The organism is Longimicrobium sp. (assembly GCA_036389135.1).
Taxonomy (GTDB): domain Bacteria; phylum Gemmatimonadota; class Gemmatimonadetes; order Longimicrobiales; family Longimicrobiaceae; genus Longimicrobium.
The window spans coordinates 1-57204 of record DASVQP010000070.1; the positions used below are offsets into that span (position 1 = coordinate 1).

Genomic DNA, 57204 nt, shown 5'->3' on the forward strand with positions numbered 1-57204 from the left:
CAGGGTAACGGGTTAACCCACCTGAGGCCGCTCCAGGCGCGTTGTACATGCGCCCGGGGCGGCTTTGTTGCATCTCCATCTAACACAAGCAGTTACGCGCGCGTGTCAGCAGGCGCTGTCGAACCCCTACACAGAGACACAGAGAGGGGACGGAAAGAGAAACGGAAAAGCATTTCTCAGTGCCTTTCTGTTCCCCTCCGTGCCCTCTGTGTGATGGTTTTTCCGAATCTAGCCGCGGGCACGAGCCAGGGTGCCATTCACGGCCGCGATCCACTCGGGAGGGAAGCGGCCCGGATCGCACAGCCACTCGATGAGCGAGGGGACGGCGTACTCGATTCCGGAGCGCTCGTCCGCGACGGCGGCGACCAGGATGCCGCCCATCCCGCGCAGCCGGCGGTTCCACGGCTCGCCTACAGCCGCGTCGAATGCGTCGGTGAGGGCCTGGAAGCGGGCCGGGGGGAAGTGCGCCTCGCGCATAGAGCGGAGCTCGGCCGCGCAATGGAGGAGGATGGAGTAGCGCCCGGCCGACTCCGGGAGCGCGGCGGAAAGCTCCTCGTGCAGGATGGCCAGGTGGCGCTCCAGCATCCACTGCGGCATCCCGCGCGACGACAGGACGCCGCCCAGCCACTTCACCTGCTCCACCGCGACGTCCGGCGTCAGGTCGACCAGGGTGGCGAGCCAGCCGCTGTCGCTCAGCGAGAACTGGCGGCCGCGCGTGCCGTAGCGGTGGCCGTAGTACGGAAACTCCGCCCACGAGCGCTGCGCCGCCCGCTTGGCCGCCTTCACCTCGCGCGGGTCGCTGGTGACGACGTGGTTCCCCGCCTCGGGGTTGAGGATGTTTGCTTCGTGGTAACGGATGTGCTTCGCGATCATCGGTCCCTCCATTCTGGGTGCCGCCTTCAAGCTGTACCCGGCCGCCCCCGCGCGCAACCGATTCAGCCGAAGATCCGGTTCCACAGGTCGGGGACCATCGCCACCACCGCGAAGTGGATGAAGCGCCCCACCAGGCACGCCACCACGAAGAAGACGATGTTCATCCGCACCGCCCCCGCCGCGATCGCCATCACGTACAGCGGCGGGAGGCCCACCAGCGAGCTGCAAAAGAAGACGAGCTTCCCCCACAGCGGCCGCGCCTCCAGCTTCGCCTGCGTCGCCTCCAGCCCGCGCTGCACGCGCCCGGCGGGGAGCTTCAGCACGCCGAGCCCCACGTAGTACATCGCGATCTTCCCCACCGTCTGCCCCACCGTGGCCGCGACCACCAGCGGCAGCACGTACGACTTCGGCGAGAGCGCCACCGCGGAGAGCAGGTAGATCTCGGTGTTGACGAAGGGGACGAGCGAGCCCAGCACGCAGACGGCGAACGTGGTCAGCCAGGCGGCGACGAGCGTCATCGCGGGCGGTGCGGCTGGTTGCGGCGCAGGCTCACGGCTTCACGAGCAGGGGATACGGGTTCAGATCCCTTCCCCGCCACCAGCGGTTCGGGTCGGATACGGTGTAGACGGCAAAGTGCAGGTGCGGGTTTCCGGCGGGCGCGTTGCCCGTGTGCCCCACGTACGCGATGACGTCTCCGGCGCGCACCAGATCGCCCTCCTTGAGGCCGGCACGGTAGCGCTGCAGGTGCGCGTAGTAGTAGATGGTGCGCCCGTCCTCGTCGCGGTGGTAGAGCGAGATCCCGCCCAGCGCGCTCGTGGCCCGCTTCACGATCACCCCGCCCGCCGCCGCCAGCACCGGCGTGCCGTCCGGCGCGAATATGTCCACTCCCTTGTGCTTGCGCCCGCCGGAGCGCCCCGCGCCGTAGCTGTCGGCCAGGTCGCGCTCGCGCACCCCCGCCACCGGAATCACCAGCCGCGCGGCGGTGGCCGCCGGACGCAGCTCCTCGCGAGTCGCCACCCGCACCAGCAGCGTCTTCTCGGTCGCGGCCAGGTAGATGACGAGCCCCAGCAGCAGCGCCACCTCCGCCAGCGCGACGCCGATGGTGGCGCGGCGCAGGGTGATGCGCATGCGCCTGCGCCGCGGCGCGGGCTCCGGGGCCGGAGCGGCTTCGGGCGGAGCGGCGTCTTCGGTCAGCGCGGCAACGGGGGAAGCTGCGTGGCCGGGTTGTAGTGCCGGAACACCTCGCGGCCGATGCGCGCGATCAGGAGGTTGGCGGGGTTGTCCGGCATGTACGACCGGTCCTGGTTCTCGCGCGTCATCACGCAGACCGCCACCGGGGCCTCGGCGCCGTACAGGATGCCGCAGTCGTTGCGCGCCTGGTCCACGTCGCCCGACTTGTGCGCGGCGTCGAGGTTACCCGGCAGCCAGCGCTGCAGCTTGCCGGCGTCCTGGTTGGCGCGCAGCATCCGCAGCGCCAGCGAGTCCATGGCCGGCGACACCGCGCGCCCCTGGTGCAGCAGGGTAAAGAGGCGCGTCGTCTCGTCCGGCGTGGTGACGCCCAGGCCGTACTTCACCGAGCTGTCCATGGCGACCGAGGTGGCGCGGAGGAAGGTCTTGGAGTGGATCTTGGTGTGCGGCAGCCCCAGCGCCTCCATCTTGCTCCACACCGTGCGGATGTTGAGGCGGTCCAGGAGGAGGTTGGTGGCGGTGTTGTCGGACAGGGTGATCATCAGCCACGCCGCGTCCTCCACCGTCAGGTTGAGACCGGACGCCATGTACTGCAGGACGCCGGAGCCGCCCACCCGGTCGCGCGCGATCATCCCGATGCGCTCGTCCAGCCGGATCGACCCCTTGTTGACCTCGTCCAGCAGCGCCACCAGGATCGCCACCTTGATCAGCGATGCCGACGGGTACGTCTCGCCGCCGCGGATGGAGAGCGTCTCGCCTGTCTTGAGGTTCGCGACGCTGACCCCCGCGACGCCCGCGTAGCCGCGCATCACAGACTCCAGCGTGCGGCGCAGCGCCGTCGTGTCGCTGCGGACGGCAGTCGGAGCCGGGCGTCCGGCGGCGGGCGCGGCGGCGGCGCAGGCCAGTGCGGCAAGCGCCAGCAGGGGTACGGCTGTGCGGAAGAGGCGGCTCATGGCGGATGCGTCGGGATGGGCGGGGGGATGGTCTTCCGCAGTATGGGGCGGGGCGCGCGCGTTGTCCATCAGCGGCCAGCGCGGGGCGGAAACGGCCGGATGGACGGATTTCCGCAAGTCGTTGGAACGCATCGGCTTAGTGTTCGGGGGCCGGAACGGCGGGGCACGAGGTTGTTGACGCGGGGGGTGCAGGGGGGGTATCATGCCCCCCACTTCACACCCTTGATCGACTCCGCTTCGGCGCCGCCGCGGCCCTCCCCTAGCAAGGGGATGCCACCCGGTGGGATGGTCCCCGCGCCGATCCGCTTTCACCCGCGTTCCCCCACATAGCTTTGCTTCCAAGCCGCGGCAGCGCACTATTCGCCATTGCCCTGGGTCTCGTGCTGGCCCTTCCCGGCGCCGCATCGGCGCAGGAGAGCTTCCCCAGGCTGCGTGAGTTCCTGCGCGGCGAGAGTGCCCCGCGCGGCGAGGCGGATGCGAAGCGTGACTCCGTGGTGGCGCTGGCCCGGCGGCAGATCGGCGTACGATACTCGCTGGGCGGCACCTCTCCCGAGCGCGGCTTCGACTGCAGCGGCTTCCTCCAGTACCTGATGCGCGGCCTGAACGTGCGCCTTCCGCGCACCGCGGCCGAGCAGGCGCGCGTGGGCCAGTCGATCCCGCGGGACGTGAGCCGCATGCTTCCGGGCGACATCCTCACCTTCGGCTACGGCGGCCGCACCACGCACGTGGGGGTGTACATCGGCGGCGGGCGCTTCATCCACGCCAGCACGGGATCGCGCCGCATCGCCGAGGCGCGGCTGGACCGCTCGTCTTCGCTCGTTCGCGCATGGACGGGGGTGCGGCGGATGCTGGGGCGCAGCGACAGCACCGTAGCCGTCGCGAACCGCTGAACCACGCCTCACACAGAGACACAGAGGGTACCGCAAGAAAAAAGAAAGGTGTTTCCTCTGTGCCTTTCCGTGTTCCTCCTTTTCCTCTGTGTGAGGCTGTTGTTACGATGCCCGGCCCGCTCCCACGCTTGTGGAAGCGGGCCTTGTGCTATGCGGCGCGGCGCTTGCAATTCCAGCCGCAAACCCCTTGGAGCAAACGACGTTGACCAATCCGAACGAAACCACGGCGCTGGACGAAGCGCAGGCGCAGGCGCTGATGGAGAGCGCCCGCACCGCCCGCGGCTTCGCCTACGTGCCGTACAGCCGCTTTCCCGTGGGCGCCGCGCTGCTGGCCGACGACGGCACCGTGTTCACCGGGTGCAACGTGGAGAACGCCTCGTACGGGCTCACCAACTGCGCCGAGCGCACGGCGATCTTCAAGGCCGTCTCCGAGGGGCGCACAACATTCCGCGCCATCGCGGTGGTGGGGCCGCAGGACGACCTCGCATGCGCGCCGTGCGGCGCGTGCCGCCAGGTGCTGTACGAGTTCGGCCCGGAGATGGTGCTGGTGACGCCCGCGGGGCCCAACGACCCCGGAGGCGTGCGGATGACCACCGTCGGCGCCCTCCTCCCCGGCGCCTTCGACGGGTCGGATCTCCCCGCGCTCGCGGAGGATGCGTGAGCAGTGTGGCGGTGCCGCTGATCGAGCGGAAGAAGAACGGCGGCGAGCTGGACCCGGACGAGATCCGCGCCCTCCTGGCCGGCTACCTGGACAGGTCGATCCCCGACTACCAGCTCGCGGCGTGGCTGATGGCCGTCTGCTGGCGCGGAATGACGGAGCGCGAGACGCTGGCGATGACGCAGGCGATGGTCGACACCGGCGCAACCCTGGAATGGGCGGACCTCGAACGTCCCACCGTCGACAAGCACAGCACCGGCGGCGTGGGCGACAAGACCTCGCTCGTCCTGGTGCCGCTGATGGCCGAGGCGGGCGCCGCCTTCGTGAAGATGTCCGGGCGCGGGCTGGGGCACACCGGCGGCACGCTGGACAAGCTGGAGTCGATCGCCGGCTTCCGCACGGAGCTGGGGCTGGATGAGATGGGCGCCCAGGTGCGGCGGATCGGGTGCGCGCTCGTGGGCCAGAGCCCCGCCCTCGTCCCAGCCGACGGCGCGCTGTACTCGCTCCGCGACGTCACCGCGACGGTCGATTCGGTGCCGCTGATCGCCAGCAGCATCATGTCCAAGAAGCTGGCCGGCGGCGCCGGGACCATCGTGCTGGACGTGAAGTGGGGCTCCGGCGCCTTCATGACCACGCAGGAGGCCGCGCGCGAGCTCGCCGGCGCCCTGGTCCGCATCGGCCAGGGGGCCGGGCGCCGCACGCGCGCCGTCCTCTCCTCCATGCGCGAGCCGCTGGGGCGGGCCGTGGGCAACGCGCTGGAGGTGCGCGAGGCGCTCGAGACCCTCAACGGCGGCGGCCCCGCCGGCCTGTGGGCGCTCACCCTGGAGCTGGGCACGCACCTGATGCTCCTCTCCGGCCTCGCATCCTCCGCGGACGATGCGGTGCGCACCCTCACCGCGCTGCGTGACTCGGGGGCGGCGGCGCGGCGGATGGAGATGCTGGTGGAGGCGCAGGGCGGCGACCCGCGCGTCGTCGCCCGCCCGGACCTCCTCCCCGCCGCGCCCGTCGTCCGCACCGTCGCCGCCGACGCGGACGGTTGGGTAGCGGAGGCCGAGGCGCGCGGCATCGCGGAGGCGGCACTGCACCTCGGCGCCGGACGGCTGCGCAAGGGCGACCCCGTGGATCCCGCGGTCGGTGTCGTCGTCCTCGCCCGCGTGGGTGACCGTCTGATGCCCGGGGGTCCCCTTGCCGAGGTGCACGCGCGCACCGAAGCCGCCGCCGAAGCCGCCGAAGCCCGTCTCCGCGCCGCCTTCCGCCTCTCGCCTGAAGCCGTCGCCGCGCCGGGCGAGCCGTACGAGACGGTGGGGTAACGGGCCCTCACCCCCCCCGGCCCCCCTCTCCCGGTAACAGGAGAGGCTGGCGCCTCTGTTATCGAGAGAGGGGGGAGATCGCCGCCTTTCCGCGCGAGCCTTCGGGTCTCAGAAAACGCGTAGGGGCGCGATTTATCGCGCCCGTGCCTGACGCCGCTACGTCAGCCGCCTCTTCGCACGGATCTCGTAGGCGCAGTCCTGCGTGTCTGCCCGCCCCGCCCCCGCGACAATCCCGGCTACCCGCACCGAAACCGTTGTGGTGAACGGCCGTATCCTGTACCGTGCCCTCTGCGCCCCTCCCCGCACGGCCCCTTTCACCGCTCGCCGGAACCCCCTCATGCACCTCGCTGCCTGCGTCCTGCTCCTCATCGTGACCGTGGCCTCCGGCGTGACGGCCATCGTAAACCTGCTGATCTCGATTTCGGAAACGGCGCCGGGAACGAGTACGTGGGCCGCGGTCACACGGGGCGCCTTCCTCAGCCGGAAGCACTTCACGGAGCGTGGCTGGAAGCTTCGCGGGCGCGCGATCCGCTTCCAGCTCCTCACCATGGCGCTGATGGTCGTCCTCTTCCTCACCTGCTCCGAGCTCTGAAGGGGATTCCGACGCGACAGCGTGCGAGGAGCCAAAAGAAGCGGCACCGGAACGATCCGGTGCCGCTTCTTTTCATCTCCTGCCGACGGTCAGAGTCCCTGTGGCGAGCGCACGGGCCAGGAGTCGGATGCCGGATCTTCGTCGCGGGGCGGAGGGGAGTAGGAGCGGCGCACGTCCGGCCGATCGTAGACCGGGCGGTCGTAGGACTGGGCGCGCTCCTGCCGCTCGTACGGGCGGCGGTCCTCCGGGCTGGCGAGGAGGAAGGTCTGGAGCAGCTCGGGGGTGATGACGGTGCGGTCGTCCGCCTCTTCCCACAGGTCGCGGTGCGGCTGCTGCGGGCCGCTGCCGTGGAAGAGGTGGATCAGCACCCCCTCGTTCTTGGCCGCGCGGATCGCGGGGAGGAAATCGCTGTCGCCCGTGATGAGGATGGCGCGAGACACTCGCTGCTTTACGGCCAGCAGCACCAGGTCCACGCCCAGGTAGATGTCCACGCGCTTCTGCTCGAAGATTGGGCGCTCGCTCTCGCGGTCGGTGCCGCGGTACTCGAGCTTCCCTTCGCGAACTTCGAAGCGGTTCAGGCGGTTGAGGGCGCTGAAGAAGCGCTTCTTCCCTTCCAGCCTCTCAAGCTCCTCGGGCGTGGGCACCGGGGAGACGTAGGGGAGGCAATGATAGTAATAGGTGCGCAGGAGGTCGTTCGGCCGGGCCAGCTCGGTGGCCAGCTTGCCGAAGTCGATCCGCGGGGAGCCGCAGTCGCGCGAGACGCGGTCGAAGTAACCGCCATCCACAAAGATCGCCGCCGCACTCATAATCAATCCTTCGGTGGGGATAACGAAACCGCCCGGTCCCGCGGCGGTGAAAAGAAATAGACCCGCGGAGGCGGCCGTCATCATCCGGCGCGCCTCCGCGTCCGATGAATTTGCCACCCCCGCGAGTCGTGTCAAGTTCCATCCCCCCACCGCTTCGGAGAGGACAAAATCACTTCACCGCCCAAACTTACCAGAATCCGCCACGACTCCCGCGGCTAACGGATGCCGATCAGCTCCACGTCGAACACCAGCGTCGCGTTGGGCGGAATGACGGCGCCGGCGCCCCTGGCACCGTACCCGAGCTGCGGCGGAATGACCAGACGCCGCCTGCCGCCTACCTTCATCCCCGCCACGCCCTCGTCCCAGCCGCGGATCACGGTGCCCGCGCCGAGGGGAAACTCGAACGGCTTGTTGCGGTCGCGGCTGCTGTCGAACTTGCGCCCATCGGTGAGCGTGCCGGTATAGTGCACCACCACGTGATCACCTGCGTGCGCCTCCTGGCCGCTTCCCACCGCCTCGTCGGTGTACTGGAGCCCGGAGGCGGTGGTCGTCATCGCCTCATTCGGGTTGGCTGCTTCGCTCAACGGAGTCTCTCCTGCTGCTGGTTCTGCATGGACGGCCGCGCGCCGTCCGTGGCGTGTGGGGAAGGTATGCGGCGGGGACGGGAGGGGACAGGGGAGCATGCGTGCATCGGGTGCGTGCGGCATGGCCGGCGCGGGGGCGGGCACGGGCAGCCACGCGGGGCGGCCCCTACGGGCTTGGGTGCAAGAAGCCAGGGTCGAGGCACGGCGGAGGGTGGGCTCGATGAATCGCGCCCCTACGGGATCCGGCACTCGCGCGGAGTTCTCCCCCTCACCCGGGGGAGGGGGCCTCGGCACTCCGCCAGCGCCCGCGTGTACTTGCCCGGCGACTACCCTGGCGCACAGGTTGCAACCTCGTGCACGACCTTGTCTTCCGCGCGCGTGAACCCGCGCGCGGCCCGCACCGCAGAAGCAGCCGTATGATTCGCCTGATGAACCGATCGTTCGCCGCGCGCGCGCCGCTGGCCCTGTGCGCCGCGCTCCTGATGGGCGCATGCTCCACGATGGGGAGCCGCAAGCCCGCGCCGCCTCCCCCCGCAGCGGCGCCGGCACCCCCGGTGCCCGTGCCCGACCGCAAGTTCGTGGTGGTGGACGTGGAGCGGAACGAGCTGCGCTTCATGGACGGCGAGCGCGTCCTGTGGCGCGCGCCCGTGGGCACCGGCACCGGCTTCCGCCTCAGCAGCCGCAGCGGCCGGCAGTGGCAGTTCCACACTCCCAGCGGCACCATGCAGGTGCAGTACAAGGAGCTGAACCCCGCCTGGTTTCGCCCCGACTGGTGGTTCATCGAGAACAAGCGCCCCGTGCCGCCGCAGGACTCGCCGCTCCGCAAGGAAGAGGGCGGGCTGGGCGCCGCGGCGGTCTTCCTGGGGAACGAGCTCGCCATCCACGGCACCGACAAGCCGGAGCTGCTGGGGCGGCGCGTGTCGCACGGGTGCATCCGCCTGTCTAACGCCAACGCGGTGCGCCTCTTCCACAACGTGCAGGTGGGGACGCCGGTGATGATCGTGGGCGAGTCCGTCGTGCTCAACGAGGAGCAGCCGGACAGCGTGGCGCGCTTCACCCGCAGCGCCCGCCGCGTCCCGCGCCGCCCCAACCCGCTCGACCGCGTGACCACCACCCAGCTCCTCACCCGGTTGGACGCGCAGCTCGACGCCCCCGGCGACTCCCTCTGGGTCGCGGTGGCGGCGGAGCTGGTGGAGCGCGGCGTCAAGGAAGATGCTGCCGCCCTGCGCGGACTCCTGGCGCGCGCCGGGGCCCCGCAGAGCGCCGCGCGCCGCGACGAGTACTCCACCTTCCTCGCCGACGTCTTCTCGCGCGGGGCGCTGCGCACCGTGGTGGCGCTCAACCGCATTACCCCGGAGGCGCGGCAGCGGGCCGTGGAGGACATCGTGGAGGCGACCATGTCGCTCTACCACGGCGATCTGAATGCACCGATGGCGCCGTGGCCCACGCGCCGCGTCCCCCGCGAGCGGCTGGGGCCGGAGGGGCAGGCGGGGTGGGCCGCGCTGCAGCGCGCGGAGCAGGCGTACAAGGACCGCTTCGGGGTGCGGATGGCGGCGGGGCGGCCGTGAGCGCGGAACGGCTCGGGAGGCAGGACCTCCACTGCCACACCAACATGTCCGATGGCGACCTCCCGCTGGAACGGGTCGTCGCCCGCGCGCGCGAGCTGGGGGTGGAGATGGGGATCGCGGACCACGTCTCCAGCCGCAACACCCAGCGCTTCCTCTCCAGCGAGGCCCGCGTGCGCGCCTACCTGGACGCGCTGGAAGACGCCCCCGTCTTCCGCTCCGGCGAGTTCTGCTGGTGCGACGAGATGTGGAAGGAGCTCCCCGCCGAGGTGATGGACCGCTTCGACTACCGCGTGGGCTCCAACCACGGCTTCTACCTCCCGGACGGCACCATGGGCTCCCCCTGGTGGCAGGAGCTCCCCGAGCCGTGGAGCGGCCGGCCGCAGGAGGTGATGGACGTGATGGTGGACAACCTGTGCGACATGGTGCGCACCATGCCCATCCACATCGCGGCCCATTCCACGCTCACACCGCCCGCTCTGTTCGACCTGGAGAGCGACGTGGACGCCTGGTGGACCGGCGAGCGCGAGGACCGCTACGTCGACGCCCTTGCGGAAAGCGGGGTGGCGCTGGAGATCTCCAACCGCTACCGTCTCCCGCACGACAGGCTCCTGGGGAAGGCGCTGCGGGCCGGGGTCCGCTTTTCGCTGGGAAGCGACGGGCACACGCAGCGGCAGGTCGCGCAGCTGGGGTGGGCCGCCGAGACGGCGCGGCGGGTGGGGATCACGGACCGGGAGCTCTTCGCGCCGGAGCGGCGGCGGGGCGGCTCATCTCAACGATGACGGGTGGAGGGGGGATGGAGCGCGACGATCTGGAGGGCGGCGCCGAGCGCACGCCCGTGGTGCGGACGGAAGAGACGGCGACATACGCGGCGGGCCAGGGCACCACGGCCCCCGAGCTCGCCCCCGCGGCGCGCGGCGCGGTGCCGTCCCGCCACGGCAGCGCGGAGGACGAGGCGGCGCGCATCGAGCGCGAGCGCAACACGCCCGGCTCCGTGCGCGCGGAAGACACGGAGCCCTACATCGGCCTGCAGTACATCGCGCGGCTCTTCAAGATCGTCTCCTTCATGGTGATCTTTGCGCTGGTGCTGGAGGTGGTGCTGGGCGTGGCGAGCGACGGCGCGCGGGCCATCCTCCCGCTCTTCGCGGAGATCGTGCAGAACGGGGTGCTGGCGGCCATCCTCTGGGGCGCGGCCGACATCGTGCTCCTGCTGATCGACCTGGGGCACGACGTCCGTGCCTCCCGCGTCCTCCTGGGACGCGTTTCCGCCCGCGGCGAGCAGCAGTACGGCGGGCAGCGGCAGCGCGAAAGGGAGCGTTGATGATGAGCGACGAGACGAGAGGCGCCACCCCCGAGCGTCCGGACGACCAGACGCTCCTGCACGCGGAGCCCGCGGCCACCACCCCGCCCGCCGGCGCCCCCGCCCGCCCGCCCACCGACGAGGAGGCGCGGATCGCGCGCGAGCGCACCGCGCCCGGCTCCATCCGCGCCGAGGACACCGAGCCCTACGTGGGGCTCCAGTACATCGCGCGGCTCTTCAAGATCGTGTCGTTCCTGGTGCTGATCGCCATGGTGCTGGAGATCGTGTTGGGGGTGGCCGCGGAGGGGCTCAACGCGCTCCTTCCGCTCCTGGCCGAGGTGGTGCGCGCCGGCGTGCTGGCCGCCATCCTCTGGGGGAGCGCGGACGTGGTGCTCCTGCTGATCGACCTGGGCCACGACGTGCGCGCCTCGCGGGTGCTCCTGGGCCGCATCTCCGCGCGCGGCGAGCAGCAGTACGGCGGCAAGCAGCGCCAGCGGGAGCGTCCGCGGGAGTGAAGCGCGCCGCCCTCTTCATGCTCCTCGCTCTCGCCGCCTGTGGGGAGCGCGAGGTGGAGGACACCGGGCTGTCGCTGGTGGCGCGCAAGGATGGGGATGCCGGCTACCTGGTGTGGGGCCGCACCACGAGCCCTGAGGCGCTGGAGCTCTCCGTGGAGGATGGCGAGCGCGTCCTCTTCGGCCCGGTCCCGCTCCTGGCGCGCGAGGGCCGCTTCCGCGTGGACTTCACCGTCGAGCCGACCGAGCGCCCCATGCTCTACCTCTTCCTTTCCGACGCGGGGGGTGCGCGGCAGTGGCGGGTGGAGATTCCGCGCGGGCGCCGCGAGGTGCGGTTCGGCCCTCCGCTCCCCGCCGAGCCTCCACCTCCGGAGTATCTTCCGTTGGCGAGGTAAACAGCATCACACAGAGGGCGCAGAGAGAACTACAAGGCGCAGAGAACCCCTTCTGCCCTTCTTTCCCTGCCCCTCTGTGTCTCTGTGTGAAACTGCCGTTCGTTTTTGGCCTCGACGCAACTGAGCTTTGTCCGATCCTTTCGATACTGACGAACCGTCCGCCCCCGGCCGCCGCGCGCTGCAGGGGGTGGTCGTGGTTCTGTGGGAGACGCAGGACCGCGTCAACGTCGCCGGCACCGTCCGCGCGATGAAGAACTTCGGCCTGGAGCGCCTGCGCCTGGTGAACCCGGCCGAGTGGGACCCATATCGCATCGAGGGTATCGCCCACGACACGCAGGAGATCGTGGAGCGCACCGAGATCCACTCCTCGCTGGAGAGCGCGCTCGCCGACTGCTCCTTCGTGGTGGGGATGACGGCCCGCTCCCGCCGCGCCAAGCGCGCCGTCGCCCGCCCGCGCGCGCTCGCGCCGGAGCTGCTGGGGCGCGCGCTCGATGCGGTGGAGGGACGCGGAGGCCCGGTGGCGATTCTCTACGGCCGCGAGGACCACGGCCTCCCCAACGAGGCGCTCGACCTCTGCCACCGCACGGCGCACATCCCCACCAACCCGGATCACGCCTCGCTGAACCTGGCGCAGGCGGTGCTGGTGATGGCGTACGAGCTGTGGATGGCCGCCGAGGGCGAGGTGCAGCCATTCCGGGGCCCCCGGCGCGAGGTGCAGCCCGTCACAATCGAGTTCCTGGAGATGCTCTTCACGGACGCGGAGCGCGCTCTTTGGGCGATCGACTTCTTCAAGAGCCGCCACACGGAGAGCGTCATGCGCACCCTGCGCGAACTCGTGCACCGCTCCGACGTCGACGCCCGCGAAGCCGCCTTCCTCCGCGCCATCGCAATCGAGATCGTGAAGTACCTCCAGCGCACCGGCGTGTACAACGAGGCGTGGGAGAAGCGGGGGTGAAGACAAGCCCCGCTCGTTGCACTCGCTGCCTTCCCCGATAGTCACCGGGACCCGAGCCGTCCAGGCCCTCCTCGCATCCTGCAAGCGCGACCGCCCGGACGTCAGGAGCAGCATCGACTCCTCAGTCAAGGCTGGCCTCAATTACCGCCAGGAGTCTTCCGACGCGGACGGGTCGAGCAGCTTCGATTGAGACAGGGCACGTGAGGGAGGGGAGCCCGGACCGGCCCGCGCGGGCGGTGGCCGCGCCGAGGCCCTTGCCGGCGTGCGGCTCAGGCCCTACTCTGCCATGATTTGTGATTCCCCCGCTTGTAGGCCGAGCTCCTCCAGAAAATGCTGCCCGCTCCCGCTGCAAAGTTGACCCTGTAAGACACGCCCACCGCGGCCATCCAGGACCGCTCCATTCGCCCCCGCCACGACCTGCCGTGGGGGATCATCCACACGCCCAAGATTCCGATGACTCACCGATTGGGGACTCCGCTGCTCACTCTTGTTTTCGTCGCCAGCGCTGGAATGCCAACGTGCATCAGCGCACAGACTCTCGTCAACCCAGTGGTTGGCGTGCGCAGCGCCGAGCCGGACGCGGCCGTGCCTCGCGTACCTTTCCAAATCGACCGGATCCAGGTGGCAGCGGCGAACGCGGCCCCGCTGGTGGGACGGAAGGCGGGCGGCGAAAACGACGTCGTCGCGCTGCACCAGGCCGCCCGCGACTACGCTCACGATTATCCGGCGGAGTTCCGCACCGCCCTGGACCGCGCGGGGACTGATCCGGCGCAGGCCCGCGTTCGTGCGAACCGGGCTAATGCGGAGGATCTCCCTTATGTTGCCGTCGCGCTCGCGTTGGCGGCCGAGAATCCGGTCGACGCTGCGGAACACCGGCTTAAAGCAGGGGAGGAGAACAGCGGACGCGTCGCCGCACTTCAGCGGGAGCTTCGCGAGCACCTTCGCTCCGCGCGAATCGCGCTCGCCGGGAACCCGTTCTGGATCTTTGCTTCTGGCTCTGTTACGGAGGGGCTGGGCAAAGCGGAGACGGACGATGATGACGGGCAGAAGCCCATCGGCACCGGCGCGCTCGGACTGTCACTCCAGACACCGAAAGCGCGCTACACCACCAGGGTGAGCCTTATCTCAGCCGACAACATCCAGGACAGCGACATCGGGCCTGCCGTGCTCACCCCCGGCGCCGGAAACGCGCTCAGCGCGGCATTACTCGACATGCGGCTCAACTCCACCCCGCGGATTGCCGGGCGCGGGATGCCGACCATCCATCTCCCTAGCCACTACTACGTTACGGCCTCCAGCCTCCGGCTCCGCGACGGCACGGCAGCGGACGCAGACATCGTCCGGACAACTGTGCTGGGGGCTGGCGCACTGTGGTCAAGCGAGATTGCCGCCGGCGCGATCCAGCAAACCGAGGTGGACCTACGCTTTGATTGGGGTCCGTCGGTCCGCTGGATCAACGGCGATCTCGAACGCGCGCAGAACCTGGACGACACGGCGGACGGCATTCACACGGGGCTCGAGGCGGGCTTTTCCATGTCGTTCGGGCGCGTCACCGCCGCCTCGCAACTGTACTACCTCTGGCCGCTACGCGGGGCGGATGAGATCGACGGCCTCAACGGCTTGCAGCTAGTCGCAGGAATTTCCGTTACGGGTGAGTTTTTCCGCGGCACGCTAAACCGCTAGCGTTGACGCGCGGCGGCCGTGATCCTCGCGCCCGGCCGGACGCGGTGAGGAAAGAGCGGGCCGACAAGATCTGCCCCTACGAGGCATCGGTTTGAACGACGGCGGAGCAGTCGTCGGACACGGGCCCGAGGAATCGTGCCCTATTGGTCCGTGCGGCCCGCAACGCAGTTCTCCCCCGCCCTGCGCCCCCGCAGGCGAGTGTAACGAGCCGGGGGTGAGGGCCCTCCGCGCCACCAAAAAGGCCGCTCCCCGACCATCCGGGGAGCGGCCTTCGCCGTCAGGAGCGGGCGTTTTCAGGCGCCGACGCGAACCACGTTCTCGGCGGCGGGGCCCTTGGGGCCCTCCACCACGTCGAACTCCACCTCTTCACCTTCGGCGAGGGTCTTGAAGCCCTCCTGCTTGATGGAAGAAAAGTGGACGAACAGGTCCCGGCCGCCCTCGTGCTCGATGAAGCCGAAGCCCTTGGCGTCGTTGAACCACTTTACCTTTCCAGTCGTGCGTTCCATCTCCTACTCCTGCGGCTCTGCGGTGAAGAGGCGACGTGCGGGGCGTCCGCACGCGCGTGGCTTCGCGGTCGCGCCAGACGGCGCGTGGGCCCCCGCGCGGGCACAAGCACGGTCAGCCCGCGGGCACACGCGTGGCGATGGCGGCAGTGGAACGGGTGTTCGGCAAGGAGGTTGGGCGGTGTGCGGGGGGCACGTCTTGCGATGGGCGCCGCGGCGCGGCACGTCCTGCGGTGTCAGCGATGCATCTTATACGTCCGGAACCGGCCCGCTGTCAAGGTTTTTCGTCGCGGGCGCGTCGGCGGCGAGGACGCGGAAGCGGCCCGCCTGCGCGCGCAGCCCGGCGGCGGTTTCCGCGGCGCCGCGGCTGCCGCGGGCCAGCTCCTCCATGGCGGACCACTGGGCGTCTGCGGCGGCGGCGGTCTGGCGGGCGCGCTCCACCGATGCCCCCGCGATTTCCCGCACCCGCGCCATGTCGCCGCGCAGCCCGCCGAGGGCGCCCGCCTGCCGCTCGGCGTCGAGCGCGATGCGCTCCACGAACGCCACCGTGCGCACCAGACCCTGCACGATGGAGGCGAGTGCGTCGCGCCCGTTCTCGGACACCTCGCCCACGCCGCCGAGCCGGGTACTGCCCGCACGCAGGCGCTGGCGCACCTCCGCGATGGCGGCGGCGGTCGCCTCCACCACCCCGCTCACCTCGGCGGCGGACGCGGCGGACTGACCGGCCAGCTTCCTCACCTCGTCCGCGACAACAGCGAAGCCGCGGCCGTGCTCGCCGGCGCGCGCGGCCTCGATGGCGGCATTGAGGGCGAGGAGGTTGGTCTGCTCGGCGATCTCGCCGATTGCGGTCACGAAGCCGCTCACCCGCTCGCCGGCGGCTTCCAGCGCGTCGGTGGCGGCGTCCAGGCGGCGATGGTCCTCACTCAGGTCGGTCAGCAGCAGCCCGGCGCGCTCCACCCGGCCGGCGTGCTCCTCAGCTTCGTGCTCCAGGTGGCGCGCCTCCTCGGTGGAGCGGGCAGCCTGCGCGCGCAGCGCCTCGCCCTCGCGCGCGACGGCTTCCAGGGCGTCGCTACCGTGCGCCACCAGCGCCATCTGCGTTTCCGCGGCGGAGGCGGCTTCGCTGGTGGTGGCGCCGATCTGCCGCGCCGCCGCCTGCACCTCGCCCGCGGTGGCGGCCAGCGCGTCGGCGAGTCCGGCGAGCGTACGGGCGCCGTCCTGTACCTCGCGCACCATCTCGCCCACGGTGAGCGACATGCGGTTCATGGAGACGGAAAGGAAGCCGATGTCGTCCAGGTGGCGCTCGGGAAGGCGCGCGGTGAAGTCGCCCTCCTGCGCGCGGGCCAGCGCCTGGCGCACCCGGCGCAGGCGGCGCGTGTAGGCGACGGGCCCCTGCGTGGAGAGCCACCCGGTCCCCACCAGGAAGAGCCACTCGATGAACACCGTCCACGCGGCGACGGCGCCGCCCTCGCCGCGGAGCCCGAGCCAGCGCCCCGCGGGGTAGAGGATGGCGGCCAGCACGAGCTGCACCTGCGCCGCGCGCGGCATCCCCAGCGCGTACCCGCCCACCGCGAAGATCAGGAAGGGGAGCACCAGGTACCCCTGCGCTCCCAGCGCGGCGGTGAACGCGGCCAGGCCGATGGAGTCCAGGCCCAGGCTCCACCAGAACTGCGATGGAGAGAAGCGGTCCGCGCGCAGGAGGATGAACCAGAGCACGTTCACCACGAAGAACGAGCCGCTCAGCGCCGCCGCTACCGGGACCGTGATGGTCAGCGCGCCGGTCAGGTTCCCGATGAGGGCGAGCCCCATCGAGAGGAAGACGAGGAACCAGCGCTTGTCCACGGCCTGCTGGTGCCGCTCGCGCAGGACGAGCCAGCGCTCGCGGGCAAAGAGCCCGTCGAAGTCGGTGTTGGAGCTCACGGGGGAGGACTGCGGGGAAACTACTGGAGGAGCCGCGGGCGGCCTGGGGGTGGAAGGATGCCCCGTGCCGCCCGCCCGTGTCAAGATCGCGTCACGATCCGGTGGCAGCCCGGCGCAGCAGATCCCAGGCGTGCGCCACGTGCGCCTCGGTCGTGCGCAGGTTGCCGACGGCCAGGCGCAGCGCCGTGCGGCCGTTGAGCTTCGTGTGCGAGAGGAGCGCCTCGCCGGTGGCGTTGACGGCCGCCATCACCCGCTCGTTGTGCGCGTCGGTAGCCTCGCCGTCCATCCCCTCCGGCCGGTGGCGGAAGACGACGAGGCTGAGCGGCACGGGCGCCATCCGCTCCCACCCCGGCTCCGCGTCCACCCACGCGGCGAAGAGGCGCGCCAGCCGCACGTGCTCGCGGATGCGCGCCGCCATCCCTTCGGCGCCAAAGCGGCGCAGCGTCATCCACAGCTTGAGCGAACGGAAGCGCTTCCCCAGCGCCGGCCCGTAGTCCATCAGGTTGGTGACGCTCTCCCCCTCCGGCGTCACCAGGTAGTCGGGGACGAGCGAGAAGGCGCGGCGCACCACCTCTGGCCGGCGCAGGTAGAGCACCGAGCAGTCGATGGGGACGAAGAGCCACTTGTGCGGGTTGACGACGATGGAGTCCGCCCGCTCGGCCCCGTCCAGCACCCCCCGCAGCTCGGGCACGATCGCCGCCGAGCCGCCGTACGCCGAGTCCACGTGCAGCCAGAGCCCGTGCCGCTCGCAGACGTCGGCGATGGCCGGCACCGGGTCGATGCTGCTGGTGGAGGTCGTCCCCGCCGTGGCCACGACGCAGAAGGGGCGGATGCCGCTCGCTCTGTCCTCCTCGATGGAGCGCTCCAGGGCGGCGGGATCCATCCGAAAGGCGTCGTCGGTGGCGATCCTGCGCGTCCCCGTGCGCCCGATGCCGACCGTGATCCCCGCCTTTTCGATGGACGAGTGCGCCTCCTGCGAGCAGTACAGCCGCAGCTTCGGGAGGTCGCGCCCGCTCATCCCCTCCTCGCGCACCTGCAGCCCCGCCTCCTCGCGCGCCGCCGCCACCGCGATCAGGGTGGAGATCGAGGCCGTGTCCTGGATGGTGCCGCGGAACACTTCCGGCAGCCCCATCATCTGCCGCAGCCAGTCCAGCGTTCGCTCTTCCAGCTCGGTCTGCGCGGGTCCGGTGCGCCAGAGCATGGCATTGTTGTTGAGAGCCGCCGTCAGCATCTCCCCCAGTATTCCGGGCCCCGCGCCGGTGATGGCGAAGTAGGCGAGGAACGCGGGATGGTTCCAGTGCATCGTCCCGGGCACGATGATGTCGCGGAAGTCGCGCAGGATCTCGTCGAGACCTTCCGGGCGGTCGGGCGCGGATGCGGGAAGCTTCGCCGCCACCTCGCCGGGCCGCACGTCCCCCAGCACCGGAAGCTCGCCGACGCCGCCGAGGTACTCCGCGATCCAGTCGACCACCTCGTGCCCGAAGCGCCGGAACTCTTCCGGCGAGATGTCGCCTGTCTCCGCGGCGCCTTGCTGCAGGGACGCGAGCTGGGGATACGGATCCATCGTGCGCGATCGGGGGTCGGGGTGCGTTTCCTCTGGCGTGCGAGCGGCGTAACTTACGGGTGGGATGGGCCCGGCGCAGGGGGGCCTCACCCCCGCTCGTTCCTCGCTGCCCCCTCTCCCGATAACAGGAGAGGGCTGCGCCCTCCGTTATCGAGAGAGGGGGCGGAGGGTCGGCACTGGGGACTGGGCACTCGGCACTTTTTGCTTCCGCAATCACGCACTCACGCACTATCCCATGCCCGACCTCATCCGCACCTCCGCCCCCGTCGCCGCCGCGCTGCGCGAGGGGCGGCCCGTGGTGGCGCTGGAGTCCACGGTGCTGGCGCACGGGCTGCCGCGGCCGCGCAACCTGGAGGTGGGGCGCGCGCTGGAAGCAGCGGTGCGCTCCGGCGGCGCCTTTCCGGCGACGGTGGGTGTCATCGCCGGCGTGCCGATCGTGGGACTTGATGACGCGGAGGTGGTGCGGATGGCGACGGCGGATGGCGTGCTCAAGCTCTCCACGCGCGACCTTGCCGTGCCCGTGGCGCGCGGGCTGGACGGCGCGACCACGGTTGCCGCGACGATGTTCCTCGCGCACCGCGCGGGGGTGCGGGTGTTCGCGACCGGCGGCATCGGCGGCGTGCACCGCGGCGAGGCGCGCGACGTCTCCGCCGACCTGACCGAGCTGGGGCGCACGCCGATGATCGTGGTGTGCGCGGGCGCCAAGTCCGTCCTCGACCTCCCCGCCACCCGCGAAGCGCTGGAGACGGCCGGCGTCCTCGTCGTCGGGTGGAAGACGGACGAGCTTCCCGCCTTCTATGCTCGCGAGAGCGGACTGTCGGTGGACGTGCGCGCCGACAGCGCGGAGGAGGTGGCGGATCTGTGGCGTGCGCATCGCGGGCTGGGATCGCCGGGCGCCATCCTCCTCTGCGTTCCGCCCCCGCCCGAGCACGCCCTCCCCGCCGATGCCATCGAGGCGACGATCCGCGAGGCGCTCGCCCTGGCCGACCGCGAGGGGGTCCGCGGGAAGAATGTGACGCCGTTCCTGCTGCGCGCGGTGGCGGAGAGCACGGGCGGAATGTCTTTGGAGGCGAACGTGGCGCTCCTCCTCAACAATGCGCGGGTGGGGGCCGCCGTGGCCGCGGCGCTGTGACCAAGGATTTACTCCGCCGCGAGGCCCGCCGCCGCATGCGCGACCTCCTCCCCAGCCAGCGCGCCGCCGCCGAGACGGAGATCGCGCGCCTGGTGTGGACGGTGCCGGAGGTCGCGGCCGCCCGCACCCTCCTCCTCTACGCGCACCTCCCGGACGAGGTCTCCACCGACGCAATCGCCCTCGAAGCGCTGACGCGCGGCGTGCACGTCGTCTTCCCGCGCGTCCTCCCCGACACCCGCGCGCTCGACCTGCACACGGTCGCCGAGCCGTCGTCGCTGCGCATCGGCGCGTACGGCATCCGCGAGCCGGACCCGGAGCGCTGCGCCCGCGTCCCCGTGGACGCCGTGGACGCCGTGCTCGTCCCCGGCCTCGCCTGGGACCGCCGCGGCGCCCGCCTCGGCCGCGGAGCCGGCTACTACGACCGCCTCTTCGCCCTCCCCGAGTGGCGCGGGTTCCGATGCGGGGTATTCTTTGGTGCGCAGGAATTCCCCGCCGTCCCCACCGACCCCTGGGACGTGCCCCTGCAGGCGGTGGTGACGGAGGCGGGGGTGGTGGCGGCGCGTTGACTAGGGCCGGTGGCGGGGCGGGCACGGGCAGCCACGTGGGGCGGCCCCTACGGGTTCGGTGCGCGACGCGGAGGTCGAGGCGGCGACGAGGGCGAGCAGACACGCAGGTCTGCCCCTACGACGATCGGCCCGGTGGCGGACATATGCGCTGCACGCGGGGTTCTCCCCCTCGCCCGCCCTGCGCCCCCGCAGGCGGGGGAGGGGGCCGGGGGGAGGGGGCCTTTCGACCCATTTGAAACCAGGGTCTACCCAAATCGTAATTTTCGCATCATCTTAAGCCGCTCGCGTGCATCCACGCGTGCGGCCGTCCCCGGCCGCCCGAATCCAGTGCGTCACCCCACCCGACCCCTCCACCCCTCAGGAGCGGCTCCGCACGGCCAGGCGGCGCGCGCGGGCCGAAGCCCAACCCCATGAGCGGATTCTTCGACAAGATCAAGGACGCCAGCAAGGACGCTCTCGGCACCTTCGTGGAGTTCGAGGAGGAAGAGCGTTCGGACGCCACGGTCGGCTTCCCGCCGCGCCCGCCGGCCCCGGCCCCGGCATCGCACGCCGCGTACGCGCACCCCGCGGCACCCACCGTGCCCGCGCAGGCCGCGCCCGATCCGGAGTTCGTCAAGCAGCTGCAGGCGGCGGTGGGGGCGAGCGGCAAGCCGGCCTACTCCCAGTTCCGCGCCCTCTTCGACGCGCTCTCCGTCGTCCCCGATCCCATGCAGCGCGCGCAGGCCGCCCTCTCGGCCGCAAAGGCGAGCCACGGGGTGGACGCCGCCGCCGTGGCCGCGGCCATTGACGACCGCATGCGCATCCTGGACGGCGAGAAGGCCGCCTTCGACCGCGCGGTGAAGACCGAGTCCGACCAGTCGGTGGGCGGGGCGCAGAGCGAGATCGAGAAGACGCGCAAGGAGATCGCGCGGCGCCAGGAGGAGATCCGCACCCTGGAGGCCCGCGCCGCCGAACTGGAAAAGAACCTCCACGAGACCCGCGCGGCGCTGGACGCATCGTCCGCCCGCTTCGCGTCGTCGTACGCAGCCGTGCACGCCGAGCTCGCCGCCGAGCGCGCCCGCGTCGCCCCGTTCCTTACCCCCAACGCCTGAGCCCGACGATGGAAACTCCAGCCGCACCGCGCCCGCGCCGCACCTTCTGGGAGCGCCCCGAAGGGAAGGTAGGATTGGGCATCGTGGCCGCCCTGGGAATCCTCCTGGCGTGGGGCTTCGTCCGCATCCTCCCCACGCTCATCCAGATCGCCGAGAACACGCTCTACCTGGCGTTCCTGGTGGGCGCCATTGCGCTTCTCTACTGCATCGTCTTCGTGTGGGACCGTCCGCGGACGCTCCTCTTCTACGCGCTGCAGATGATCTCGCGCTGGATCACCTCCAACTTCATCGAGCTCGATCCGGTCTCCATCCTCCACGCCTTCGTGAAGCAGATGAAGGAGCGCCGCGAGGTGATCCAGGACCGCCTGGGGCGCATCGTGGGGGTGAGGCGGATGGTGGAGGCCAAGGTCCAGAAGAGCGAAAAGGAGCGGCAGCAGGCGCTGCGCCTGGCCGCCGCCGCCAAGGGGCAGGCCGACGAGGACGGGCTCAACGCCCACGCCGAGATCGCCGCGCGCCGCACGCGCGACATCCAGGAGTACGAGGCGATGTGCGGCCAGGTGGAGAACATCGAGAAGCTGCTGCAGCGCGTCCTGCGCCGCGCCGACTACCACATCCAGACGGCCGAGGACGAGGCGAACCAGCTGCAGGACAAGCATGCCATCACCGGCGCCGTGCAGGCGGCGACGACGGCGGCGCAGGGGATCTTTGGCGATTCGGACCTGGCCGAGGTGCGCGACATGGCCGCCGAGCGCATCCGCGACGACTACGAAAAGCGCCTGGGCGAGCTGCAGACGCTGATCGACCTGACCGACTTCGACAACGTGGTGGACCTGAACCAGATGGCCTTCCGCCAGGAGGGGCTGGCGCAGCTCGCCGAGGCGGAAAAGAAGGTTACCGCCGCCGAGCTGGCCAATCCGGACGGCCGCGGACGCGCGTCGCTCCCGGCCGGGGCCCCCGCGGTGCCGCAGCCCGGCACAGCGTCGCCGGAAGACCGCTGGCGCAGCGCGGTCCGCCGCCCGAAGGGGTAAGGGCGCCCCTTTTCAACCAACCAACTCTTATCAGCAGGGCCACGATGAAACTGACTTCCACGGGCCAGAAGACGGTCCGAGTGCTGGGCGGCCTGGCCGTCATCCTGGTGGTGGGCCTGGGGCTGCGCTACGCCGCCATGAACGGCTACGGGCGCGAGATCCTGGGCTCCGTCGTGCCGGACAAGATCGAGGGGCTGGACGCCGGCTCGGACGCGCTGGTGGGCGGGGCCGAGTTCGCCGGCCTCCCCAGCGACAAGCCGGCGGCGCTCCCCGGCGCTCCCGAGGTGCGCATCAACTTCTGGGCGTGGAACTCCCAGATGGGGTGCCTCTACAGCAACGGCGGCCCGGTGACCACCGAGGGCTCGCTGATGGAGAAGCAGGGAGTCAAGGTCAAGATCGCGCGCCAGGACGACAACTCGCAGCTCATGGCGGGGCTCACCGCGCTGGCGAAGGGCCTCCACGACGGGCAGGCCCAGCCGCGCGACGGGATCCACTTCATCGGAATCATGGGCGACGGCGCCGGCGCCTTTTTGGCCGCGCTCAACAGCCAGCTGATCGACAGCTTCGGCCCGGAGTACCGCGCGGAGATCGTGGGCTCGTGCGGCTACTCGCGCGGCGAGGACAAGCTGATGGGGCCCAAGGCGTGGCGTGACAACCCGCAGACCATGCGCGGCGCCGTGGTGGCGGGCGTGCTGCGCGACGGCGACTGGAACATCGCCCAGCGCTTCATGGGCGACAACGCCATCCCCAACAACCCGGACGAGACCACCTACGATCCGCAGGCGGTCAACTGGATCAACACCTCCTCGTACGTGGACGCGGCCGAGAAGTACGTCTCGGGCTACTGCGAAGACCGCAAGGTGGTGCAGAACGGCAAGCTCACCGGCGACACCAAGCGGGTGTGCGTGGACGGCATCGTCACCTGGACGCCGGCCGACGTGACGGCGGCGCAGGGGCGCGGCGGGCTCGTCTCGGTGGTATCCACCAAGGAGTACTCGTCGCAGATGCCGCACGTCATCATCGGCATCCGCAAGTGGAACCAGCAGAACCGCGAGACGGTGGTCAAGATGCTCTCGGCCTTCATGGCCGGCGGCGACCAGGTGCTTCAGCACCCGCGCGCGCTGCGCCGCGCCGCCGAGATCTCGCAGGAGATCTACCAGGAGAAGGGGGCCGACGCGGCGTACTGGGAGAAGTACTACCGCGGCGTGATCGAGCCGGACAAGACGGGGCAGCCGGTGGAGCTGGGCGGGTCGAAGGCCAACAACCTGGCCGACAACCTCCTCCTCTTCGGCCTGGCGCCGGGCAGCTCGCCGGAGACGTCGCGCTTTCGCGCCACCTACACGGTGTTTGGCAAGATCGTGACGCAGCAGTACCCCAAGCTGGTGCCCAGCGTACCGCCGGTCGACTCGATCCTGGACGTGTCGTACCTGCGGCTGGCCTCGGAGCGCGCGGGCGCATCGGGCGAGGCGGTGGGCAAGGCGGAGACGCCCACCTTCACGCCGACCAACGAAAAGGTGACGCGCGTGGTGGGCCGCCGCGACTACAAGATCACCTTCCAGACCGGCTCCGCCGAGCTGTCGCCGGAGGGCGAGCGCCAGCTGCAGGAGCTGTTCGACAACCTGTCGATCAACTCGCTGGCGGTGGAGGTGCACGGCCACACGGACAACACCGGCTCGGCCGACGCCAACCAGCAGCTCTCCGAGGACCGCGCGATGGCGGTGAAGAAGTACCTGGAGGGCCGCTCGGCGAGCACCTTCCCGCAGGGCCGCGTGCGCGTCTTCGCCCACGGCGCCACGGAGCCGGTAGAGTCGAATCGCACCGAGGCAGGCCGCTCCGCGAATCGCCGCGTGGAGGTCGTGATCGGGAACTGAGAGAACGGAAGTCCTGAGTCCTAAGTGCTAAGTGCTGAACCGCGGTTTAGCACTTAGCACTTAGGACTTTAGCACTTCCCTCCCGCATCTTCACCCCGCACCCAAACCATCCCCCCATGCCCTCCCTTGGTCCCGCACTGCGGCCCAACCGCTGGATCGCGCCCGGAGCGTACTGGCTCCTGGTCGCCATGTGGACGGTGCTCGTGTTCATGGCGTGGCTCCTGGCGCCCGCGTACTTCCCGTCGCCGGCGCGCGTGCTCAGGGCGTTCAACGAGCTGACCGCCAGCCAGGGGCTCATCGGCGAGCTGTGGACGTCGCTGGTGCTCTTTGGCGAGTCGCTCCTGATCGCGTCCATCCTGTCGATGGGGCTGGCGTACGCCACGGTGGTGCCGGCGGTGCGGCCCATCGTGATGGCGCTCACCCGCGCGCGCTTCCTGTCGCTGGTGGGGCTCACCTTCATCTTCACCATGATGCTGAGCGGCGGCCACGCGCTCAAGGTGGGGCTCCTGGTGTTCGGGATCTCCGCCTTCTTCCTCACCTCCATGGTGGACGTGGTGGCGCAGGTGCCCACCGAAAAGCTGGACCACGCGCGCACCCTGCGCATGGGCGAGTGGCGCACCGTGTGGGAGGTGATCGTGCTCGGACAGATGGGGACCGCGCTCGACGTCCTCCGCCAGAACGCCGCCATCGGATGGATGATGCTCACCATGGTGGAGGGGATCTCGCGCAGCGAGGGCGGGATCGGGGCGCTGCTGATGGACCAGAACAAGCACTTCAACCTGGCCGCCATCTTCGCGGTGCAGGGCGTCTTCCTGGTGGCCGGCTTCGCGCAGGACGCCGTGCTGGCGTGGCTCAAGGCGACGCTGGTGCCGCACGCCGCCCTCACCACGGTGCGCAGATGACCACGCAGCACGTATACGAGCGCCGCGGTACCCTGCTGGACATCCAGGGCATCCGCTTCGCCCGCGGCGGCGCCGCCATCCTGCGCGACCTCTCCGTGCAGATCCGCGACGTGGTGCGCCCCGGGATGTCGCAGGGGCAGATCGTGGGGCTGCTGGGTCCCTCCGGCGTCGGCAAGACGACGCTCTTCAAGATCCTGGCGGGCCTGGTGGATCCCGATGAGGGGACGGTGCGGATCGGCGAGGCAGGCATCCCCGCCAATCCGGGGCTGGTGGGGGTGGTGACGCAGAACTACGTCCTCTTCGAGCACCGCACCGTGCTGGGCAACCTGCTGATCGCGGGGAAGCAGGCCGGGATGTCCTCCGCCGACGCGAAGACGCGGGCGATGGAGTACCTGGAGCGCTTCGGGCTGACGGCGCACGCGGAGAAGTACCCGATGCAGCTCTCCGGCGGGCAGCGGCAGCGCGTCGCCATCGCGCAGCAGCTGCTCTGCTCGGAGCACTACCTGGTGATGGACGAGCCGTTCTCCGGCCTCGACGTGATCGCGCAGGAAAAGGTGCAGGAGCTGCTGATCGAGGTCAGCCACCGCCACGAGGAGAACACCATCATCCTGGTGACGCACGACGTGTCTGCCGCGGTGGCGGTGTGCGACACCATCTGGCTGATGGGGCGCGACCGCGAGCCGAACGGCGCCATCATCCCCGGCGCGCGCATCGTGGAGGTGATCGACCTCATCGAGCGCGACCTGGCGTGGCATCCGGACATCCGCACGCGGCCCGGGTTCCACGCGCTCGTGGACGAGATAAAGGCGCGGTTTCACACGCTTTGAACCGCCTCACACAGAGACACGGAGGGGAACAGCAAGAACTGCAGAAGGAGTTCTCTGTGGTTTGTAGTTTCCCTCCGTGTTCTCTGTGTGAGATGCTGTTCGGCTTCTACACGAGAGCTATGATGTTCCATCGTATTCTTCTGGCAGGGGCGCTTTTTACGCTGGGCGCTTGCACGTCGTTCAACTCGGTGCGCTCGGCGGAGGTGCACCGGGGGCCGGCGATCGCGCTGCAGGGGACGGTCACGACGGCGCCGGGCGATGATGCGGCCTGGTTCTGGGGGCTCGACTGCTCTTCCAACTGCAACCGCGTGCTGGCGAGCTTCGATGGCGGGGTGATGTTCGGAAGCACGTCCGGGCGGCCGTTCAGTGTGGGCGCGGGATTCAGCGGGATCCTCTATCCGTACCTGGAGGGCTACGTGCAGCTCAACCGCGCGGAGCGGAATCCGTGGGGCGCGGGGGTGCGCGTAGGCATTCCGGCGCAGAGCTGGACCGAGCACCAGCTCTTCGCGCGCTTCGACAGGCCGCTGGGGGATGGGAAGCGCCTCCTCCTCAACCCCACGATCTTCCTCCACACCGGCAACTCACCCAACGGCGCGAATCCCGGGCACTTGCTGGCGTTCGTGCCGGGCGTGGGAGTCCTGTTCGAGGGCGAGACGATGTCGTTCATCCCCGCGATCTCGCTGGGATTGGGGCGCGGCGAGCGCCGGGCGTATTCCAGCGACGAGGGCGGCCCGTTCACCACCGTGTTCGGCACCGTTTCGATGTCCATCGTGGGTCACCGGAAGCGGCCGTAAGTTGCGAGGCCGCAGAAAGAAAGAGCGGGCGCGGCTGCATGCCGCGCCCGCTCTCTTTTGCCCTCACGCCAGAGCTTACGCGGCGGGGATCCGTGCCCGCTCCAGCTGCTGCTCGCGCAGGCGGCCGCCGATCCAGGCGTACGGCATCACCAGCGCCAGGTTCAGCGCGATGGCCCAGGCAGGCCGCTGCCCCCACGTGGCTACCGCGCCGATCACGTTGAAGACGAGGCCGAGGAAGCCCAGGATCAGCGCGTGGCGCATCGGGCGGTCGGGCGCGAGCCACGCGGCCAGCCAGCACCCGGCGATGGCGAAGATGGCCACGTACGCCGCCTCCAAAAGGACCGGGCCGGCGTCGGTCATCGACTCGCCGGCAGGCAGGAACCCGGCGGAGGAAAGAATGGCGCCGGTGCCGCCCGCAAGCGCGCCGATGAACAGGAAGCCGACGACGATCGCGAGGATGCTGCGGACGATGGGTGCCACGGGGAGCTCCGTGAGGCGCGGGTTGGAGGGGAGGACGCCAAAGAATGGACACGGACCCCGCCCCGCGCAAGAAAATCATCAGTCGCGGAAGACGCCGCGTTAACCCGCCACCGCCGCAAAGTGCTCGTGGGTGATGTCGATGAAGGCGGCGAGGACGGGGGGCGGCTCCTCGCGGCGCCGGACGAGGGCGATGGTGGTGCGGCCCCCGTCGCGGTCCAGCGGGTGGTACGATACGCCGCCCCACCCCAGCCGCCGGAACGAGGCGGGGACGAGGGATACGCCCAGCCCCGCATCCACCAGCGACACGATGGTGAGCCACTCCTGCGCTTCCTGCACCTGCTTGGGATGGAAGCCGGCGTCGCGGCAGAGGCCCAGCACCTGGTCGTACAGCGTGGGCGCCACCGTTCGCGGAAAGAGGACGAACGGCTCGTCCGCCAGCGCGTGCAGCGGGAGCACGGCCTCGTCCGCGCGCGCGTGGCCGGGCGGGAGGACGGCCACGAACGGCTCGCGCACCACCGGCTCGGCCAGCAGCGATGCGTCCGCGGCGGGCTCGCGCAGGAAGCCCGCGTCCAAGAAGCCCGCCACGATCGCGTCCCGCTGCGCGCTGGTGGACATCTCGCGTAGCCGCAGCTCCACGGCGGGATAGCGGTCGCGAAAGGCGTGGAAGACGCGCGGCAGCGCCGTCAGCATCGCCGACGCGGCGAAGCCGACGGTGAGCACCCCGCTCTCGCCGCGGCCGGCACGGCGCGTGGAGTCGATCCCCTGCGCCACCTGGGCCAGCGTGCGGCGCGCCACCGCCAGCAGCACCTTGCCCGGCTCGGTGAGCGCCACGCGCGGCCTGCGCTCGAAGAGCGGATACCCCACCAGCGACTCCAGCCGCGCGATCTGCTGGCTGAGCGGCGGCTGCGCCATGTGCAGCCGTCTCGCCGCGCGCCCAAAGTGCAGCTCCTCCGCCACGGCCACGAAGTAGCGAAGGTGGCGCAGCTCAACCGACTCGGGGAGGCGCGGCTCGGGCGGGGTCGATACGTGAAACATATCAGGAGCACACGTTAGCGGTATTGGACGTATCTATGCTAAACATTTAACATCCCTGCACACGTTACGTCCACTCCCCGAGCCGCCTCTCTGATGATCCGTCCATCGCTGCTCGCCGTTCTGGTGGCTCCGTCGCTGCTCGCCGCGCAGACGCCCGCGGCGCCGTCCGCATCCAACACGCGCCCCACCCCCGTCCTCCAGGCGGCGCGCGCCGCGGGGGCCGTGCGCATCGACGGGCGGCTGGACGATGCATCGTGGGCCGCGGCCGAGGTGGCGGGCGGCTTCACCGAGAGCTACCCCAACGCCGGGGCGCCCGCCCGCTTCGCCACCGAGGCGCGGGTGCTGTACGCGGACGACGCGCTCTACGTGGGGATGCGGATGACGGACCCGCGGCCCGACTCAATCGCGGCGCAGCTCGCGCGGCGCGACGCGGGCGGGCTGTACTCGGACTGGGCGCAGGTGATGATCGACAGCTACGCGGACGGGCGCACCGCGTTCGCCTTCAGCGTGAATCCGCGCGGGGTGAAGCGCGACGTCTACCTGTTCAACGACGCCAACGAGGACTCCGGCTGGGACGCCGTGTGGGAGGTGGCGACGCTGGTGGACTCGGCCGGGTGGACGGCGGAGTTCCGCATCCCGCTGTCGCAGCTCCGCTTCGGGCGCAGCGAGCCGGCCGGCGGGCGGGAGTGGGGCCTGCAGCTCACACGCGACGTGGCGCGCTTCGACACGCGCTTCGCCTGGTCGCCGTGGAACCGCAACGACAACGGCTTCGTCTCGCGCTTCGGGCGCCTCAAGGGGCTGCAGGGCATCCGCGCGCCGAGCCGCCTGGAGTTGCAGCCGTACACCGTCGCCCGCCTCACCCGCGCGCCAGACGAGGCGGGGAATCCCTTCTACCGCTCGTCGGACACGGACGCATCGGTCGGCGCGGACGTGCGCTGGGGGCTCCCGTCTGGCCTCACGCTGAGCGCGGCCATCAACCCCGACTTCGGCCAGGTGGAGGTGGACCCGGCGTTCGTGAACCTGAGCGCCTTCGAGACGCAGCTCCCCGAGCGGCGCCCCTTCTTCAGCGAGGGGACGGACATCTTCCGCTTCGGCAGCCTGCTGTCGCACATCAGCCTCACCGCGCCGCAGTTTTTCTACACGCGCCGCATCGGGCGGGCGCCGCAGCGGCAGCTCGGCGGATCGTTCCAGTACTTCGACGCGCCGCAGAGCACCACCATCCTGGGCGCCGCCAAGCTGAGCGGAAAGACGGCCAGCGGCTGGTCCGTCGGCGTGCTGGACGCGGTGACGGCGGGGGAGCGGGGGCGCGTGCTGGTGTCGGATGGCGTTACGCGGCAGGAAGCGGTCGAGCCGCTCAGCAACTACCTGGTCGGCCGCGTGCGCCGCGACCTGAACGGCGGGCGCACGGTGCTGGGCGCGATCGCCACCGCCACCCATCGCAGCCAGAGCGATTCCGTCTTCGATCCCATGCTGCGCTCCGACGCGTACGTGGCCGGAGTGGACGGCGAGCACTCGTGGGGCCCGAGCCGCATGTGGTCGGTGAGCGGCTTCGCGTCCGGCTCGCGCGTGGCCGGCAGCGCGGACGCCATCGCCGCCACGCAACGCTCCAGCGCCCGCTACTTCCTGCGCCCCGACGCCGACCACCTGGAGTACGACGCGACGCGCACCTCGCTGGAGGGATACGCGATGGGCGCGGCGCTGCGAAAGGGCGGCGACTGGCGCGGCTCGCTCTGGATGCAGCAGGTAAGCCCCGGCTTCGAGACCAACGACCTGGGCTTCCAGAGCCGCGCCGACAGCCGCTCCCTCGCCGCGCTCTACGGCTACCGGCAGGGGAAGCCGGGAGCCCTCTTCCGCGAGTGGTTCGTGCGCGCCTTCACCACCCAGTCGTGGAACTTCGGCGGGGACCAGACGGGGAGCACCTACGCCGTGCGTGGCAACGGGACCTTCAAGAACCTGTGGAGCGCCTCGGCCACGGTGGAGTACGCCCCGCGCGTGACCAGCGACCGCCTGACGCGCGGCGGCCCGCTGGCCCGCACCCCCTCGTCGCTCGCCTTTTCCGGCGGCGCGGGGACGGACCCGCGCAAGCGCGCTTCCCTGTACGTGGATGGCTACACGTCCACCGACGACGCGGGCGGACACCTCCGCTTCCTGGCTGCCTCCGTCTCCGCGCGCCCCACTACCAGCGTGCAGGTGAGCATGGGTCCCGTGTGGGAGGCCGGCCGCACCGACGCGCAGTACGTCCGCACGCAGGCCGACGCTCTGGCCACGGACACGTACGGCCGCCGCTTCGTCTTCGCCACGCTGGAACAGACGACGGTCGCGCTGAGCACGCGCCTGGACTGGACCTTTACGCCGCGCCTCTCGCTGCAGCTCTACGCCCGGCCCTTCCTCTCCGCGGGCGAATACGACGGCTTCAAGGAGCTGGCGGCGCCGAACAGCTACGACTTCACGGAGTACGGCAGCGATGCGGGCACCGTCGCGCTGAACACCGCGTGCGGCACTGCGGCGGCCAATCCGCAGCGCTACACCATCGATCCGGACGGCGCGGCGGGCGCAGCCAGCTGCTTCCAGTTCGGCCGGCCAGATTACAACTTCCGCAACCTGCGCGGCAACGCGGTGCTGCGGTGGGAGTACCGGCCGGGCTCCACGCTCTTCTTCGTGTGGCAGCAGGAGCGGAGTGGCCAGGAGGGCTTCGGCGACTTCGACGTGGGCCGCGACGCATCCGGCCTCTTCGAGGTCCCCGCGCGTAACGTTTTCCTGGTAAAGGCGACGTACTGGCTGGGTCGGTAAAGGGGCGCCCTCTACCCGCTCGTCACCTCGCTGCCCCTCCCCCAAACTGCGGGGGAGGGGCGTTTGGCGTGCGTTGGGCGGCGCCGCATGGGGCGCTGTGAGGGCGGGCACGGGCATCCACGTGGGGCGGCCCCTACCGGATCGGCGCGTGAAGCGGGGGGACGTGGTGGGGGAGGCGGCGGGCAGACACGCAGGTTTGCCCCTACCGGATCGGTGTGTAGGGCGGCGGTCGAGCCGGGGCGGAGGGCGGGCGCGATAAATCGCGCCCCTACCAGATCGATGCGTTTCGAGATGCGGAAACACCGCGCAAACGGCCGCGATCTCCCCCCTCGCCCAGCAGTTTGGGAGAGGGGGGCCGGGGGGGTGAGGGCCGCCGCGCGCTGAAACTCCCCCTGCGCAACCGGGTACCGTGATTGACACCGCGCGGCCATCGCGCGGCCGACGACCCGCTGTACCGCTGGATATCATGCGAAGCACGACCTGGACGAGGACCGCGGTGGCGCTGCTGCTGGCGGGCGCCGCGCTGGCCGATTCGATGCCCGCCGAGGCGCAGGCGCCGGCGCGCAGGGCGGCGGGGAGCGGCGTGCGCGTGCGCTCCGAGGCGGTGGCGCGCGGGCGGCACGTGGTGGTGATCGACCTGGACAGCAACCGGCTGCTCTTCACCAAGGGGAGCCGCGTTCTCTGGTCCGCACCGGTGGGCACGGGCACCGGGCTGCGCCTGGAGTCCGACCGCGACGCGTGGAACTTCCACACGCCCAACGGCACCTTCCACGTCGTCTACAAGGCGCGCGAGCCAGACTGGCTCGCGCCCGACTGGTACTTCCTGGAGCACGACCTCCCCGTACCGCCCGAGAACAGCCCCAAGCGCCGCTTTCCGCGCGGGTTGGGGGCGGCGGCGGTGTACATCGGCCACGGCCTCGCCATCCACGGCACCGACAAGCCGGAGCTCCTGGGCCAGCGCGTGTCGCACGGCTGCATCCGGCTCTCCGATGCGGACGCGCTGCGCCTGTACCACAACGTGCAGGTCGGAACGGAGATCGTGGTCGTTGGCGGCGCGAATCTGGAGGCCACGCCGGCGGCCCGCAGGCGCACCACCACCTCCACGGGCCCCGCGGGCACCCCGCCGCCGCGCGATCCGGTGGTCGTCTCGCTGGAGCGGGAGGAGACCGGCGCGCTCCTGGAGCGCCTCGATGCGGAGCTCTTCTCCACCGCGTTCGGCGGGAGCGGACCGGGGTGGCCGCGGGTGGCGAGCGTCCTCCTCTTCCGCGGCGTCAAGGATGGCGACGACGAGGCGCTCGGCGGCCTCTTTGCGCGCCTCGACGAGATCGGCCCGGGGACGCTGCGCGACGAGTACGCCACCTTCCTCTCCGACGCCTTCGTGCAGGGCCCGCTCCGCACGCTGGCGGTGCTGGGCCGCATGGACCGGAGCATCCGCGCCACCGTCGCCGGCGCCATCGTCGCCTCCACGGTCGGCCTCTACCCCGGCACGACCGACGACCCGCGCCTCCCCTGGCCCACCAAGCGCGCCCCCCGCACCGTCCTCGACCCCCGCTCGCAGCGGGCGTGGGACGCGCTGCACGTGGCGGAGCAGGAGTATCGGGATTCGCGTGTGGCGGGCAGGTAAGGAAAAGAAGTGCGTGAGTGCGTTGGTGCGCTGGAACAGGCGCCCCTTGTCATCCTGAGAGAGCCGCCACGCACAATCCTGGCTAGTTGCGCGGGCCTTCTGCGGCGAGCGATGGAGCTAGCCGGCGAAGCAAGGGGCCGGCGCGACTGGCCGGCCCCTCGGAACGCGCAGTAGATCTAACGCACTAACGCACTTCCGCTAGAGTCGCGGATGCCGCTCCTTATCCGGCGTGTCGTTGTCGCGCGCGCCGGGGCGGGCCTCCTCGTCCTGCGTGTGGGTGACGTCGTCCGGCTTGCCCTCGTGCTTCTGGTCGAGTCGCTTCTGGTGCGAGTCGTCCTTGTCGGCACGCGCCCGCTGCTTGCTCGCGCCGGTGGTGGCGCCCACCTCGCTCGCGCTCTTCCCCTCCTTTTTCGCCTCGCGCGCAAGCTTCTGCTTCTGTTCCTCGCTCCCTTCCATGCTCTTGCTCATCGTTCCTCCAGCCTCGCGTGGGTTGCCGTCCGCGTCGGGGAGGCGAACTCCGGGCAAGCATCGTACCTTTTCGCCGACCCGTCCCCCGCACCGGAGGCCTGATGCAGCGATCTGCCCACGTCCGCCCCGCCACGGCGCGGGACACCGCCGCCCTCGCCGCGCTGATCTCCCACCTGAGCTACCCGACAGACACCGACGCCATGCGCCTGCGGATGGAGCGGATCTCCGCGCTGCCCGGCTACGCCGCATGGGTGGCGGAGGTCGAGGGTGAGGTGATCGGGATGGTGGGGGCGATGATCGGCTGGACGCTCGTCTACGACGATCCCTATGCGCGCATCCTGGCGCTCGTGGTCGATCCGGCGCACCGCGGCCAGGGTGCGGGCGCGGCCCTGGTGCGCACGGTGGAAGAATGGGCGCGCACCCACGGCGCCGGCACCCTCCACCTGACCGCCGGGAATCAGCGGACGGAGGCGCACCGGTTCTACACGCGCATGGGCTTCGACGACACGGGGAAGCGCTTCTTCAAGCGCCTCGTCTGACCGGCGCGCGGACGAATTTGACGGCCGAGCGGACGCGTTGTCGATTTCGGCGGTCGCCGAGCGACTACTAGGTGCTCACGGTAATTCCCACCACACCACGGAGGCGAACGATGAAGTACCTCTGCCTGATCTACGACGACGAGAAGACGATCGAAGCGATGCCCAAGGACGAGCAGGACGCGTTCATGGGCGAGTACATGTCGTTCACCGAAGGGATCGCGGCGAGCGGCCACATGATCGCAGGCGAGGCGCTGCACCCGGTGCAGACCGCGACCACCGTGCGCATCCGCAACGGCAGGATCTCCACCACCGACGGGCCCTTCGCGGAGACGCGGGAGCAGCTTGGCGGGTTCTACCTGATCGAGGCGCGCGACCTGAACGACGCCATCCAGGTGGCCGCAAAGATCCCATCGGCGCGCACCGGGAGCGTGGAGGTGCGGCCGGTGGTGGACTTCAGCGCGCAGCAGTAGCGGTGCCGGCCGGGGACGCGGCCGAGCGGGTGCGGGAGGTGGTGGACGCCGTCTACCGCTCCGATTCGCGCCGCGTCCTGGCCACCCTGATCCGCCTGCTGGGCGATTTCGACCGCGCCGAAGAGGCCCTGCACGACGCCTTCACCGCCGCCCTGGAGCGCTGGCCGCGCGAGGGCGTCCCCGCGAACCCGCGGGCGTGGCTGGTGTCGGCGGGGCGGTTCAAGGCCATCGACGCGATCCGCCGCCGCGCCCGCTTCAACGCGAAGCTGGCCGAGCTCGCGGACCGGCTGGACGTCGCACCCACCGACGCGGCGGCGTGGGAGGACGACGGCGTGGAGGACGACCGCCTGCGCCTCGTATTCACCTGCTGCCACCCCGCGCTGTCGCCGGACGCGCAGATCGCGCTCACGCTGCGCGAAGTCTGCGGCCTCACCACGGAAGAGATCGCGCGCGCCTTCCTCACCGGCGCACCCACGCTCGCGCAGCGCATCGTGCGGGCGAAGGCCAAGATCCGCGACGCGCGCATCCCCTACCAGGTGCCCGCGCGCGCGGATCTGCCGGGGCGGTTGGATGCCGTGCTGCACGTCGTCTACCTGGTCTTCACCGAGGGGTACTCCGCCTCCTCCGGCGAGTCGCTGACCCGTGCCTCGCTGTCGGGTGAGGCGATCCGCCTGGGGCGCCTGCTCGTGGAGCTGCTCCCAGAGCCGGAGGCGATGGGCCTCCTCTCGCTCATGCTGCTGCACGAGTCGCGGCGACCCGCGCGCGCCTCCGCCACGGGCGAGCTGGTGCTGCTGGCCGATCAGGACCGCTCCCTCTGGGACCGCGAGTTGATCGAGGAAGGGGTGGCGCTTGTGGAGCGCGCGCTTGGGTCGCGCCGCTTCGGCCCGTACACCCTGCAGGCGGCGATCGCGGCCGTGCACGCCGAGGCGCCGAGCGCCGAAGCCACGGACTGGCCCCAGATCGTGGGGCTGTACGACGTGCTCGCGCGCGCCGATCCCTCGCCCGTCGTGAAGCTGAACCGCGCCGTCGCCGTGGCGATGCGCGACGGCGCCGCCGCGGGACTCGCTCTCATCGACGAGCTCCTGGCCGGCGGCGAGCTGGCCGCGTACCACCTGGCCCATTCCGCGCGCGCCGATCTGTGCCGCCGCCTCGGCCGCACGGCGGAGGCCCGTGCAGGTTACGAGCGCGCCCTCGCCCTCGCGCGCCAGGAGCCGGAGCGCCGCTTCCTGGCGCGCCGCTTGGCCGAGCTGGCGGAGTGATGCGGAGCGCGCGTCTTTATGTGAGACTGCGGTTTAAGTGACTTCACACGCGACCGGAGCCCGGCGGGAACGTCCCCGCCGGGCTCCGGTTGTTACGTGCGGGACCGGCGGCTCAGGGAACGCCGAGGTCGATGCGGATGCCGCCGGCGGCGCTGAAGAACGACTCGAACTTGCTGTGGCGCCAGTGGAGACCCGTGAGCGTCACGTTGTTGCCGTGCCACAGGAACACCGGCGCGCCGCTGTCGCCGCCCGCCGACGCGTAGTTGGCGGAGTACTGGCAGAGCGCCCGGCGCCACGGGGCGATCGGCACGGTGACGCAGGTGCGGCGCACGAACCCGTAGTTCCACCCGGAGGTGCGCCCCACCTTGTCCACCATCTGCCCGGCCCAGGGCCAGTTCTGCACGGCGGTGACGGCGAACCTGGGGTTGGCCGGGTCGATGGTGATGGAGCCCCACGCGCCCGGGCCGCCCCAGCCCAGGGTCCTGCCGATCCGGTTGGGAGCCACGGCGACGTTGGTGTTCACCTGCACCAGCGCCGCGTCGGAGTACCGGCACCGGTAGAACCAGAAGCACGCGAACGGCCTGGGATCGCGCACCTCGCGGCCCACCCACAGCGGGTTGATGGGCTGGGAGAACGCGATCCCGTCGAGCGACCAGAGCGCTCCGGTGCAGTGCGATGCCGTGACGAACGATGGGGCGCCGTTGCTCGGGTTGCGGGTGATGAAGCCCAGAGTGCAGGTGCCGTTGTTGGCGTTCTGGATCTGCCACCCGCCTTCCAGCGGCTGCCACTGCTGCTGCAGCGTGATGTCGTCCTCCATGGGGCCGGTGACCACCACCTCGGTGGCCTCCGCGGGCACGCCGGCCCGGGCGAACCGCGCCTGCACCTCGGCACGCGCCGTCTCGTCCACGATCCCCACCACCAGGCGGTTGGAAGCCTCGTCGAGGTCGAAGAAGGTGGTGCCCTCCACCTCCAGCACCGGGTCGATGGAGCTGTCGCGGAAGGAGCGCAGCGTGGGGTAGTCGAACTCCGCCGGCACGAAGCGAGTGCTGGCGCCCGTCTTCGCGTCGGGCCTGTCACCCTGCTCGGCCGGGGCGTAGCCGGCCAGCACCCGGCTCGCCTCGGCCGGATCGCCCGCCGCGGTCAGCCTTACGACGCGCGTCTCGCCCTCGTACGAGACCCCCGCGAAGCCGGGGATCTGCCGCGACAGCTCCAGGAGATCCTTTTCGCCCCCGTACAGGTCGCCGTCCGCCGGCGGGGTGACGGTGTCGCTATCCGCGGTGGTGGAGGCGGCGGGGTTGGCGGGTGCGGACGTCGTGGGATCGTCCGCGCAGGCGGCCAGCGCCGCCATCGCCAGGACCGTGGCGAGCAGCCGCCGGGGTGTACGCATCTCGTGCATCGCGTCCTCTCTCAGTGTCGATGGTGGATGTAGATCGCCGCTTGCCGCGACGCTGTCTGTATATTTCGTCGGATACGGGGATCATGGCGGCGCGTCCGCCGCCGGTTGCCCGGGCTGTCGAGCGTAGGCCCCTTCGCTCGTACTGGCCCATAATGACGCGCCGACTCGCGCTTTGTCAAGAACGTCGTTAAAAGTTTGCCGCACCGGGCGAGCCGGGCCGCCTCCGTGGCCGCTTGACTTCATCGCGCCCGCCGTCGATTCTAACCGTACACTCATCACAGTCGCACGCCCGGCGGCGCTCCGGCCCGCGGGCCCGAACCAGGATCCCATGCCCACCATCCACCGGACGGCGCGCTTCGTGGCGCTGGCGGCGGTGCTGGCCGCGTCCGCCGCGCCGGCGCAGACGCGCGTCACCTCCCCGCGCGAGCAGTTCGGCCACGACATCGGCGCGGACTACGTGCTACCCAACTACCGGCAGCTCGTAACGTACTGGCAGAAGCTGGACGCCCAGAGCGACCGCATGCGCATGGTCGACATGGGGAAGACGGCCGAAGGGCGCACCGAGTACATGGCGATCGTCTCCTCCCCCGCCAACCTCCGCAACCTGGAGCAGTACCGGAACACGGTGCGGCGCCTGGCGCTGGCGCGCGGCGTGGACTCCACGGAGGCGCGGCGGCTGGCGCGCACGGGGAAGGCGGTGGTGTGGATCGACGGCGGGCTGCACGCCAACGAGGTGCTCGGCGCGCAGCAGCTCATCGAGACGCTCTACCAGCTCGTGTCGCGCAACGACGCGGAGACGACGCGCATCCTCGACGACGTCATCATCCTCTTCATCCACGCCAACCCAGACGGCATGGACCTGGTGAGCGACTGGTACATGCGGAATCCCAACCCGCGGCAGCGCTCCACGGGCAACATCCCGCGGCTCTACCAGAAGTACATCGGCCACGACAACAACCGGGACTTCTACGCCTCCACGCAGCCGGAGACGGAGAACATGAACCGGGTGATGTACCACACATGGTTCCCGCAGATCGTCTACAACCACCACCAGACGGGGCCCACGGGGACGGTGATGTTCGCGCCGCCCTTCCGCGACCCCTTCAACTACGTGTACGACCCGCTGGTGGTCACCGAGCTGGACCAGGTGGGCGCCGCCATGCACGCGCGCTTCATCGCCGAGAACAAGCCGGGCGTCACCACGCGGCGCGGCGCCAACTACAGCACATGGTGGAACGGCGGGCTGCGCACCACGGCGTACTTCCACAACATGATCGGCCTGCTGACGGAGACCATCGGCAACCCCACGCCGATGGACATCCCCTTCCTGGCCAACCGGCAGCTCCCCAGCGGCGACCTGGTCTCTCCCATCGCGCCGCAGCGGTGGCACTTCCGCCAGTCGATCGACTACTCCGTCACCGCCAACTACGCGGTGCTGGACATGGCCTCGCGCTACCGCGAGACGCTGCTGATGAACCAGTGGCGGATGGGGATGAACTCCATCCAGCGCGGCAGCCGCGACACGTGGACGCCGTACCCGCGCCGCATCGACGCCGTGCGCGATTCGATCCGCGCCGCTGGCCGCCGCCGCACGGACGCGGACGGGGTGATGTCTGGCGGCGGGCTGGTGAGCGACGCGCCCAACGCGCAGGAGTCGCAGCGCTACATGGCGATGCTGCGCCGCCCCGAGTGGCGCGACCCGCGCGGCTACGTGCTCCCCAGCAACCAGCCGGACTTCCCCACCGCCACCAAGTTCGTCAACGCGCTGCTGGAGACGGGCGTCGAGGTGCACCGCGCCACCGCGCCGTTCAGCGTGGCCGGCAAGCAGTATCCCGCGGGCTCGTACGTGGTGATGGCGGCGCAGCCCTTCCGCCCGCACGTGCTGGACATGTTCGAGCCGCAGGACCACCCCAACGACTTCCGCTACGAGGGCGGCCCGCCGATCCCGCCGTACGACGTGGCCGGGTGGACGCTGGCGTACCAGATGGGCATCAAGTTCGACCGGATCCTGGAGGGCTTCACCGGCCCCTTCCAGCGGATCGCGAGCTTCAACACCCGCCCCGCGCCGGGCCGCGTGACCACCCCGCGCTACGCCCCGGCGGCGTACCTCCTTTCCGCTGCCCAGAACGATGCCTTCACGGTGGTGAACCGCCTACTCGCGGCGGGTGTCGAGGTACAGCGCCTGACGGCTCCCCTTGCCGCCAACGGCGAGACGTACCCGGCCGGCACCTGGGTCGTCCCGTCGCGCGCGCAGAGAGTCAACGAGCGCCTCACCGCGCTGGCCGCCGAGCTGGGAGTCGACGTCGAAGCGGTCGCGGAGGCCCCCGCCGGCGCCATGCGCGTGCGCCCGCTCCGCATCGGCCTCTGGGACCGCTTCGGCGGCTCGATGCCGTCGGGCTGGAACCGCTACCTCTTCGACCAGTGGGGCTTCCCGTACCGCCAGGTCTTTGCGCAGGAGCTGGACGCGGGCAACCTGAACGCGAAGTACGACGTCCTCATCTTCCACGACGGCGCCATCCCGGAGGAGGACCGCCCCGCCCGCGATCCTGACCCGGCCACCATCCCGGCGGAGTACCGCGCGCACCTGGGCAACGTCAGCATCGCGCGCACGGTTCCGCAGCTCCGCGCCTTCCTGGAGGGTGGCGGAAAGGTTGTGACCATCGGCTCGTCCACCGTCCTGGCCCGCCACCTGGGCCTCCCGGTGAACGACCACCTGGTGGAGCGCACCTCCACCGGCGACACGGTGCACCTGTCGCGCGAGAAGTTCTTCATCCCCGGCTCCGTGCTGCAGGTGCGCGTGGACCCCTCGCGCCCCGTCGCCTGGGGGATGGAGGAGCGCGCCGACGTGATGTTCGACGACTCCCCCGTCTTCCGCCTGGGCTCGGACGCCGCCGCCCGCGGCGTGCGCCCCGTCGCCTGGTTCGAGGGCAAGACCCCGCTGCGCAGCGGCTGGGCCTGGGGCCAGGACAAGCTCGACGGCGGCGTCGCCGCCGCGGAGGCCACCGTGGGCCAGGGCACGCTCTACCTCTTTGGCCCCGAGGTCACCTTCCGCGCCCAGCCGCACGGCACCTTCAAGCTGCTGTTCAACACGCTGTACGGGATGTGACGATGGAGGGCTATCGCCCTGGTTGAGCAGGAACCAATTCGAAAAAGCCCCGACATGGCGTCGGGGCTTTTTCGCGCTTGTGGCCGCAACTCGTGGAACTCAGCGCTGCGTGTGGGAAATCCTCGTGAATCCCGCCTGCTCGAAGTGACCGTCGAACGCGAGGGCCTCCCGGATACCGAGACGTTCCATCAGGACAAAAGACGCGCAGTCGGTCAGCGAGAACCGCTTATCTGGACGCTGCCTCAGGTACTCGAAGGCGGCTCGAAAGAGCTCCTCGTCCACGTGCACCAGGCGCACGGATGGACTCGCCAGCAGCCAATCGCCAATTTCAACCGCTTTGTAGTGGCGACCGCGGCTGACGAAAAAGGTTACCACCTCATCCAGAACGAAGCTCGTCGTCAGCAGTCGAGGACGACTACGAGCAAACTGCCGCCAGTGCTCCGTGGCGGCGGCGTGATGCTGGTCGTTGTCCGATTCGAGCGCGACGAGATAGCCCGTATCGAGGAAAACCTCGGCCATACGTTAGTCGCAGCCGTACAAGTAGCGATCGTGTTGTGCGGCTCCGTCCGAGACCCCAGTTGACACAGGCGAGGTTCCAAGCCGCACTATCGGATCGTCCTCTGCCTCGATCGCCTCACGAGTCATGCTCGCGAGGAGGCGAGCAATCAGCTTCGCGCGCTCGCCCTCGGGCAGCTTCAACGCCTCTGCTTCGAGTTCCTGAATGCTCATCGATCTCCTACGGAATCGGGACGGCTCCGAACTCAGCGCGAGAACGAAGCCCGCTCCTCATCTGCTGCGAAGAACGGTCCACTGCGGAAGCCTCATGCCGGTGACTTCTTGTCGCGCCTGTAACAAGGATACCCCGCAGATGCCGAACGGGATCAGCAACACTGGAATTCGCCGGGCTCGGTCCGACTACTGGATGGAGCACCGCTTCCTCGACGCGCGAGACATCGACGTACGAATCGAGGAAGTCGAAAGCTGTCGGCCCATCCTTCCAGCCCACGCCATCATGAGCAACGAATTCCGCAGCCGGTTCGTATCCCACGCGCAGCTCGCGGTGGAGCGCGCGGGTCGCGCGCAGACCGAGGCGGCGACCAACCAGTACCTCGTGCTCCCGTTCTTTCAGCTGCTCGGCTACGACCCGCTGGACCCCGATGAGGTGGTGCCGGAGGCGCATGCGTCGTTCTCCGACAAGTTCAAGAACCGGGTGGACTTCGCCATCTGCCAGGACAAGACGCCGGTGATCGCGGTCGAGTCCAAAAAGGTCGGCGCGCTCGTGGAGGCGAACCGCGGGGAGCTGAAGGGCTACTTCAACGCGGTGCCCTCCGTGAAGCTCGGCATCCTGACGGACGGGCTCACCTTCCAGCTGTTCACGGACACCAGCGCCGAGAACATGATGGACGACGAGCCTTTCGCGGTCGTCGACCTGACCGAAGCCGCGCGCGACCAGGTGGACGCCAACGCGCTCGACGCGCTGATGCGGCTGCGCAAGGGCACCTTCGACCCCGCGCACGTGGGGGCGGACGCGCGGCGGAAGATGCACGTGGCCGCGTACGCCGATGCGCTGCAGCGCGTGCTCGCGAGCCCCGATGAGCGGTTCGTGCGCGTGATGATGGACATCGCGTCCATCGAAGGGCGCCGCACCTCGCGCATGGTGGAGGAGCACGCGCCGCTCGTGCGCGAGGCGGCGGACACCATGCTCGACCGCAAGATCCTGGAGCGCGTCGGCTTCGCGGATCGCAGCGACCTGGTGCGAATTCCCGCCGAGTCGCCCGTCGCCCCCGCGCCTACGGAGGCCGCGCCGGAGCCGGTTGCTCCGGTGGAGAGCGGGGTCGTGACCACCGATACGGAGCGTCAGGTGCTCGAATACGTGCGGACGCGCCTCCCCTTCCTGATCGAGCGCGAGGAAGGCCTCTATCAAAAGCTCTCGCACATCCGCTCCGTCGATCACAAAACGGTGTTCTGCGTGTTCTACCGCCAGGAGCGGAAGGGCAAGCTGTTCAACTTCACCGAAGGCACTCGCGGCGCGCGCTACCGCTTCGAGTTCGTCACCCCCGAAGGCGCGGGGTGGGTCAACACAGACACGCTCTCCGACATCGACGCACCCCTGCTCGCGGCGTTCACGACGAGGGTGCAGGAGCTCGGATAGAACATAGGAGAGCGTAGCGAGCGCACCGTTTCGCCCAACAACAGAACCCCGCGATCGATCTGGGGGCGGGGTTCTGTTGTTGTCTTGGCGCACCCTCGAGAACTCGATATGCTCGACTCATCCATGACAAAAGACGACGGGCTGCTGGATTGCAAGGGGATGTCGGGCTGCGATGATCGCCCCGCCACCGCGGCCGAGCTGGCAAAGGCGCAACAGGCTATCAGTATGATCCGCTCGGACGAATCCTGCGGACAAATTCGAGCTAACGCTCAACGGATGCTCAGTCGCGGCGGCCTGCGGGTGTGGACGAATCGGCTTTATACGTTCGACGCATACGGTGTGGAACGAGTGATGCTCGGTCATTCGTACTTCGTCTACGACGGGCCTGATCCAGGTCCAGTCATGTGGCTCTGGACGGGATCCATTGGCCCGAAGACCATAGCGCATGAGGCACTGCACGGAATGCCAAACATGGACGGGAGTGGGTCGGGATACTACCAGCACGACCAAATGACCCCCATGGGTATGACGATGAAGGAAACAGCGGCTGCTTGCGGGTCTGGTTGACGGAGGACGACGATGATTACGCTGCTACTCGCCGCGATGCAAATCGCGGCAAGTCCGCCGGTGGATAGTGCCGCCGTTTACACACTTCTGCTTGAGGAGGTGCGGGCAGAGAACCCGGGAGCACGTATCATCCTGTCGCAAACCCGGTCCGGGGTCAGTTGTATGCCCCAGTGCGGGGTGTCGGCACTCAGTGAGACACCGTCCGATCCCCCTGCGGCGGCGGGCGAGACGACACACGGCCCCTCATTGATCGCTGCGTTACGCGATAAGAAGTTGATCGACGGAACCTGCCCAGTTACTCCCCGGGTTTTTGGCTGCCCAGAAGCCGCGAAGTCCGTATTCGCGGGTTTAGGTGAGATCGCGGTACGTCCTGAAGGCAGTCCGCCAGCGGTCGAGGGAGCGTACTGGGTTCGCGTGGCGATATTGAATTTGCGCCCCTCACCGTGCTCGCACGAGAAAGACCCAGAAGATGCGCAAGCAGAGGGGTTTGGATACTGGGCCCTCGTACGACAACAACCGAATGGAACCTGGCGTCTCGTGAGGCGCATCCCTGCATTCTCGCTGTAGCGTGGGAGCTGGGGCACTTCTGCCCACGCGATGTGACGCTGTATGTTTGATGCGCGCGCATGGCCCCTCGTCTGTTTGCAGACGAGGGGCCATGTCGAACCGGATTACAGCCGCTCCCCGGCGAACTCGAACACCTCATGCCGCCGCGCCAGGTCGCCATCGGGCACGACGACGGCGAACCAGGGGGCATCGGCGACGATGCGCCGCGCCTTCCACTCGACGGTGGCGGGCATCCCCGCGCGCCGCTGGACGGTCCGGGACGGCTGCTGAATGCGCAGGTTCACGGCGCGCAGGGCGACGGTGCGAACGCGAGGGTCGCGCGTGGTCAGGCGGATGGTGACGTCGCCGTTGCGGGCGGTGGTGGCGGTCAACTGGAAATCGTCGCGCGCCGTGGCGGGCGCGGGGGTGCCCAGCAGGTCCTCCATCATCCACAGCCACCGGCTGACGGGGTGGACCCAGACCTCCTTGTACACGTACATGTTCTGCGCCGGCCAGTAGGGCAGATCGGTGACGCCGCGGCTCTGCATGCCGACCGGGAGCGAGCCGACGAAGTCGCCCGACGACACGCTGTACTGCTGCGCCCAATCGTACCCCTCGCCGTACATCGTGCTCTGGACGAACGGGTTGCGGCCGACGACCCACTGCAGCTGCCGCTGGGCGAGGTCCATCCCCGCGCTGTCGCCACGGAGCCGTGACGCCGCGGAGAGCGCCTTCGCCTGCGAAAGGAGGATGCCGTAGTTGCCGCGGCGCGCGTACCAGACCGGGAACGCGCGAAGGAACCAGCCGTCGCCCATCGGCATCCCCGTGCTCACCTGCGCGCGGTACGCCTCGCGCGTGCCCCCGTGCAGCGCGCCGGAGTCCGGCACCTCCTTCGCCTCGTCGCCCAGGCGGTAGACGTACGCGGGGAGGACGCCGTACGGGGCGGTCGTGGACGCGGTGCGCTTCTGGTACTCGGCGTGGAGGGCGACGGTGGAGTACCACTTCATCCAGTCCGGGTGGTCCGGCAGGGCCTCCGTGAGCTGCGCCAGTGCAACGACCGGCGCCTGGTCGTTGCCGCGGTGGAACTGGTGGAAGAGCGTGTCGCGGTCCGGGCCCGTGTAAAAGAACCCGGCCAGCGGAAAGGTGCCTCCCACCGGGCGCTTCTGCTGCGAATCGACGATCACGCGGGCGAGCTCCACCGCCTTGTCGGCGTACTTGCGGTGCCCCGTCGCGCGGAAAAGCTCGAGCGACGCGGTGACGCCGATCCCCGCGAGCTCCATGCGGGACGCGGCGAAGGCGGGCGTGTGCCAGGTCGACGGCCCTTCCACGCCGGCGATGGCGTGGCTCCAGTCGTCCTCGGCGATGCGCAGGCTGCGCGCGGCCAGCTCGGGGTCGGAATCCTTGAGCACGCGGTACGCGATGGCGCCCGCGGCCGCGGAGATGTAGTTGGCGTTCGGGTTGTTCTTCGCCACCACGGTGCGGTCGTCCGCGTCGCCCACCACGTTGTTGGTCCACAGGTTGTGACTACCGAAAGCGACGCGGTAGCCGCCCGGGAAGCGCACGCGCAGCACCCAGTCCAGCCCCCACTTCGCCTCTTCCAGCACCCGCGCCAAGAGCGCCGGATCCCCGCCGCGGGCGCGGAGCCGCTCGGCCAGGGCAAAGAGTGCGTACGCCCCCTCGCCGGTGTTGATCACACCCTGCGAAAGGTCGCCCGCATCGTGCCAGCCGCCGCTCATCACGATGCGCTGGCCGCCATGCGTCGCGAACCAGTCCAGGTGGTCGACGCCGTGCGATCCCGGCACGTCGAAGCCGCAGCGGTTCCCGTAGAAGAAGTTGAGCGCCTTCCACACCGTCCCCTCCCACACGTCCGCGCCGATGCGAAAGGGCTGCGTCGTCTCGCCGCCCGTGCGGATGACGTAGCGCCCCGGCACGTTCACCTCCGAGAAGTCCATCTGCTGGAACGAGCCGAGCCGGCTGCTCACCCGCTGCACCGGCTTGCGCAGCACCACCTCGCCGAGGGCGCGGCCATCCACCCGAATCAGCTCGAATGCGGAAGCCGCCAGATGGCTCGCGACGGCCGTCTTCGAGAAGCCCGCCGGGTAGCCGGTGTGGCTGAACGAGATCCGCCCCGGCGCGACGCCCCACCCCGTGTGATGGTCAGGAGCGACGCGCTGGAGTTCGATGCGTCCGATCTCGAACGCGACGCGGTCGCCGGGCGCCGCGAGCATCTTGTTGGCCCAGTAGCCGATCTCGATGGCCGTCACGCGGTCGCGCGGCAGCGGCTCGATCTCCCACACCACCTGCTGCCACCCGTTGGGCGCGAGCGTCACGTAGTGGATCCCCTCGCGGCCGTACCGGTCGGGCACCTTCTCCGCCCCGTCATTGCGCAGCACGACCTGCATCGGAATGGTCGGAAAGCCGCTGGTCTCCGTCTTCATCCACATGGAGAGCCGGTTGTAGCCGCGCCAGTCCTCGCCATCGAACGAGCGCCGCAGGTTGACGCTTGGCAGGCGGTTGCGCGTCGGCGCGGGCGCGTCACGGAACATCTGCACCTCCACGCGCATCACGCGATCGCCGGCAAGACTCCGCTCGGTAGGGAAGCTCAGAGTCCCCGTCCCCGTGAAGCGCCAGGTGGCCGGCCCCGTCAGCTCATCCAGCACGCGGCTCGCCTGCACCTCCTTCCGCAGCCACCCGAACTCCGCCGAGTTCTCGAACTCGATCGGCATCAGGGCACGCGGCTGCTGGCCGGTCAGGTCGGCTGGCGCGGCGGCGCAGGCGAAGAGCACGAGCGCGGCGTACTTGGCATGCATGATGGGCGGGCTCTGTGTGCAGGTGAATCGCGGCGGCGTACGCGCCGCGGATTAGCTGGTTTCGGCGATCCTGTGAAAGCCCTGCGTCGTGGCCGACAACGTTATAGATACGGTCCCGCTTTGATGGGCGAGCTCAATAAGACTGCTGGAGATCAATATGGGGTTCCGTTTCCGGAAGAGCATCAAGATTCTACCGGGCGTGCGCGTGAACGTCGGTCGTTCCGGCATCAGCACGACCATCGGCGGCCGGGGCGCCAGCGTCAACAGCGGGAAACGCGGCACATACCTGAACGCCGGTGTTCCCGGCACCGGCCTCAGCTACCGCTCTCGGATGGACGGCGCCTCCGGTTCGATGGGCTCCAGTGGGAGTGCCGGCAACGGCTGTCTGGGGTGTCTCGGCGGCCTGTTCGTCCTGATGATCATGGGCACGTGCATGGGGAGTGATCCATCTTCTTCTCCGCCCACGCCCCAGCCACTCTCGATCTACGAACCGAGTGCGCCGCCTGCGCCAACTACGGACCAGCTCTACATCCACGAACCGCTCAACGTGCGCAGCGAGCCCAACAAGCAAGGCGCGGCGCTCCGCACTCTCCCCCGCGGCACCGCCGTGCGGCTTGGGCCCAAGGATGAGAACGGGTGGGCTCCCCTGTACGACTACGCGGGGAACGCCGATGGATACGTGTACCGCGCCAGCGATGCGGTGCGCTCATACCCGGCGCCCGAACGCACTCGAAGCGCACCGAAAGCACGGTCCCTTTCGGCCGGGGTCACACGCCGCTCATCCGCCGAGTCACGAGGATACTACACCGGCCCGCGCGGAGGATGCTACACCTACAGCGCCAGCGGGCGAAAGCGCTACGTCGACCGGTCCTACTGCCGCTAGCGCCCGCACGGCCCTACGATTCGAAGGTGACAACGGCGTCAACCTGGGGACCTGTGTCCGCTCCACTGGCTTTCGCAGATCGAGACACCGCAGGTTCAGCCCGTGAGCCACATCGCATAACGAGGGGCTGGTCGAAAACAAAAGACGTTCTCTGTGCCCTTTCGTAGTTTCTCTGCGTCTCTGTGTGAAACCGCCGTCGCCCGGCGCTCGCACCAGATGATGGTCGTGCCCACGACAAAGCCCCGGCGCTGAACCAGCGCCGGGGCTTCGCTCACGACAGCATCAGGAAGGCTACGCCGTTCCGATCCCGCCCGTCCCGCCCGTCCCGCCGGTGCCACCCGTACTGCCCGTGCCGCCGGTGCCACCCGTACTGCCCGTGCCGCCCGCGCCACCGGCGCCGCGCTCGTAGCCGTAGCGGCAGAAGTCACGCATGGACTCGTACGTCCCCGCCTGGCTCCCGGTGAACCCGCGGCGGATCTCCGGCTCCACCTCGTCGAAGCTCCGCCCGCTGTACGACGGGTTTCGCGCCGCGGTGTAGCCCACGACGTAGTAGGTGCGCGCCTGCGGGTACGCCACCGTCGTCCGCGCCGGGTGCGACTCGTAGTGCCGGCGGTAGTGGGTCTCCTCTTCCTTCCCCTCGGAGAGCGCTTCCAGCGCCTTCTTGCCGGCCCAGTACGCGCCGCCGGCCAGCGCCAGCCCGCCCAGCACGCGCTTCCATTCGAAGCCGCTGCGCACGTACTCGCGCACCTCGGCGAAGCGGCCGGTCTCATGGGTCTTCTCCAGCTCGACCTCGACCTCCTGGTACTCGCGGTTCTGGTACGTGGGCTGCGCCGCGGCCGTGTGGCCGAGCTGGTAGCCGGTGCGCGCCTGCTCGTAGGTGTGCGTCTCCGGGCGATCGGTGCGCGCCTCGAAGTCGCCGCGATAGACGTGCGTCTCGTGCGCGCCGAAGTCGTCGTCGAAGCCGCCCGCCGTCCCCGGCTGCGACCCGAACCCGCTCCCCGTGCTCCCGGTGCCGGTCACCGCGGCGTCGCTCCCCAGCCCGCCGCCCACGCTTCCGGCCTCTCCACCCAGCCCGCCGCCCGTGCTTCCGCCAAGCCCGCCCGTGCTCCCGCTGCCCGCGTTGCCGTTCTGTTCCATTGTTGCGCTCTCCTGTCACTCGTGAACCGTTCCCGCGTGGGACGCGCCCCCGATGCACACTTCGGACCGCCGCCGCGAAACCCGCGATCTGCGGAACTGGCGGCGAGCGAATGGTTTGCAACCTTTTGGCGCGCCGCGCGTACCCCACTCCGCACGAGGCACGCACGATCCCACTTCCCGCACGACGAGACGATCCGATGAACGCCGCACCGACAGCGCTCCCCTTCCACGTCACCGAAACGATCACCCGCGGCGGCACCACCTTCGAGGTCCTGGAGTACGACGCGCTCGCCGGCAGCGAGCCCATCGCGGTCGCGGAACAGGTGTACACGCTCAACCGCGCGGGCGTGCGCCTCCGCCAGCTGCGCGTCCGCATCACCGACGACGCGGTGCGCACGGAGCCGGGCGCGCTCCAGTTTCTCAAGGGTCGCATCGAGATGGAGAGCAACACGGGGGCGGGCGGTGGCTTCGGCGGGCTGATGAAGGGTGCGCTCGCCGCCGCGCGCACCGGCGAGACGCTCTTCAAGCCGCTCTACCGCGGCAACGGCGAGCTCTACCTGGAGCCCACCTTTGGCCACATGTGGCTGATGGAGCTCAAGGAGCAGACGCTGTACGCGGACCAGGGCCTCTTCTTCTGCTGCGAGGACTCGGTCAAGGTGGAGGCGCACAAGGTGGAGAGCTTCTCCGCCCGCATGGCGGGGGGCGAGGGCCGCTACCAGACCAAGGTGAGCGGTACCGGCCTGGTGGTGTTCCGCATCCCCGTGCCGCGCCACGAGATCGTGGAGATGAAGCTCGCCGACGAGACGCTCCAGGTGGACGGCTCCTTCGCCCTCCTCCGCACCGGCGACGTGCACTTCAGCGTCGAAAAGGCCTCCGCCACCCTGGTCGGCGCCATGACCAGCGGCGAGGGCCTCCTGCAGACCTTCCGCGGCACCGGCAGCGTCTGGATCGCCCCCACTCTCCCCCTCTACGGCGCCCTCCGCCGCTCCCTCCCCACCGGCGCCGCGACGGCCTAGCGTTCCCGACGTTTGGGTGTCGGCGCCCCGCACCAGGGGCGAAGATCGTCGAAGGGCCTGGCACGGGCAGCCACGTGGGGCAGCCCCTACCGGTACAGTGCGAACGGCAGGGTCCGAGGTGGGGGCAGGGGCGGGCAGACACGCAGGTCTGCCCCTACCGGCGTTGGTGCACCGGGTCAGGCGGCGGCACGAAGGCAGGCACGGGCGCGATAAATCGCGCCCCTACAGAACGGCCTGACCGCTCCGCCATCCCGCCATACGGGCGAATCCCACCCCCGAGTCCGCGCAGGCGGACTTTGTGCCGTTGTTGCAGCGAGTTCACTCGCCCGGTCACCCCCCGGCACTGGCGCCAGACGCCGCTTCCCCGCAGTTTACGCGGCTTCCCACGCTAATTCGCTTTCCTGAAGTTTCTGCCTGTGCCACCGTCCTCCCCACTCCTGGAACTCGACGCCGTGGTGATCGGCAGCGGCTTCGGCGGCGCGATGGCGGCGTGGGAGCTGGTCGCGGCCGGGCTGCGCGTGGCGATGGTGGAGCGCGGCGGATGGGTGGAGCGCGGCCCGCAGAACTGGGCCGGCGAGGGCGCCTTCGTCCGCACGCCGGCGTACGCCCCGGACAGCGCGTTCCGCGTCCTCCAGGGCCGCCGCTGGGCCGAGCAGAACCTGTGCACCTGCGTGGGCGGACCCTCGGTGTACTACGGCGGCTCGTCGTTCCGCTTCCGCCAGCGCGACTTCGACCCCGCGCCGGAGATCGTGGGCGACTCCGGGGCCGCGTGGCCCTTTGCGTACGACGCGCTGGAGCCGTTCTACACGCAGGCCGAGCGCCTCCTGGGCGTCGCCGGCGCCGCGGGGACGGACCCGACGGAGCCCCCGCGCAGCGCACCGTATCCGCATCCGCCCTCCCCGCTCGCGGCCCCGTCGCGGCGCATCGAGGCGGCGGCGCGCTCGCTGGGACTGCACCCGTTCCCCATCCCGCTCGCCATCAACTACGCGGCGGAGACGGGCTGCCGGCGCTGCACCACCTGCGACGCCTTCGCCTGCGCCATCGGGGCCAAGAACGACATCGCCACGCGCATGATCCCCGAGCTGGCGATGCGCGGGATGCAGCTCTTCACGGATACCATGGCCGTGCGCCTGGTGGCCGAAGGGGACCGCATCGCCGCCGTCGAGTGCCGCAATCGCCCCACGGGGGAGCCGCTCGTGCTGCGCGCGGAGAGCTTCGTGGTGGCCGCGGGAGCGCTCGCCACGCCGCACCTCCTGCTGGCGTCGGGGCTGGAGCGGATGAACCCGGCCGGGCACGCGGTGGGACGCTACCTGATGCGCCACTGCAACGCGATGACGTACGGCGTCTTTCCGCGCAACCCGAATCCCGGCAACGAGCACCACAAGCAGCTCGCCATCCACGACTTCTATTTCGGAGTCGACGAAAAGGACGCCCCTCACGGCAAGCTCGGCAACATGCAGCAGGTGATGGGACCGCCCGCCGCCATGCTCGAAGTCGGCCTCCCCAGGCCGATCGCGCGCATGGCGACGCCACTGGTGGAGCACATGACGGGGCTCCTCTCCATCGCCGAGGACCAGCCGCGGGCGGAGAACGGCGTACGCATCGACCCGGCCGCCATCGACCGCTTCGGGCTCCCCCGCATGAGCGTCACCTCGCTCTACTCGCCACGCGACCTCGCCGCTCGCGCCGCGCTGATCAGACGCGCGAAGAAGATCCTTCGCCGCGCCGGCGCATGGGGGACGGCGACGTGGAAGGTGAGCACATTTTCGCACGCCGTGGGCACCGTGCGCATGGGCGACGACGAGCGCACCGCCCCGCTCGACCCCGACTGCCGCTTCCGCGGCCTGGAGAACCTGTACGTGACGGATGGAAGCTGCTTCCCCACTTCCGCGGGGGTGAATCCGAGCCTCACCATCGCCGCCAACGCGCTGCGGGTGGGGCGCAGGATGGCCGCGCACGCGAGCCCCGCGCACGCCGAGGCCGCGGGATGACGGGGGTCGCCTTCCTGGGATGCGGCTTCGCCACGCGCATCCACACCAAGCGGCTCAAGGGGATGGAGGGGGTGAGCCTCTTCTACGCCTCGCGCAAGCTGGCCAAGGCGGAGGAGTACGCGCGCAAGGCCGGGGGCGCGGGCGCGTTCGGCTCGTACGAGGCCGCCATGGCCGACCCGCGCGTGGAGGTCGTCGTCGTCGCCACGCCGCCCACGTCGCACCTGGAGCTGACGCTGGCCGCCCTCGCCGCGGGAAAGCACGTCGTCGTCGAGAAGCCCCCGTTCCTGCACGCCTCCGACTTCGATACCGTGCAGGCGGCGCGCGACGCGGCGGGGCGGCGGGTGATGGTGGCGGAGAACTACTTCTACAAGCCGATGGCCGAGGCGCTGCGCGGCGTCATCCAGCGCGGCGAGGTGGGCGAGCCGCGGCTGCTGACCATCAACGCGCTCAAGGAGCAGACCGTCGCCAACTGGCGCGGCGACATGTCGCTGGCGGGCGGCGGCGCGCTCTTTGAGGGCGGGATCCACTGGATCAACTTCATGGCCAACCTGGGACTCCCCGTGCGCCGCGCCACCGGCTACCGCCCCGGCGGCAACACCGGCGAGCCCGACCTCACCACCCTCGCCGTCTTCGAGTACGAGGGCGGCGCGGTGGGGACGCTGGCCTACTCGTGGGAGATCGGCTCGCCGCTCAAGGGGCTGCGCCTCTCCGCGCTGTACGGCACCGAGGGGACCGCCACCTTTGAGACCAACGGCGTCTTCCTGGCCGTGCGCGGCCGCATCGCCGTCCCCGGCCTCGCCGACATCCCCGGCTACGCCGCCATGTGGCGGGACTTCATCCCCGCCCTGCGCGAAAACCGCGAGCCGCGCTTTACCTTCGACGCCGCGCGGCGCGACATGGAGCTGCTCGAGTCCGTGTACGCCTCCATGGACCGCTGACCCACTTTTCCAATCCAATGAACTCGACCGTTCCTGCCATTCTCATCGGGCTCCTCGCGGGCACCCACACCTCGTCCTGGGGGATGTACAAGGACGCCCCGCACGAGGGCTTCACCCTTCCCAAGTACTCGCGCAGCATCATCGTGGCGGCGCTCGCCGCCTTCATTCTGTCGCGCATCGTCGACCTGAACCTGGGCTGGGCCAGCCACCTCTCGCTCTTCTTCGGCCTCGTCTATGCGGCCGAGCGGCTCACGCTGGAGCTGTGGAAGAGCTTCCTGCGCGAGGAAGACCAGTCCAAGTACTTCATCCCCATGCAGTTCGGCGTCCTGGGGAAGCCCATCAAGAGCCGCGCGGTGCGTTGGTCCGTCCTCGCCGCCATCCTGGTGCTCCTGGTCGTCCTGCTGTACCTCGCCAACTGGCTGATGAAGACGTACCCGGATGCCAACCCCTGGCTGGTGCTCATCACCGTGGGCTCCATCGGCGGTTGGCTGACGGCGTTCGGCGGGGCGTGGAAGGACGCGCCGGTGGAAGGCTTCGAGACCTTTAAGTTCTTTCGCAGCCCGATGGTGGCGCTCACCTGGGCCGTCATCATGTCGTTCTTCACCACGAACTGGATCTACATCGCGGTGGCCGGCGCCGGGTACTCGGTGGCCTCCATCGAGACGTACAAAACCTTCTTCTTCCCCAACAAGCCGCGCGGCAAGTTCGCCGGCAAGCCGATCCTGTTTCCGAAGATCCTGGAGCAGCGGCGAATCGTAGCGGTGCTCTACGCCTGCATCTGGGTGGTGATCATCGCGCTGCTGGTGCTCGGCTTCACCGGGCCGCGCGAAGGGCTCCTCCCGTAACGCGGCGCTCCGGACGAAAACACTTGGTGGGCGCTGGCGCGTGTGCTACATTCGCCAGCGAACCCCCCTCTCCCCCGCTCCTTCAAGAAATGCCGCTGGAGCTGTTTCCCCCGTCGGCCGGCCCTCCCCGTCTGCTCATCGTGGACGACGAGCCCGGCATCCGCCGCGTCCTCGCCGACATCTTCGCGGGCGGCGACTTCGTCATCTCCACCGCCGAGAACGGCCGCGTCGCGCTGGAGCACTTCATCAGGGAAGGCGCGGACATCGTCCTGGCCGACCTGATGATGCCGGAGATGGACGGGCTGGAGCTGCTGCGCCGCGTCAAGGCGCTGGACGACACCGCCGCCTTCCTCCTCCTCACCGGCGCGGGAACGATGGAGCAGGCCGTCGAAGCGCTGCGCCTGCAGGCAGACGACTACCTGCTGAAGCCGTTCAACGTGGACGAGGTGGTGCTCTCCGCCCGGCGCGCGCTGGAGCACCGGCGCCTCCTGCTGGAGAACCGCGCCTACCAGCGCGGCCTGGAGGCGCGCGTCGCCGAGCAGGCGCAGCAGCTGGAGAACCTTTTCCTGGACGGCCTCCTCACCATCGCCAACGCGGTGGAGGCGCGCGACGCGTACACGGGCGGCCACCTTGAGCGCGTCACCGTCTACGCCGTGGCCGCCGGCTCCGCGCTGGGGCTGGGCGAGGACGAGCTGCGCGATCTGGTCGTCTGCGGCTTGCTGCACGACATCGGCAAGATCGGCGTCCCGGACCACATCCTGCGCAAGCCGGGGGAGCTGACGGAGGAGGAGAAGTCGGTGATGCGGCGCCACCCGCTCATCGGCGCCGCCATCGTGGAGCGCAGCGCCTTTCTCCGCTCCGCGGCGCCGGGCGTCCTGCACCACCACGAGCGCTGGGACGGGCGCGGCTACCCGTTCGGGCTGGCGGGCTCGGAGATCTCGCTGGCGGGGCGCGTGCTGGCCGTGGTCGATGCCTTCGACGCGATGGTCACCACCCGCCCCTACCGCGGCGCGCGGGCCACGGAGGAGGCGCGAGAAGAGCTGGAGCGCTGCTCCGGCAGCCAGTTCGACCCCGACGTGGTGGCCGCATTCCGCTCCGCGCTGGACGCCGGGCTCCCCGCGCCGGCGGAGACGCGATACGTGCGCGTGCTGCTGGAAAGGGTGGGCGCAAACGTAAAGCTTGCGCGATCCGGGGCGGCGAGCCTATAGTTTGCACATAGGTTTCACACGACAATAGCTCACCCGTCGCGAGGCGGGGTCGCAGAGCCGGGTGTCTCCCCCTCCGGGAGATAGGCCAGCCGCCGAACGTGAACACCGCGAACTCATGCCCATCCCCACCCGGGGAGCGGCATCCGCCCCCGTCCCCACGGGGACGGATGCGTTCTCCATACCCGCGGGCGCTCCATCGGAGCGCGTCCTGGCGGTCCTCCACCGAATCTCGGAGTGCGTCGCACGCCCTGCTGAGCTCGCCCGTCTCCTCCGCACCTTCGCGGACGAAATCGGCGCGCTTCTCCACGCATCCGCCACCACGGTGACCGCCGAGCCCGGCGGCCTGCTGTCCCTCCGCGTCGGCTCCGGCTTCCTCGCCTCCTTCGAAGGCGAGCTCCTCCCCAGCGAAGAAAGCTTCTGTGGCACGGCGCTGCGCTCCGGCATGATGCTGGAGACGGCGGACCTGTCGCAGGAGCCGCACGCCTACCCCGGCGAGCAGGAGCTGGGCGCCGGCCCCGCGCTGGCGGCGGCGCTCCCCGCCCCCTCGGGCGCCGTGGGAGTGCTGCTCGTGCTACGCACGCCCGGCGCGCGTCCCTTCAGCGAAGACGACCGCGCCACGCTTGCCCTGGTGACGGAGTTCGCGGGCTCCGCGCTGGCCGGCGCGCTCGCCTTCGCGGAGGCGCGCGCCCGCCGGGTTCCCGTGGACGCCTGGCGCCGCGACCGCGAGACCGCCGCCTGGCGCCGCACCTACGACGCCGTGGCGGCTGGCAGCGGGCTCGCCCTCCTCCGCGTGGAGCTGGCGACCGGCCGCATCCATTGGGGTGCCGGCGTCGAAACGCTGGCCGGCCTCCCTGGCGATGAGTGGGGCACCACCGTGGAAAGCTGGGCGCAGCAGGTGGCCGCCGGCGACCGGGACCGCGTGGTGCGCGCCCTGGCCTCGGCCGGCGGCGTCTCGCGTCTCCAGATCTCCGCGACGGTGGCAGGCGGCCGCGTCAAGCGCCTGCGCCTGGACACCTTTCCCGACGCCGCCGAGCCGGGCGTGCTCGCCGCCCTCCTCGCCGAGGCGGAGGAGGTGCAGCGCGAGCCGTCCACCGTCCCCGTGGCGGCGCTGATCCGCGCGGTGCGGCACGAGCTCAACAACCCGCTCGCCGTCGTCGCCGGAACCGTGCACCTGATGGAAGCCTCCGGCGCCGCCGACGGCCAGCCCGAGCTCGCCCGCTCCGTGCAGCAGATCCGCGACGCCAGCGACCGCCTGCGCGACCTGAGCGCGCGCATCGGCTTGCTGGAGCGGATGCCGGAGGCGGCATTCGTCACGGACGCCGGGGGCCTGGGAGTGGCGGGGAACGGCGAACGACCCACGGTCCACGGCGAACGGTAGACCCCCGAGCCGCCGCCGTGCGATCTGCAACGATCGTTGCGAAGTCGGACCCCGCCCCGGACCCGCGCCCCCGCCACCAACCCCGGACCCCGAGTCCGCGCAGGCGGACTTCGTGCCGTTGCTGCCGCGAGTTCACTCGCCCGAAACCCGATCATCGCCCCCGTTTCCCGAGCTTTTTAGACCCCCCGTGCCGCCCGCGTGAATCCACTCCGCCCCCTGATACCGTAGCACACAATCGTACGGTCCGGACGTTGCAGGTATGTAACAGCGATGGAAGCGCACGCCGGGAAGTGGAGAGCAGCCGATTCGCGAGAGATGACAGACCCGAAGAAGCCGCCGGAGCGCGCTCCGGCCGTACGGCCGGAGCGTGAAGAGGGGATCGCAGTTCGCGAGCGCCCCGCCACGCGCACCCCGCGCCTCTTCCGGGTCCTCCTCCACAACGACGACTACACCTCCATGGAGTTCGTGGTGGATGTGCTCGTGCGCTTCTTCGAGAAGACGACGACCGAGGCGACGCAGATCATGCTGCAGGTGCACCACGCGGGGTACGGAGTGGCGGGCAGCTACACGCGCGACGAAGCCGAGACGCGGGTGGAGCGGGTCGCCGCCGAGGCGAAGGCGCAGGGCTATCCCCTGCTGCTGAGCGTGGAGCCGGAGTAGCCTATGTCCACCCCCGCGCTGCGTCCGGAGCTGGAGGTTAGCCTCCACCTGGCCGTGCTGGAAGCTGCCCGCCGGGGGCACGCCTACGCCGGGCTGGAGCACCTCCTCTTCGCGCTCCTGCACGACGACGCCACCGCCTCCGCCGTCGAAGCCGCCGGCGCCCGCCCGGACCGCCTCCGCCGCAGGCTGGAGCGCTTTTTGGACGAGGAGGTCCACAGCGGCACCGGCGTGCCGGTCGACAACAGCACGCCGACGCTCGGATTCCGCCGTGCGGTGCAGCAGGCGGCGCTCCAGGCGCTCCGCTCAGGCCGCGAAGAGGTGACCGGCGCACACGTCCTGGTCGCCATGTGGGACGAGGAAGACTCCTTCGCCGCGCATTTTCTCCAGGAAGCCGGCGCGGACCGCATGGAGCTGATGCGCCGCGCCTCCGCCGCCCCGGAAGCCGTCCCGGCGAGGCCCGCGCACGAGGAAGAGGAGGACGCGCGCGACGAGGGCGATGCGCTGGCCCGCTTCGCCGTCAACCTCAACCGGCAGGCGGCGGAGGGGAGGGTCGATCCGCTGATCGGCCGCGAACGCGAGTTGGGGCGCGCCATCCACGTGCTGGCCCGCCGCCGCAAGAACAACCCGCTCTTCGTCGGCGACCCCGGCGTCGGGAAGACGGCACTGGCCGAGGGACTGGCGCTCCGCATTCACCGCGGCGAAGTCCCCGCCCCGCTGAGAGGCGCCGAGATCTTTGCGCTGGACATGGGAGCGCTCCTGGCCGGCACACGCTACCGCGGCGACTTCGAGGAGCGGCTCAAGGCAGTGCTCAAGGAGCTGGAAGCCCGCCCCGGCGCCGTGCTCTTCGTCGACGAGATCCACACCCTGGTGGGTGCGGGGAGCACCAGCGGCGGGAGCATGGACGCCTCCAACCTCCTGAAGCCCGCGCTGGCGGCCGGGCTGCGCTGCATCGGCTCCACCACGCACGAGGAGCTGAGGACGCACTTCGAGCGGGACCGGGCCCTCGCCCGCCGCTTCCAGAAGATCGACGTCCCGGAGCCCGGCACCGAAGACACGGTCCTCATCCTGGAAGGGCTGCGGGGGCGATACGAGGAGTTCCACAACGTGCGCTACGCCGACGCCGCCCTGCGCGCCGCCGCCGAGCTGAGCGCCCGCTACCTGCACGACCGCCGCCTGCCGGACAAGGCCATCGACCTGATGGACGAGGCGGGTGCCGAAGCCAGGCTCGCGGCGCCAGAAGGCGGCACCGAGCCGGCCCACGTGGACGCGGAGACGGTGGAGCGCATCCTGGCCACCATGGCGCAGATCCCGCCCCGCACCGTCGCCGGCAGCGACCGCGAGCGGCTGCGCACGCTGGAGTCGGAGCTCAAGGCGCGCGTCTTCGGGCAGGACACGGCGATCGGGCAGCTCGCCGCCGCCATCAAGCTGTCGCGCGCCGGGCTCCGCG

53 protein-coding genes and 1 riboswitch (1 of these 54 only partly in view) are annotated in these 57204 nt (G+C 70.3%); of the genes, 36 read left to right on the forward strand and 17 right to left on the reverse strand.

Translation table 11 applies throughout. The features are described from left to right. Nucleotides 1–228: 228 nt before the first annotated feature. From VF584_16520 to VF584_16535, 4 genes are all read right to left on the reverse strand, one after another. Complete coding sequence (locus VF584_16520; protein ID HEX8211781.1) at nucleotides 229–873, reverse strand: hypothetical protein; 645 nt, start codon at nucleotides 871–873, stop codon at nucleotides 229–231. A 62-nt stretch (nucleotides 874–935) separates the two neighbouring features. After that, nucleotides 936–1391, reverse strand: coding sequence for a hypothetical protein (locus VF584_16525; protein ID HEX8211782.1), 456 nt, complete (start codon nucleotides 1389–1391; stop codon nucleotides 936–938). 31 nt (nucleotides 1392–1422) lie between these two features. Beyond that, nucleotides 1423–2001, reverse strand: coding sequence for a M23 family metallopeptidase (locus tag VF584_16530; GenBank protein ID HEX8211783.1), 579 nt, complete (start codon nucleotides 1999–2001; stop codon nucleotides 1423–1425). Between the two features lie 62 nt (nucleotides 2002–2063). Next, a complete protein-coding gene (locus tag VF584_16535; protein ID HEX8211784.1) occupies nucleotides 2064–3014 on the reverse strand; it encodes a serine hydrolase in 951 nt (316 codons plus the stop codon). Between the two features lie 332 nt (nucleotides 3015–3346). On the opposite strand from VF584_16535, the gene VF584_16540 reads away from it, so the two are divergent. From VF584_16540 to VF584_16555, 4 genes are all read left to right on the forward strand, one after another. Further along, the gene (locus VF584_16540; protein HEX8211785.1) at nucleotides 3347–3904 is read left to right on the forward strand and encodes a C40 family peptidase; all 558 of its coding nucleotides are present in this window, start codon (nucleotides 3347–3349) and stop codon (nucleotides 3902–3904) included. Nucleotides 3905–4106: 202 nt separating this feature from the next. After that, nucleotides 4107–4565 carry a cytidine deaminase gene (locus VF584_16545; GenBank protein HEX8211786.1) on the forward strand — a complete coding sequence of 153 codons (459 nt, stop codon included), beginning with the start codon at nucleotides 4107–4109 and terminating at the stop codon, nucleotides 4563–4565. Continuing rightward, nucleotides 4562–5872: a thymidine phosphorylase gene (locus tag VF584_16550; protein HEX8211787.1), complete on the forward strand. Its 1311-nt coding sequence runs from the start codon at nucleotides 4562–4564 to the stop codon at nucleotides 5870–5872. The genes VF584_16545 and VF584_16550 overlap by 4 nt, the downstream gene beginning before the upstream one ends. A gap of 337 nt (nucleotides 5873–6209) precedes the next feature. Beyond that, entirely contained in the window at nucleotides 6210–6464 is a 255-nt protein-coding gene (locus VF584_16555) for a hypothetical protein (protein HEX8211788.1), read from the forward strand. Between the two features lie 89 nt (nucleotides 6465–6553). Here the strand turns inward: VF584_16555 and VF584_16560 are convergent, their stop codons facing one another. Continuing rightward, nucleotides 6554–7270, reverse strand: a complete 717-nt coding sequence (locus VF584_16560; GenBank protein HEX8211789.1) for an NYN domain-containing protein — start codon at nucleotides 7268–7270, stop codon at nucleotides 6554–6556. A gap of 215 nt (nucleotides 7271–7485) precedes the next feature. Further along, entirely contained in the window at nucleotides 7486–7854 is a 369-nt protein-coding gene (locus VF584_16565; GenBank protein HEX8211790.1) for an FKBP-type peptidyl-prolyl cis-trans isomerase, read from the reverse strand. 428 nt (nucleotides 7855–8282) lie between these two features. On the opposite strand from VF584_16565, the gene VF584_16570 reads away from it, so the two are divergent. The 7 genes from VF584_16570 (at nucleotide 8283) to VF584_16600 (ending at nucleotide 14264) form a co-directional block, all read left to right on the forward strand. Continuing rightward, a complete protein-coding gene (locus VF584_16570; GenBank protein ID HEX8211791.1) occupies nucleotides 8283–9422 on the forward strand; it encodes a L,D-transpeptidase family protein in 1140 nt (379 codons plus the stop codon). Further along, nucleotides 9419–10201 (forward strand): hypothetical protein, encoded by a 783-nt coding sequence (locus tag VF584_16575; protein HEX8211792.1) that lies wholly within the window; start codon nucleotides 9419–9421, stop codon nucleotides 10199–10201. The genes VF584_16570 and VF584_16575 overlap by 4 nt, the downstream gene beginning before the upstream one ends. A 14-nt stretch (nucleotides 10202–10215) precedes the next feature. After that, nucleotides 10216–10740: a hypothetical protein gene (locus VF584_16580; protein ID HEX8211793.1), complete on the forward strand. Its 525-nt coding sequence runs from the start codon at nucleotides 10216–10218 to the stop codon at nucleotides 10738–10740. Continuing rightward, nucleotides 10740–11234 (forward strand): hypothetical protein, encoded by a 495-nt coding sequence (locus VF584_16585; GenBank protein HEX8211794.1) that lies wholly within the window; start codon nucleotides 10740–10742, stop codon nucleotides 11232–11234. The genes VF584_16580 and VF584_16585 overlap by 1 nt, the downstream gene beginning before the upstream one ends. Continuing rightward, nucleotides 11231–11626, forward strand: a complete 396-nt coding sequence (locus VF584_16590; GenBank protein HEX8211795.1) for a hypothetical protein — start codon at nucleotides 11231–11233, stop codon at nucleotides 11624–11626. Before VF584_16585 ends, VF584_16590 begins: the two co-directional genes overlap by 4 nt. Nucleotides 11627–11753: 127 nt before the next feature. Continuing rightward, nucleotides 11754–12581 carry a TrmJ/YjtD family RNA methyltransferase gene (locus tag VF584_16595; protein HEX8211796.1) on the forward strand — a complete coding sequence of 276 codons (828 nt, stop codon included), beginning with the start codon at nucleotides 11754–11756 and terminating at the stop codon, nucleotides 12579–12581. A 510-nt stretch (nucleotides 12582–13091) separates the two neighbouring features. Next, nucleotides 13092–14264: a hypothetical protein gene (locus VF584_16600; protein HEX8211797.1), complete on the forward strand. Its 1173-nt coding sequence runs from the start codon at nucleotides 13092–13094 to the stop codon at nucleotides 14262–14264. A gap of 293 nt (nucleotides 14265–14557) precedes the next feature. Here the strand turns inward: VF584_16600 and VF584_16605 are convergent, their stop codons facing one another. The 3 genes from VF584_16605 to VF584_16615 form a co-directional block, all read right to left on the reverse strand. After that, the gene (locus VF584_16605; protein HEX8211798.1) at nucleotides 14558–14770 is read right to left on the reverse strand and encodes a cold shock domain-containing protein; all 213 of its coding nucleotides are present in this window, start codon (nucleotides 14768–14770) and stop codon (nucleotides 14558–14560) included. Between the two features lie 246 nt (nucleotides 14771–15016). Beyond that, nucleotides 15017–16684 (reverse strand): methyl-accepting chemotaxis protein, encoded by a 1668-nt coding sequence (locus tag VF584_16610; protein ID HEX8211799.1) that lies wholly within the window; start codon nucleotides 16682–16684, stop codon nucleotides 15017–15019. A gap of 91 nt (nucleotides 16685–16775) precedes the next feature. Further along, on the reverse strand, nucleotides 16776–18248 hold the full coding sequence (locus VF584_16615; GenBank protein HEX8211800.1) for a pyridoxal-dependent decarboxylase: 1473 nt from the start codon (nucleotides 18246–18248) through the stop codon (nucleotides 16776–16778). A 235-nt stretch (nucleotides 18249–18483) separates the two neighbouring features. On the opposite strand from VF584_16615, the gene VF584_16620 reads away from it, so the two are divergent. The 8 genes from VF584_16620 (at nucleotide 18484) to VF584_16655 (ending at nucleotide 26459) form a co-directional block, all read left to right on the forward strand. Beyond that, on the forward strand, nucleotides 18484–19380 hold the full coding sequence (locus tag VF584_16620) for a pseudouridine-5'-phosphate glycosidase (GenBank protein ID HEX8211801.1): 897 nt from the start codon (nucleotides 18484–18486) through the stop codon (nucleotides 19378–19380). Further along, entirely contained in the window at nucleotides 19377–19946 is a 570-nt protein-coding gene (locus tag VF584_16625) for a 5-formyltetrahydrofolate cyclo-ligase (GenBank protein ID HEX8211802.1), read from the forward strand. The genes VF584_16620 and VF584_16625 overlap by 4 nt, the downstream gene beginning before the upstream one ends. A 410-nt stretch (nucleotides 19947–20356) precedes the next feature. Beyond that, complete coding sequence (locus VF584_16630) at nucleotides 20357–21037, forward strand: hypothetical protein (GenBank protein ID HEX8211803.1); 681 nt, start codon at nucleotides 20357–20359, stop codon at nucleotides 21035–21037. Nucleotides 21038–21045: 8 nt separating this feature from the next. Next, the gene (locus VF584_16635) at nucleotides 21046–22065 is read left to right on the forward strand and encodes a hypothetical protein (GenBank protein HEX8211804.1); all 1020 of its coding nucleotides are present in this window, start codon (nucleotides 21046–21048) and stop codon (nucleotides 22063–22065) included. A gap of 44 nt (nucleotides 22066–22109) precedes the next feature. Next, a complete protein-coding gene (locus tag VF584_16640; protein HEX8211805.1) occupies nucleotides 22110–23936 on the forward strand; it encodes an OmpA family protein in 1827 nt (608 codons plus the stop codon). Between the two features lie 116 nt (nucleotides 23937–24052). After that, on the forward strand, nucleotides 24053–24838 hold the full coding sequence (locus VF584_16645; protein ID HEX8211806.1) for a hypothetical protein: 786 nt from the start codon (nucleotides 24053–24055) through the stop codon (nucleotides 24836–24838). Next, on the forward strand, nucleotides 24835–25665 hold the full coding sequence (locus tag VF584_16650; protein HEX8211807.1) for an ABC transporter ATP-binding protein: 831 nt from the start codon (nucleotides 24835–24837) through the stop codon (nucleotides 25663–25665). The genes VF584_16645 and VF584_16650 overlap by 4 nt, the downstream gene beginning before the upstream one ends. A 122-nt stretch (nucleotides 25666–25787) precedes the next feature. Beyond that, nucleotides 25788–26459, forward strand: a complete 672-nt coding sequence (locus VF584_16655; GenBank protein HEX8211808.1) for a hypothetical protein — start codon at nucleotides 25788–25790, stop codon at nucleotides 26457–26459. Between the two features lie 75 nt (nucleotides 26460–26534). Here the strand turns inward: VF584_16655 and VF584_16660 are convergent, their stop codons facing one another. Then, nucleotides 26535–26939: a hypothetical protein gene (locus VF584_16660; protein HEX8211809.1), complete on the reverse strand. Its 405-nt coding sequence runs from the start codon at nucleotides 26937–26939 to the stop codon at nucleotides 26535–26537. A gap of 99 nt (nucleotides 26940–27038) precedes the next feature. After that, the gene (locus VF584_16665) at nucleotides 27039–27974 is read right to left on the reverse strand and encodes a LysR family transcriptional regulator (protein ID HEX8211810.1); all 936 of its coding nucleotides are present in this window, start codon (nucleotides 27972–27974) and stop codon (nucleotides 27039–27041) included. A gap of 93 nt (nucleotides 27975–28067) precedes the next feature. Between VF584_16665 and VF584_16670 the strand changes: the two genes are divergently transcribed. Continuing rightward, entirely contained in the window at nucleotides 28068–30764 is a 2697-nt protein-coding gene (locus VF584_16670; GenBank protein ID HEX8211811.1) for a DUF5916 domain-containing protein, read from the forward strand. Between the two features lie 466 nt (nucleotides 30765–31230). Further along, nucleotides 31231–32388: a L,D-transpeptidase gene (locus tag VF584_16675; GenBank protein ID HEX8211812.1), complete on the forward strand. Its 1158-nt coding sequence runs from the start codon at nucleotides 31231–31233 to the stop codon at nucleotides 32386–32388. A gap of 198 nt (nucleotides 32389–32586) precedes the next feature. Here VF584_16675 and VF584_16680 read toward each other — a convergent pair whose 3' ends face one another. After that, nucleotides 32587–32856, reverse strand: a complete 270-nt coding sequence (locus VF584_16680; GenBank protein ID HEX8211813.1) for a hypothetical protein — start codon at nucleotides 32854–32856, stop codon at nucleotides 32587–32589. A 101-nt stretch (nucleotides 32857–32957) separates the two neighbouring features. On the opposite strand from VF584_16680, the gene VF584_16685 reads away from it, so the two are divergent. From VF584_16685 to VF584_16695, 3 genes are all read left to right on the forward strand, one after another. Beyond that, the gene (locus VF584_16685) at nucleotides 32958–33395 is read left to right on the forward strand and encodes a GNAT family N-acetyltransferase (protein HEX8211814.1); all 438 of its coding nucleotides are present in this window, start codon (nucleotides 32958–32960) and stop codon (nucleotides 33393–33395) included. A 110-nt stretch (nucleotides 33396–33505) separates the two neighbouring features. Continuing rightward, nucleotides 33506–33865, forward strand: a complete 360-nt coding sequence (locus VF584_16690; protein HEX8211815.1) for a YciI family protein — start codon at nucleotides 33506–33508, stop codon at nucleotides 33863–33865. A 2-nt stretch (nucleotides 33866–33867) separates the two neighbouring features. Further along, on the forward strand, nucleotides 33868–35124 hold the full coding sequence (locus VF584_16695) for an RNA polymerase sigma factor (protein HEX8211816.1): 1257 nt from the start codon (nucleotides 33868–33870) through the stop codon (nucleotides 35122–35124). Nucleotides 35125–35236: 112 nt separating this feature from the next. On the opposite strand, the gene VF584_16700 is transcribed toward VF584_16695, so the two are convergent. Beyond that, entirely contained in the window at nucleotides 35237–36511 is a 1275-nt protein-coding gene (locus VF584_16700) for a hypothetical protein (protein HEX8211817.1), read from the reverse strand. A gap of 337 nt (nucleotides 36512–36848) precedes the next feature. On the opposite strand from VF584_16700, the gene VF584_16705 reads away from it, so the two are divergent. Then, nucleotides 36849–39626: a M14 metallopeptidase family protein gene (locus VF584_16705; GenBank protein ID HEX8211818.1), complete on the forward strand. Its 2778-nt coding sequence runs from the start codon at nucleotides 36849–36851 to the stop codon at nucleotides 39624–39626. A 99-nt stretch (nucleotides 39627–39725) separates the two neighbouring features. Here the strand turns inward: VF584_16705 and VF584_16710 are convergent, their stop codons facing one another. After that, the gene (locus VF584_16710; GenBank protein ID HEX8211819.1) at nucleotides 39726–40145 is read right to left on the reverse strand and encodes a PIN domain-containing protein; all 420 of its coding nucleotides are present in this window, start codon (nucleotides 40143–40145) and stop codon (nucleotides 39726–39728) included. 3 nt (nucleotides 40146–40148) lie between these two features. Then, a complete protein-coding gene (locus VF584_16715; GenBank protein HEX8211820.1) occupies nucleotides 40149–40355 on the reverse strand; it encodes a hypothetical protein in 207 nt (68 codons plus the stop codon). A 139-nt stretch (nucleotides 40356–40494) separates the two neighbouring features. On the opposite strand from VF584_16715, the gene VF584_16720 reads away from it, so the two are divergent. Beyond that, nucleotides 40495–41778, forward strand: coding sequence for a hypothetical protein (locus VF584_16720; GenBank protein ID HEX8211821.1), 1284 nt, complete (start codon nucleotides 40495–40497; stop codon nucleotides 41776–41778). 108 nt (nucleotides 41779–41886) lie between these two features. Then, on the forward strand, nucleotides 41887–42345 hold the full coding sequence (locus VF584_16725; GenBank protein ID HEX8211822.1) for a hypothetical protein: 459 nt from the start codon (nucleotides 41887–41889) through the stop codon (nucleotides 42343–42345). Between the two features lie 671 nt (nucleotides 42346–43016). Here the strand turns inward: VF584_16725 and VF584_16730 are convergent. Further along, the gene (locus VF584_16730; GenBank protein ID HEX8211823.1) at nucleotides 43017–45701 is read right to left on the reverse strand and encodes a glycoside hydrolase family 9 protein; all 2685 of its coding nucleotides are present in this window, start codon (nucleotides 45699–45701) and stop codon (nucleotides 43017–43019) included. Between the two features lie 157 nt (nucleotides 45702–45858). Here VF584_16730 and VF584_16735 point away from each other — a divergent pair, with 157 nt between their 5' ends. Beyond that, nucleotides 45859–46584, forward strand: coding sequence for a DUF4236 domain-containing protein (locus tag VF584_16735; GenBank protein ID HEX8211824.1), 726 nt, complete (start codon nucleotides 45859–45861; stop codon nucleotides 46582–46584). Nucleotides 46585–46875: 291 nt separating this feature from the next. Here VF584_16735 and VF584_16740 read toward each other — a convergent pair whose 3' ends face one another. Next, nucleotides 46876–47721 carry a hypothetical protein gene (locus tag VF584_16740; protein ID HEX8211825.1) on the reverse strand — a complete coding sequence of 282 codons (846 nt, stop codon included), beginning with the start codon at nucleotides 47719–47721 and terminating at the stop codon, nucleotides 46876–46878. Between the two features lie 197 nt (nucleotides 47722–47918). Here VF584_16740 and VF584_16745 point away from each other — a divergent pair, with 197 nt between their 5' ends. The 8 genes from VF584_16745 to VF584_16780 form a co-directional block, all read left to right on the forward strand. Then, nucleotides 47919–48737, forward strand: coding sequence for an AIM24 family protein (locus VF584_16745; GenBank protein HEX8211826.1), 819 nt, complete (start codon nucleotides 47919–47921; stop codon nucleotides 48735–48737). 416 nt (nucleotides 48738–49153) lie between these two features. Further along, a complete protein-coding gene (locus VF584_16750; GenBank protein HEX8211827.1) occupies nucleotides 49154–50728 on the forward strand; it encodes a GMC family oxidoreductase in 1575 nt (524 codons plus the stop codon). Further along, nucleotides 50725–51666, forward strand: coding sequence for a Gfo/Idh/MocA family oxidoreductase (locus VF584_16755; GenBank protein ID HEX8211828.1), 942 nt, complete (start codon nucleotides 50725–50727; stop codon nucleotides 51664–51666). The genes VF584_16750 and VF584_16755 overlap by 4 nt, the downstream gene beginning before the upstream one ends. A 17-nt stretch (nucleotides 51667–51683) precedes the next feature. Further along, complete coding sequence (locus VF584_16760) at nucleotides 51684–52511, forward strand: hypothetical protein (protein HEX8211829.1); 828 nt, start codon at nucleotides 51684–51686, stop codon at nucleotides 52509–52511. Between the two features lie 89 nt (nucleotides 52512–52600). Beyond that, nucleotides 52601–53719, forward strand: coding sequence for an HD domain-containing phosphohydrolase (locus VF584_16765; GenBank protein HEX8211830.1), 1119 nt, complete (start codon nucleotides 52601–52603; stop codon nucleotides 53717–53719). Between the two features lie 16 nt (nucleotides 53720–53735). After that, nucleotides 53736–53816, forward strand: a riboswitch (cyclic di-GMP riboswitch). Nucleotides 53817–53834: 18 nt separating this feature from the next. Beyond that, entirely contained in the window at nucleotides 53835–55097 is a 1263-nt protein-coding gene (locus tag VF584_16770) for a histidine kinase dimerization/phospho-acceptor domain-containing protein (protein HEX8211831.1), read from the forward strand. A gap of 315 nt (nucleotides 55098–55412) precedes the next feature. Beyond that, nucleotides 55413–55757, forward strand: coding sequence for an ATP-dependent Clp protease adaptor ClpS (locus tag VF584_16775; GenBank protein ID HEX8211832.1), 345 nt, complete (start codon nucleotides 55413–55415; stop codon nucleotides 55755–55757). 3 nt (nucleotides 55758–55760) lie between these two features. After that, nucleotides 55761–57204, forward strand: partial view of an AAA family ATPase gene (locus VF584_16780; GenBank protein ID HEX8211833.1) — the 5' portion only. Its footprint extends 863 nt past the window's final position; the window shows 1444 of its 2307 coding nt (coding positions 1–1444); it begins with the start codon at nucleotides 55761–55763; its stop codon lies off the right edge, out of view.

Coding starts and splice junctions, on each gene's coding strand:
- VF584_16520 (HEX8211781.1), bottom strand. CDS start 873: ATGATCGCGAAGCACATCCGTTACCACGAAGCAAACATCCTCAACCCC.
- VF584_16525 (HEX8211782.1), bottom strand. CDS start 1,391: ATGACGCTCGTCGCCGCCTGGCTGACCACGTTCGCCGTCTGCGTGCTG.
- VF584_16530 (HEX8211783.1), bottom strand. CDS start 2,001: ATGCGCATCACCCTGCGCCGCGCCACCATCGGCGTCGCGCTGGCGGAG.
- VF584_16535 (HEX8211784.1), bottom strand. CDS start 3,014: ATGAGCCGCCTCTTCCGCACAGCCGTACCCCTGCTGGCGCTTGCCGCA.
- VF584_16555 (HEX8211788.1), top strand. CDS start 6,210: ATGCACCTCGCTGCCTGCGTCCTGCTCCTCATCGTGACCGTGGCCTCC.
- VF584_16560 (HEX8211789.1), bottom strand. CDS start 7,270: ATGAGTGCGGCGGCGATCTTTGTGGATGGCGGTTACTTCGACCGCGTC.
- VF584_16570 (HEX8211791.1), top strand. CDS start 8,283: ATGAACCGATCGTTCGCCGCGCGCGCGCCGCTGGCCCTGTGCGCCGCG.
- VF584_16580 (HEX8211793.1), top strand. CDS start 10,216: ATGGAGCGCGACGATCTGGAGGGCGGCGCCGAGCGCACGCCCGTGGTG.
- VF584_16585 (HEX8211794.1), top strand. CDS start 10,740: ATGATGAGCGACGAGACGAGAGGCGCCACCCCCGAGCGTCCGGACGAC.
- VF584_16600 (HEX8211797.1), top strand. CDS start 13,092: ATGCCAACGTGCATCAGCGCACAGACTCTCGTCAACCCAGTGGTTGGC.
- VF584_16605 (HEX8211798.1), bottom strand. CDS start 14,770: ATGGAACGCACGACTGGAAAGGTAAAGTGGTTCAACGACGCCAAGGGC.
- VF584_16615 (HEX8211800.1), bottom strand. CDS start 18,248: ATGGATCCGTATCCCCAGCTCGCGTCCCTGCAGCAAGGCGCCGCGGAG.
- VF584_16620 (HEX8211801.1), top strand. CDS start 18,484: ATGCCCGACCTCATCCGCACCTCCGCCCCCGTCGCCGCCGCGCTGCGC.
- VF584_16630 (HEX8211803.1), top strand. CDS start 20,357: ATGAGCGGATTCTTCGACAAGATCAAGGACGCCAGCAAGGACGCTCTC.
- VF584_16635 (HEX8211804.1), top strand. CDS start 21,046: ATGGAAACTCCAGCCGCACCGCGCCCGCGCCGCACCTTCTGGGAGCGC.
- VF584_16640 (HEX8211805.1), top strand. CDS start 22,110: ATGAAACTGACTTCCACGGGCCAGAAGACGGTCCGAGTGCTGGGCGGC.
- VF584_16645 (HEX8211806.1), top strand. CDS start 24,053: ATGCCCTCCCTTGGTCCCGCACTGCGGCCCAACCGCTGGATCGCGCCC.
- VF584_16650 (HEX8211807.1), top strand. CDS start 24,835: ATGACCACGCAGCACGTATACGAGCGCCGCGGTACCCTGCTGGACATC.
- VF584_16655 (HEX8211808.1), top strand. CDS start 25,788: ATGTTCCATCGTATTCTTCTGGCAGGGGCGCTTTTTACGCTGGGCGCT.
- VF584_16665 (HEX8211810.1), bottom strand. CDS start 27,974: ATGTTTCACGTATCGACCCCGCCCGAGCCGCGCCTCCCCGAGTCGGTT.
- VF584_16670 (HEX8211811.1), top strand. CDS start 28,068: ATGATCCGTCCATCGCTGCTCGCCGTTCTGGTGGCTCCGTCGCTGCTC.
- VF584_16675 (HEX8211812.1), top strand. CDS start 31,231: ATGCGAAGCACGACCTGGACGAGGACCGCGGTGGCGCTGCTGCTGGCG.
- VF584_16680 (HEX8211813.1), bottom strand. CDS start 32,856: ATGAGCAAGAGCATGGAAGGGAGCGAGGAACAGAAGCAGAAGCTTGCG.
- VF584_16685 (HEX8211814.1), top strand. CDS start 32,958: ATGCAGCGATCTGCCCACGTCCGCCCCGCCACGGCGCGGGACACCGCC.
- VF584_16690 (HEX8211815.1), top strand. CDS start 33,506: ATGAAGTACCTCTGCCTGATCTACGACGACGAGAAGACGATCGAAGCG.
- VF584_16700 (HEX8211817.1), bottom strand. CDS start 36,511: ATGCGTACACCCCGGCGGCTGCTCGCCACGGTCCTGGCGATGGCGGCG.
- VF584_16705 (HEX8211818.1), top strand. CDS start 36,849: ATGCCCACCATCCACCGGACGGCGCGCTTCGTGGCGCTGGCGGCGGTG.
- VF584_16710 (HEX8211819.1), bottom strand. CDS start 40,145: ATGGCCGAGGTTTTCCTCGATACGGGCTATCTCGTCGCGCTCGAATCG.
- VF584_16715 (HEX8211820.1), bottom strand. CDS start 40,355: ATGAGCATTCAGGAACTCGAAGCAGAGGCGTTGAAGCTGCCCGAGGGC.
- VF584_16720 (HEX8211821.1), top strand. CDS start 40,495: ATGCCGAACGGGATCAGCAACACTGGAATTCGCCGGGCTCGGTCCGAC.
- VF584_16725 (HEX8211822.1), top strand. CDS start 41,887: ATGCTCGACTCATCCATGACAAAAGACGACGGGCTGCTGGATTGCAAG.
- VF584_16730 (HEX8211823.1), bottom strand. CDS start 45,701: ATGCATGCCAAGTACGCCGCGCTCGTGCTCTTCGCCTGCGCCGCCGCG.
- VF584_16735 (HEX8211824.1), top strand. CDS start 45,859: ATGGGGTTCCGTTTCCGGAAGAGCATCAAGATTCTACCGGGCGTGCGC.
- VF584_16740 (HEX8211825.1), bottom strand. CDS start 47,721: ATGGAACAGAACGGCAACGCGGGCAGCGGGAGCACGGGCGGGCTTGGC.
- VF584_16745 (HEX8211826.1), top strand. CDS start 47,919: ATGAACGCCGCACCGACAGCGCTCCCCTTCCACGTCACCGAAACGATC.
- VF584_16755 (HEX8211828.1), top strand. CDS start 50,725: ATGACGGGGGTCGCCTTCCTGGGATGCGGCTTCGCCACGCGCATCCAC.
- VF584_16760 (HEX8211829.1), top strand. CDS start 51,684: ATGAACTCGACCGTTCCTGCCATTCTCATCGGGCTCCTCGCGGGCACC.
- VF584_16765 (HEX8211830.1), top strand. CDS start 52,601: ATGCCGCTGGAGCTGTTTCCCCCGTCGGCCGGCCCTCCCCGTCTGCTC.
- VF584_16770 (HEX8211831.1), top strand. CDS start 53,835: ATGCCCATCCCCACCCGGGGAGCGGCATCCGCCCCCGTCCCCACGGGG.
- VF584_16775 (HEX8211832.1), top strand. CDS start 55,413: ATGACAGACCCGAAGAAGCCGCCGGAGCGCGCTCCGGCCGTACGGCCG.